Source organism: Prosthecobacter sp. (assembly GCF_044378005.1).
Lineage (GTDB): Bacteria > Verrucomicrobiota > Verrucomicrobiia > Verrucomicrobiales > Verrucomicrobiaceae > Prosthecobacter.
The window spans coordinates 1-57,671 of sequence record NZ_JBILYB010000010.1; the positions used below are offsets into that span (position 1 = coordinate 1).

The following is a 57,671-nucleotide window of genomic DNA, read 5'->3' on the forward strand; positions in this document are numbered from 1 at the left end:
GAATGGCCGCTTTTGGCGATTAACACGTCCAGCGCTTCATCGAGCGCTTTGTCTTCCTTCGTTTTGGGTCTTCTCATGTCTTCCTGTCCTCGGTTTTGACCCTCCACACAAACTTTCTGACAGGCTCAAGACCCGAAACACAAACTTTCGGACACGCCCGGCATTGTAAGTGGTGCGGAACTGGCGGATGTCCACGGACCAAACCGGGACGGTGGCAGTGCCGACATTAGAGACAGGCCTCATGCCATTCAGATCAGGCCGGAGTCCGTTCCCTACCAGTCTGCGCCCGACCATGTCTTCCAAGCTGAAGTATCGCCCGAGCACGATGTGTGGCTGTCCAGGCGTCATCGTGAGGCCGTAGCCAGAATACAGACCTGGATCAGCACCGGTGGCAAAGGCTCCTGCGTCTAGGTTTAAAATGAGCGAGCCGCCATGCACCGCGACAGGTGCGGCGACACAGGTCGAGGCGAGGCTAAAGAGAGCGAGAGCGGTGGCGAGCGAAGACAACTTCATGGGAGACCGCCACGGTGGGTCATGAACCCAAGTGCTGTCAGTCGTAAACCCGTGCCTGCGACATCATGCCGCACTTGATCAGCCGTTGGGTGGCAGCTTTCGCAGTTTTCGCTGGAGTGAGCGGCGGTGCATTCCTAGCACGACGGCGGTCTGGCTGACGTTGCCATCATTATCCGTGAGCACGCGCTGGATGTGCTCCCACTCCAGCCGATCCAAGGAGGGTGTGGCGATCTCGGTTTCCTCCTGCGGGGCAGATGGATCACGCTGCAAGGCGGCGAGGATCTGATCCGCATCGGCGGGCTTGGTGATGTAATCCCATGCGCCCTGCCGCACGGCCTCCATGGCGGTGGCGATGCTGGCATAGCCGGTCAGGATCAGCACGCGCAGTTCAGGCCATTCCGCACGCAGTTCACGCAGGCAGACGAGTCCGCTGGCGGCGGGTAGTTTTAAATCCAGCACTGCCGCGTCGGGCTTCAGCTCGGCAGCAGCAGCGGGGGCCTCTTCGGCGCTTTCGACGGCTGAGACGGTGTAGCCACGGTCTTTCAGAGCACGCGCGAGCCGGTGGAGATAGGTGCTGTCATCATCGACGAGCAGGATGCGCTGGATCAAGAGGCTCATGACTCGATGAGGGTGGCGGGAAACTCAAAGCTGGCGCTCGTGCCGCCGCCTTCACGCAGTTGATGCGAGATTTCTCCACCAAGCTGGAGAGCAAGAGTGCGCACGAGGAAAAGGCCGAGTCCCATGCCCTGGCGCGGCGGTTTGGTGGTGAAGAAAGGTTCGCCAGCGTGCCTCTGTGCTGCGGCGGACATGCCGGGACCGCGATCCAGAACGGTGAAGCGGAGCTGCCCGTGCTCATGAGAGATTTCCAGCTCTACAGGTTGGCCTTGGGTGTCAGCTTCGCAGGCATTGTGAATGAGGATGATGAGTGACTGCACCACGGGTTGTTTTGGCAGATGCAAAGTCACGCCCTGAGTGAGATCGCGGATGACGAGCCGCGCATTCAAGGCCGCAGGCATCGCGGCTCTCAAGTCGCTGATGAGCACCACCGCTGAGCAGGGCTCTGGCGCATCGCCTGTGCCGGAGGTGGAGCGCCGGTCCAGCCTGTCCAGGATGGTGCGGCAGCGCTCCACTTCCTGGCGGATGAGGGTGGCGTCTTCCAGCGGTCCCGGTGCGGGCAGCTTTGCCAGCGCCACTTCCAGCTCATGGCTAGCCACAGCGATGGTGCCCAGGGGTGAGCCCAGCTCATGAGCGACGCCCGCCGCGAGAGCTGCGAGCGCGCTGAACTGATCTGCCCGCGCCGCTCGTGTCTCGGCCTCCGCCAGTGCGGCATCACGCGAGCGCAGGCTGCGGTGCATCCGTTGCACAAAGTAGGCGATGCAAAGCGCGGTGAGGAAAAACGCGACCGCCATGCCTTGCAGATGCAGTCCATAACCGGGACAGCCGATCTCCCCGATGCCGCCAGGACCTTTTAAAGGCAGGCCATGATAAAAGATGTACATGTAAGCCCCAGCTGAGAGAGCGACGATGAGCGAAAGCCAGCGAACTCCTAGCGACATGGCTGCCAGCGCGATGAGCACAAGGTAAAAGCTGGAGAAGGGATTGGAGGCACCGCCGGTGAGATAGATCAGAACCGTCAGCAGCAGCACATCCGCCGCGATCACGGTAGCTACGGTCCATTCTCGGTGCGGAGCGTCATGCTTGGTAATGGCCAGCAGGATGATGTTTGAAACAGCGGTAAAGCCGATCACGGCCAGCAGTGGCAGCCAGGGCAGCTCCAGCTTCAGCACGCCACCGGCGATCGCCAGCGTCACCATCTGCCCGGCCATGCCCACCCAGCGCAGTCCCAGCAGCCAGCGCAGCGTGATGGTGGTGATGGAGGGAACGGTGTTGGCCATGGTTGTCATGAGGAGTCGAAACGAACTCGGCATCAAAAGGCCAAGACGCCTCACTTGTCCTGCTCAGCATTCATACTTTTGGCGCTTTCAGGCATGGTAAAGCGATGACGAATGTGTGGGTGCGACATTATGCCGCAGGGCATGAATCGAAGAGGCGTGTTAGGAGACGCGTTAGCCCGAACCAAGTAATCTCCCGCCATGAACTCCCGGCTCTTCCTCACACTTCTCCTTCCTTTTTCGGCCATGACTTCTCAGGTCAATGCCGCCTACACCCTCGTCAGCGGTGGTGCCACGATCGACTATGATGCAGCAGCCTGGGCCAGCCTAGCAGGCGGCGCAAACGTGCCCGGCTTTGAGGCCTTGGTCATGGATGAGTTCTTCAATCAAGCAGGAGTCACCTCACGCACAGGCACTCAGATCCTAAATGATGAAGTCGTGGCGAATCCAGCCACCACAGGTCTTTACCATGCCATGAATGGCTCCACCGTCACCAATCTGGCGGACCGGAACAATCAGGCCACGACCTTTGCCTATGAAGTCGGAAATCCAACGGGCCACACGGGAGTTATCGGCCTCGGTGGCATCACCCGCTGGGACGTGAATCCACTGCTCGGCGGCGGCCAACTCGGCTTTGGCGACTACACTCTTTTTTATGATCCGACTCGCCTGCTTGTCGGTGGCACGGGCTGGGCTTTGCGAGTAAACATGATCGGCGGAGGCGTGGCCTTTGACCTCAAGAATGTGGCGGTGAACGCCGCGGCCTCGGCCTTCGACATCTCGGGTGATCTGGCAGTCAGCTATGAGATGGCGAACTTCTATCTCGCTACTCCGGCCAATCAGGGGAACGACGTGGGCAACTTCAGCTTCAGTGCTATAGCAGTGCCCGAGCCCTCACGTATAATGTTCTCAATGCTGGGTATTGCCGTGCTCGTCATGCGCCGCCGCCGCTGCTGATCATCATTCTCGGCAACTGCCTCGCTGTGGAGGGCACTGCCATCATGCCGTATGCAAGGACGTCGCTCTCAGTCGCCAAGCCTGCTTCTGACGATGAGCTGGCTCGGTGTGGCTCTGCTGTCTCTGGCGGCTGAAGAGGGAGCGAAACCACCGCCCGCAGAAGCGACCGAGCTAGAGGCCATCGTGATCACGGCTGAACGCGAGACGGCCTGGAGCCCGCGCATCAGCACCGCGACTCGGACGAATGCACCGATGAATCGTGTGCCGCAGTCCATCATCGTCATCCCGAGACAGATGATGAAGGAGCAGGACGTGCAAAATCTGGCGGACACGCTCGTCAATGTCTCCGGCGTCGTGCCGGTGAAGACGTATCAAACGCTGATCCTAAGCCCACTGGTGCGTGGCTTTTCAGCCGATGTGTATGCAGATGGCATGCCCGCTTACAGCACTACGGCGACCACTGATCCAGCGACGGTCATCAACGTGGAGTCCGTGGAAGTGATCAAAGGCCCCACGGCAGCGCTCTTCGGCGGCGGTGTGGGTTCACCGCTCGGCGGCATCATCAATGTCGTCTCAGTCGATCCACAACCCATCCAGCAACACACGCTCGGCCTGCGAACCGGAAGCTGGGACACGATCAATCCCTTTGCTGATCTGAACCTGCCGCTGACGGATGATGGCTCTCTGTCTCTGCGCCTCACCGGCGACTATGAGTCCGCAGGCAGTCATATCGACGTCACAGGGCAAAAGCGCTGGTCGGTGAATCCCACACTGCGCTGGGAGATCACACCCGACACCGTCTTCACCCTGCGTGCCCAATTGAGCAATCTGAAGATGCTGGAATACTCCGGCCTGCCCGCCGCGCTGGTGCTGCCGCCAGCCACGAACAACAACGCACCCTACACGGGACCGTCCGTCGATCCTTACCGCTTCACAGGTGCCGAGGATGCTCCAGAAAGTGAGATCCGAAACACGCGCATCGTCGCTGCTTTGAAGCACTCGTTCTCAGAGAGTCTCGATGTGAATCTGACCGCGCAGTACTTCCACAGCAGCTTCGAGGAGTACTCCATCTACACCTTTGCCAGTGCCCAGTCGCCGCTGAATGCCACGCCGAGTGTGTATCCCGTGCTCAGCGGTTATCTGCCCTCCGAGGTCGAACAATGGACCATCAACGGCTGGCTCACGAAGCGTTTCGAACTCGGACCGACGAAGCATGAAGTCGTGCTCGGTGGTGACATCGACTTCACCACAAACTCCGCAGGACTCGGCTTCAGCCATCTGCGCATTCCCATCCCTGGACCAATCCCAGACACCGTGATCGCCGCCCGTTTTGGCTTCATCGACTTCGCCTCGCCAGGCAGCACGTTGCATTACGTGCAGCCGGACATCATCGACCAAACGAGCAACCGCTTCCGCACCATGGGCGGCTACATTCAAGATCACATGACGGCCTTTGATCGTGTCCATGTTTTGGCCGGGCTGCGTGTCATCAGCCTCGCCTTGGATCATCAATACACAACCGAGAACACGCTCGGCGCACCGACGGCCTACCAAAAAGACTATCTGGAGATCGCCCCTCGCATCGGTGCCGTGATCGACATTGCAGGCGGCGTCTCCATGTTCGGCGCGTATTCAGAAGGCTATCGCGGCGTGCTGAACTACACCGGCAAAGAACCGCCCGTGCCTGAGTCCTCCACCATGATGGAAGGCGGATTCAAGCTGGTGAATGACGACCTCGGCCTCTCCGGCACGCTCGCCGCCTACCAGCTCATCCGCGAAAACGTGCCCACGGCCAATCCCTTTATCCCCGGCTCCACCGTCCAGATTGGCCAGCAACGAGCCCAGGGTGTGGAACTCGATCTCGCGTGGGAGCCCACACCTTCTTTTTCGCTGCTCTTCGCCTATGCCTACACCGACGCCATTGTCACGGAAGATGTGGTCAACAAAGTCGCCACCGTCGGCCAAAACATCGACCGCATCGGCAAAAAACTGCCGCGTGTGCCCGAGCACAGCGGACGCCTCGCCGCACGCTACCGCTTCCGTGAAGGCGCACTCAAAGGCCTGGGTCTCGGCATCGGCGTCACCGCTGGATCGAAGCGGCCTGTCAGCTTCACCAACGACTACTTCACGGAGGCCTACTACGTCGCCGACGCCCAGATCTCGTATGAGCGGAAGGCCTTCAAAGCCGTGCTCTCCATCACCAATCTCACCAACCACTTCTACTACGAGCCCTACCCTTATCTCGGAGAAGACGTGGTGGCTCCAGCGCGACCGCTTTCCATCGGCCTCACGCTTTCCACGACCTTCTAAAACGCACCCGTCATGAACTCACGCCTCCGCCATCTGCTGCTGCCTCTGATGACACTCGGACTCGCTTCCACAGCACCAGCCGCCACGATCAACGTCCGTGAAGGTTCCGTCATTTTTGATTTCGATCCCGTAGCTCTCGCCGCTTTGAATGTCGGCTCCAATCCAGCCATCGGCGGCATGATTCTCGAAGAGTTCTTTCAGGGCAATGCGGACCGTAATCGCACGCGAACACAGATCTTGAGTGAGCACATCGTCCCGACTTTCAGCGCCATCCCCACGACTTATCTGAAGTATGAGATCAATGGCAGCAGCGTCACCAACCTCACTGGACGCACCCGGAAAGTGAGCACCTTCTCCTATGATCCCGCCAACGTCACCGGCACTGCCTCGGGCGAAATGGGTCTCACCGGCGTCCTGCGTTTTGTCGGTGATTTCACCGGCGCTTTCTTGCTCGGCGACTTCACCTTCCGCTACAACCTGCCAGCAGGAAACACGCTGCCGAATCGTGGCTGGGTCTTCGTTAACAACTTCGATTTTCCAGGCGTGCCCGCCTTTGAAACCAAGAACGTCGTCGTCACTGCCAGCGCCGGGAAACTCGTCATCGCGGGTGATCTCACCATTTCTTATGAGATGGATCAGTTCTTTCTGCCCGGAGATCGCGGCAAAGATGTCGGCGAATTTCGTGTCGAGACACCCATCGCCGCCGTCACACCGCCGCGCACACCAGCAGCGTCGAGCTTCACCGCAGGCAGTATGCGAATCGGAGTCATCGGCAAAGGCAACGCCTCCTACCAACTCCAGTATTCCACCGACCTGCTGAACTGGATCACCGTCGGTCCGAAAGTCACAGGCAAGGAGCAGCTCATCCAGTGGACCGATGCTGGCCCACCGCTCACGCCCACTGCCCCGTCGTCCACTGCGAAGCGCTTTTACCGACTGCTGGAAGAATAAGCAACGACTCACATCCGACCATGTCCCCACCTTTAGCTAACTTGGACCACCAAACCCGTCGCGATTTCCTCCGCGCCTTGACCGCCGCCAGCAGCCTCCTTGCCACTGCGAAAAGCACTGCCTCCGATGCCGACAAAGCTCATGCCGATGCCGTGGCGCTGCTCAAACCCGGCACGGAAAAGATCCTCATCCTGCTCTATCCAGGCTTCACCGCGCTGGATGCCATCGCACCGCATTACGTGCTCGCTGGCATGACCGGAGCCAGTGTGAAGTTCATCGCCGCCACGCTTGATCCCGTGCCGAGTGAGAGCGGCTTCACCGTCAGCCCGCAGCTCAGCTTTGATCAATGCCCTGACAAACCCGACCTCCTACTCATCCCCGGCGGCACCGCAGGCACCGTGCAGGCGATTGAAAACTCCGCGCTTCTCGACTTCGTTCGCCAGACAGGTGAAGCCTCTAAAATGGCCGGTGGCATCTGCACGGGCGGACTCATTCTTGGCGCTGCGGGTTTGCTCAAAGGCCGCCGCGCTACCAGCCACTGGCAGACGCTTGACCTGCTGCCCATCGTCGGGGCCGAGCCCGTGAAGCAACGCGTCGTCATCGACGGCAACCGCATCACCTGTGGCGGCGTCACAGCCGGGCTCGATCTCGGTTTCGAACTGCTACGTCAATACCGTGGCGACTTCTATGCGCAGGGCGTGCAACTCCTCGCCGAATACGATCCGCAGCCGCCCTTCCCCAAAGCCGGCAACCCCGCCACCGCTGCACCCGAAGTCGTGGCCCTGCTCAACCACATGCACAGCGACTACGTCGCCAGTTGGGGCAAAAAACTCAGCGCCGTGATGGAGCAACGGGCGAAGTAGCTGGGTGAGCTTGTCTTCGTGAAACAACATCAGAAATACGACGCCAGGGTGCAACTGCTTGACTGAAACCACCGCGAGAGATGGAACGCCGCAGAGATGATGGGCTGACTTTGAGGGGAAAGACTGGGAGTCCTTGAGACGGCTTCGCCGGAGACCGGGAAGAAAGACTTGGAGACGCGGAGACCTGAATGAAACACCGCGAGAGGTGTGAAAACCTCCAGTGCTGTCACCGCCAACCCGTAATGCTCCCCCAACGACAACGGGTAAGAAGCGCGACTTGAGTAGGCTATGTCTTGCTGACCTGCCATCAGGCTTCTGGGCTGGCAAATGAGGAACCACCGCTTCATGACTTTTGGCCTGAGCCCCATCGCTTGGTGGGGCAGTAGTTCACTGCCCATCCGCTTTCCCGGGCACACGCGGATCATGGGCGGGCACGAGGAGATTACGGTCGGCATCCCAGAGGATGGCTTGGCAGGCACCAAAGGCGGTCACGGGCTCTAGCTTGTGGCCCAGCTTCGCCAGTTCAGCCAGCGTTTCGTCACCGAAGGCTTTTTCGATCTTCAGTTCGTCGGGGGCCCACTGGTGGTGGAAGCGGGGTTGCTTCAGGGCGGCGTTGGGTTCCATGTCGCGGTCGAGTATGTTTGAGATCAGCAGCAGGGCCTGGGTGATGATGGTGGGGCCACCAGCGGCTCCGGTGCAGAGGATGGGCTTGCCGTCTTTGAAAACAATCGTGGGGCTCATGCTGGAGAGAGGGCGTTTGCCGGGAGCGACGGCGTTGGCTTCGGCACCGATGAGCTTGAAGGCATTCGGCACTCCGGGCTGCACGGCGAAGTCGTCCATCTCATCATTCAGCAGCACGCCGGTGCCTGGGACGATGACCTTGCTGCCGAAGGCAGTGTTGATCGTCTGATTCAGCGCCACCCAGTTGCCCTCGGCATCGGCGGTGCAGAGATGCGTGGTGTGCTTGCCGAAGATGTCACCTTCCCAGCGCGGCGGCATGTTGTGACTCGGCACGGGGGTCACTTTTTTCAGGTCGATCTTCGCGGCGAGATCCTTCGCATACGCGGGATCAACAAGCCCGCGCGGCACATTGGCGAAGTCGGGATCACCCAGCCAATGAGCGCGGTCGGCAAAGGCGAGCTTCATGGCCTCTGTCACCACATGCGCGCGCTGCGCGTCGCTGAGATCGCGGATGGGGAAGTGCTCCATGATCTGCAAAATCTGCGCCACATGCACGCCACCACTGCTCGGCGGCGGCATGGCCACGATGTCATAGCCGCGATACTTTGCCCGCACGGGCTCGCGCTCCACGGCCTTGTAGTTCGTGAAGTCATCCGCCGTCATGATACCGCCGTTTTCCTTCATCCATGACGCCACCTGCTGGGCATACTCGCCGCCGTAAAACCAGGCCGTCCCGTGCTCGGCGATGGCGCGATAAGTCTTAGCCAAGTCTTTCTGCACGAGCAGGTCGCCCTTCTTCAGCGGTGAGCCATCGGCTTTGAAAAAGATGGCTGCACTGGCAGGGAACTTCTTCAGCTTCTCCGCCGTCGCGGCGAGCTTCCGCGCATAGACCTCGTCGAGAACGAATCCTTTTTCCGCGATCTCCGCCGCTGGCAGCAGCAGGTCAGCGAGCGTCAGCTTCCCATGCTTTTTCAAAGCCAGTTCATAGGCCCGCAGCGCACCCGGCACGCCCGAGGCGAGTGCGCCGGTCTTGCTCGCTTCGTTGTCCAATTTACCGTCGATGAGATACATGTCGCGGCTCGCCTTCGCGGGAGCCATTTCACGGCCGTCAATGCAGGTCACGGAGCCATCTGCTGCTCGGATCACGAAGAAACACCCGCCGCCGATGCCTGAGTTATGCCCGTCCACCACGCCGAGCGTCAGCCCCGTGGCCACGGCGGCATCCACGGCGTTGCCGCCCTTTTTATAGGCCTGCACGGCGGCTTCCGTCGCCAGCGGATGCACGGACGCTGCGGCGAATTTTGGAAAGCCAGGCTCAGCAGCCTGAGAGAGAATTCCAACCAGCAGCAGGAGGAGGAAAGGGAAGCGTTTCATGGCGGAGTTCCAAACAAGCACGCGCTCATCCCTCTATCCACCAAGTTTCTCCCATCTCAGGATAGCGTGGATATCCGAGTCTTTTCTCTGGCCTCAAAGCTGCGTTGCCATGTAATGTCCGCGCCCATTTCCGTTACTTCTTTTTAAATGCCCGAAGACCCCGTCGATCCCGTCGCCCCGACACCGCCCCCTGAGGCGGAGGAGCCGACCTATCCATCGCTGGAGGAGTTGGCGCAGCTTTTGCCTCAATACGAGATCCACGAGATCATCGGCATCGGCGGCATGGGGGCGGTTTACAAAGGAAGGCAGATCGCGCTAGACCGTCTCGTCGCCATCAAGGTCATGCCCGCCGCCTCCGCGCAGAATCCGGAGGACGTGCAGCGTTTCATCAAAGAGGCGCGCTCCATGGCGAAGCTGGTGCATCCGCACATCGTCGCTGTCTTTGACTTCGGGCAGACCTACGCGCGGCATCTATTCCTTGTGATGGAATACGTCGAGGGCTGCGATCTGCACCGGCGGACACGACGAAAGGAGATCACCACGGAAAAGGCGCGTGAGGTCATCGCCCAGCTCTGTGATGCGCTCCAGTTCGCCCATGACCGAGGCGTGGCGCATCGCGACATCAAGCCGGCGAACATCCTCATCACGAATGATTGGAAGGTGAAGGTGGCCGACTTCGGCCTCGCGCGTGATCTCTCCGCTCTGCCAAATCCCGACGAAGTCGAATACGGCACGCCTGACTACACTGCGCCGGAGCGTCTGATCACGGGTGCCAACGTCGATCATCGTGCGGACATCTACGCACTCGGCGTGGTCATCCACGAGATGCTCACGGGCAAGACGCCCACCGCTGCGGGCAAAGATGCTGGCAAAGGCCTGCCGCATGGTTTTGCCAACGTCATCACCAAATGCCTGATGAGCGAGCCCGAAGCCCGCTATCAAAAGGCCAGCGAGGTGAAGGTGGCCCTGCTCACCGCCACCGCCGAAAAGCAGCGCACGGGCGACGCGGCTCCAGCACCCGCAGCCGAGGCAGCCGCCAAACCGCAGATCCCTTTTGAACCTCCCGAGCACTACACGAGCTACCGGCCTTCCTTGGCGGCCAAGCTCAGCAGGATGCTCGCACCTGCAGGCTGGGGCATCGCTTCGGTGCTTGTGCTGGCCGCCTTCGCCTGGCTCATCTTCAAAGACAGAGTCAGCATTGAGCCCGCCGAACCCAAGTCAGAACCGGCGAAGCCTGCCGAAGTTGCTGTCCAAAAGCCCGAGCCCGTCAAAGCACCTGAGCCGATGCCTGCGGTGATTCCGCCCACGGCTGCGCCAGCTCCACCCGCACCAGCGATGGCAGTGGCCAAACCAACGTTGCCTGCCCCAGACAAGCCAGTGGTGAAGCCCGCCATGCCAGAGCTAAAGCCGTACGCCGTGCCCGAAGGTGCTGCTGGCGAGGTGGCACGACTTGATGGCCACGCAGGTTCCGTCTTTGCCCTGCAACTGCTCGGCGATCAGAACCGCGTTCTCTCCGGTGGTGTGGATGGCACCCTGCGGCTCTGGGATCTCAGCACTCAAAAGCAGATCTACAGTGTGGAAGCGGGCCTCGATCAACTCTCCCGCCTGCAAATCAGCGCCGATGAAACGCAGGCCCTCGTCTTGAGTTACCGCAGCGACAAGCTGGCGCTCATCGAGCTCGCCACCGGCAAGACGCGCCACAGCGTCTCCTTTCCTGATGACAAGCTTCAGAACGCCGTGCTCCTCAAAGATTCGCAGACCATCCTCGCTTCGGGCTTTGGTGATGAAGGTTCCGCCAACCTGCTTCTCTGGAAGCCGGACTCCGGCAATGCGGATCTCATTCCCGTCTCTGGATACGCAGGCCGCAACTACAGCATGATGCTCACGCCAGAGGGTTCGGGAGTCATTCTGAGCGCCTCGAAAAAAGACGAAAGCACCACGGGCGTCTTCCGCCCGCAGCTCACCCATTTTGTGCCAGCCAGCAGCACCTTCACGAAACTCGATGCCGGCCCTCTGGGCTACATCACCCGTGTGCTTGGCCAGCCAGGCACTCCGGTGGTCTTGGTGACCGCATCCACTCCAAAGGTGATCAGCCTTCCTGACATGAAGGTCCTGCTTTCCCTGCCCGAGATCACCAAAGGCAGCTCGAATGTCATCAGCGCCGAGATCGTGGATGCCGGACGCCTCCTGCTGACTGGCTGGGATGACAGCACGCTGCGCGCCATCGACATCCCCAGCGGCGAGGAAGTCTGGCGGCAGACCACACCGGAGCCTGTGACGTCCATCGCTCTCAGCAAAGATCAGCGCTGGGCCGTGCTCAGCACTCGATACAAAGACGGCAGCAATCAGCAGCAGGGCGACTTCGACCTCCTCGTCTGGCGTTTGCCGAAATGGTCTGAACTTGAGAGCGAGAAAAGCATGCTCGCCAGCATCGCCAAGCAGATGGCGAACCTTGAGGAGCACGATGCCGAGCTCGCCACCCTCCGCGCCAGCCTGCGCGAACGCGCTGCATTGCCGACACAGGCGGATCTCGACACTCAGCGTCAGAAGCTCGACGAAATGTACGTCGTGGCCCTGCGTCGTGATTACCCGCGCAGCTCGCCCACCGATCAGCAGGCCATCAAGGCGGAGATCGAGCGCATCGCTTTGCAGGGAGAGCTGCCAGCTCCGGGGCTGGATGCATCACTTCCGCCCGTGCTGCAAAAGCTGCGCGGCATCTATCGCCAGCAGCTTGCCAGCTTTGAAAGTGTTCATCATGAGGCCACCAAGACCGCCCTCCAGTCCGTGGATGCCGTTCTGAAGCCGTTGATGCAGAAACGTGAAAGTGCGGGAGACAAACTCGGGGCGCTGCGTGTCAAAGCCGTGCTCAAAGAGTGGCAGCAAACGCCGAATGCGCCGGTCGGAGATGGCGCGCCATTGCCCATCAAATCAGGAACAGCGGTAGGCACGCCCACGAAGCGCCCGGACCGCCCCGGCAGCATCGTCGCCATCCAGCGGCTCGCCTTGAACACGAGCCCGATGATGCCCCCGATGGAGGTCAGCCGCATCCCGCGTGATCTCGGGCAGGCAGTCGCCATCGCTGGAGCCTCCGAGCATGTCTTCGCCCTCCTGCCAGATGGCAAAGTGCGCGGCTGGGGAAACTGGAATGGCAGCGCTGTTGTCGTCCCCTCCGCAGCCGCCGACGTCGTGCAGATCGACAGCACCAACACCTCCGCGCTTGCCCTGCTTGCCGACGGCCATGTCATCGCCTGGGGCCCGGACAATGCGGCCAGCGGCATCAGTTGGAAATCCACCGATGGCAGGGCACCAGTCCGTGTCTATGCCGGCGAGGATGGCACAGGCTACGTTCATCTTCAGGATGGCACCATCCAGCCCGTCGGCACCGTGACCCCCGCCGCGCCTGCGGAACTCAGCATCAGTCGTCAGCTCATTCGTCTCCCCATCCACGGCTGGATCGCCATCCTGCCCCGCGATGGATTGCCGCTTTTCTGGGGTAATGCCGCCCCGCCCGTGATCCCTCTGCCCGTTGATCTGAAGGACATCATCAGCCTCAGTATTTCCTCCAGTTTCGGCGTCGCCCTCCAGCGTGATGGCACCATGACAGGCTGGGGCCAGCTCGCCCAGGATCAGCGTTACCGCACCCGCAAGCTCACCTCCGCCACGAAGGTCTATCACGACTACGCCGAGCGAGTCTTCCCCGTGCATCGCAGTGACCACTCGTGGGAACTCGTACCAAATCCCAGCGTGCCCGAATACGTCGCCGAAGATCGCGGCAGTGTCACCGAAGGCCGGCTGCGTGGAGCCATCGACGCGGTCTTCACGCGTGAGTTTGTGATCGCACTGAAACCCTGAGGCTCACTCCGGCAGCACTGGTTTCAGTGCCTCCGCCCAGACCGCATAGCCTTTTTGGTTTGGGTGCAAAGTGTCAGGCATGAGGTCTTTCGGAATGATGCCCAGCGGCCCCAGCCACTTCTCTGTGATGTCGAGGAAGGTCACCCCTGGACGTTTCCCCAAGTCGGCAATTCGCGTGTTGATGTCGCGAATCAGGGCTCGTTTTGGCTCCACCGGCATCAGGCCTCGCGGGAAGATCGCCATCAGGATGATCTTTGCGTCAGGGCACTTCGCCTGGGCTTGATCCACGATGGCCGTGATGCCCGCCGCGATCTCCTCCGGCGAGTTCGAGCGTGCGTTCACCGTACCCGCCAGATTATTCGTGCCGATGTGGATGACGATGGCCTTCGGTTTCAAACCATCCAGCTCCCCGAGTTCGATTCGCTTCAGCACGTTCTGCGTGCGATCCCAGCCAAAGCCGAGGTTCAGTACACGCCTGCTGCCAAACAAAGTCTGCCAGCTTTCAGTGCCGCGATTGCCTGACTTCCCCGCCTCTGGCTGGCCACCCCAGAAATGCGTGATCGAGTCTCCGATGAGCACGATCTCGGGATTGATCTCCGCCTTGATCTTCATGATCGCATCGTGCCGCTCCTCCCAGCCGTAGCCGTCCTTTTCAAGCTTCCCCATCGGGATCACCGCCGTGTTCACCGTCGTCAGCAGCTGGATGTGTTTCCTAATGGATGCCGCCACCTGCTGGCCGAGGAATTGATACCCAGGCTCCTTGAAGTGGACATCGTTCGGCGGCTGAAACTCACTCAAGCGCGGCAGCATCGCTGCATACAGATCATCGATTTCCACGCCATGCTTTGCCATCACGCGTGCCGCCACTTCGTTGCGCGCCACGAGATCGGCAGGTGATGCATCCTTCATCCCGCCTTCTGCCACCGGCGTCGTGCTCGCCCAGATCACCTTGGCACCTGTCGCCTTCAGTTGAGCCGTGATGTCATCCAGCCTCTGCTCGTAATCCGCCAGTGGCGTCTTCCGGTCATGAATCCCAAAGTTGAAGTGAATGATGTCCCACTTCCCATCACCCAGCCACACCTTCAGCTTCTTCAGCCCATTCGCCGTCGGTCCGCAGTTCTCCGGCGCACGATGCACATTCGCCGCGCCTGCCAGTGCCTTCTGCGTCGCCAGCGTGTAGCCGCGTGAGACCGAATCGCCAATCAGCAGCACGCGCGGCAGATTCTGATCATCCTTCACATAATCCCAGGCCGTGACACGGCCCGCCAGCTTGTCCGCCTGATACAGCGGCAGATAAAAACCCATGCCGAGGTTCTCCTCCAGCACCGTTTCCCAGGCCTGCTGCTCCGGTGGCAGCGTCGCCTTCCACTTCGCAAACTTCTCCGCGATCACCTTATTTCCCGCTGCCTTTTTCTCCGCCGCCTCCTTGGCATTGGTCGGCTCGTTCGCGTGGAGAGTCAGAGCCAGCAGGGAAGTGAGAAGAAGCAGTCGGAGTTTCATAGAGGCGGGTAACGAGGGTAAAACGACTTTTCAAGTCGTACACTGGTGAAGCGAGATTTTATCTCGCTTTCATGTGTGAGCTTCAAACTTACCTCCCCCTGCTGACTTCAAGCCGGCATTGTTGAACAAGTCTTCCCACTCACTACTAAACGAACGCACAGAAGCCGTCACCCGCCGTTTCCGGGCGGACATCCATTGCTCGTGAAGCGTGTGTAGCCAGCGCATGAGGGAGAGTGGGAACGTAGAACGACTTTTCAAGTCGTACACTGGTGCGGTGAGATTCCATCTTGCCCAATGCAGGCGGGTTTCAAACCCGCCTCACCAGTTTACGAGTTGGAAACTCGTTCTACTCCATGAGCTCCGCGAGCCTGCTGCCTTCGACACGGACGACCCAGTTCTCGATGTTCTGCACCTGCTCGGTTTGTTCGTCGTAGGTGCGTTCGACGCGGCATTGCACGACGGTGTCGGCGTGCTGGAACATGGTGGGCAGGCGGTCTTCGGGGAAGGCCATGATGAGCTGGAGGCCGAAGTTGCGCGCGAGGGCGAGACAGTCGTCGATGCGGTCTCCACTGAGTTTGCTGAAGGCTTCGTCCATGACGACGAGGCCGAGGTTTTGCGGATCATCGCGACGACCGAGATCATACACTCGGCGGAAGGCAGCGAGCGTGGCGACAAAGAAGGGCGCTTGGTTCTCGCCACCGCTTTGTTTCTTCGCGCTTTTGTTTAGACTGATCGCGGCGGCATCGCCACGACCGGCGGGTTTAGCCTCGATGTCCCAGTGGTGGTAGTAGCGGTAGTCGAGAGCGCGTTGGTGGCGTTTGTCCTCGGGATTGTCGGCAGCGTCGATGGCGGACATGAGTTCGGCTTTGGCACGCTCGATGTCCTCACGCCCGGCGGCGTTGAAGAGTTCCATCTCGCTGCCGCTGGGCAGGCCTTTCTCCACGAGCGTCCAGATGGCGCTGTGGGCCTTGTCGGCACGGCTGGTGAGCTGGTAGCGCCAGCCGCCGATCTCGTGATCCATGGCGCGGTTGAGTTCGCGCTTGGTGCGGTCGGCTTCGCTGAGCTTCTCGCGCAGCACGTCGAGCACCTGATGCTGGAGCCGATCCTCCCACTCGCGTTTGGCTTCGAGTGCGGCGGTCTTGAAACGCTCCAGTTCATGCGATTCGAGGTCTTCACGGCGCTGATCGTAGGCGTCGTTGTCTTCTGATTCGGCATCGAGTGCATCGCTGAGATCTGCATGAGCGCCGGCGAGCTCGCGGCGTTGCTCATCACGCAGACGGCGGGCTTCCTGAGCGCGGGTTTCGAGCTGAACGGCCAGCGTCGCAGCCATCTCGATGGATCGGCGCCACGACGTGGACTTCTGCCGCTCGGCGGCGATTCGCTTGCTGATCTCATCATCGCTGATGCCACGCACAAGAACGCGTGAAGTCTGGCGGGCGATGCGGGTCTGCTCTTCGAGCGTGATGTCCTCACTCAGGGCGTCTTCGAGCTTTGTCTGCTCCACGGTGAAGGCGGTGATGGCCGTCTTCAGGCTGCCGATGCGCTCGTGGATGCCTTCCAGCGTGGCGTTTTGCACCCGCAGGTTTTCCATGGCCTGCACATGATCCGGCGTGGCCAGCAGTTCCCAAGTCGCACGCAGCTCGCCCAGCTCGGAGCGCAGACGTGGGAGCAAATGGAGTTCGTTGGCGGCATCGGGAGCGCTGAAGTGGTCGAGACGCGACTCGCGACCTCGATTGATGAAGGCGCGCAGGTCGTCGCAGTCCAGCCGCACCTCGGCGATCACGGCTTCCGTATCTCGCAGCTCACCTTCGCGCAGGTCACGCAGACGGCGCAGGCCTTCCTCGCCGAGGGTGAGTTCTTTTTCAGGCACCAGCTTCAGCCGACGTGGCGGATCTTTGAGCCAGCCATCGAGTGAAATGGCACGAGCATGCTTGTCGAGCTGGGAAGCTTTGTTCACGGCAATGATGTCGCCGAGCAGATGATCCAGCAGACGACCTGCGACTTCGTGTTTCGTCTCCAAAAACTCACGCAACGAGCCTTTCTCGATCTTGGCGGAGCTTTGCAGAACTTCTTCGGGATGAATCAGTGGCTCTGTCGGGCTCGGAGTCTGCTGGGCCTGATCCCAGGCGGCCTTGAAGTCTTCCGGGAGGATGGCCCGGCGGTGGATGCCGAGCATCGTTTCCAGCAGTGGCCACCATTTCTCGGCCGCAGGCTTCACCTCCACCACTCTGCCGAGCACTGCGGCACGCTGGCCGCGAGCCATAAGTGCGTTCAGAAGCGGTGATGGAGCCGACTGACCTTCCTGAAGATGGCCGAGGTCCTTTTGCAGCGCGGCTTTGCGGGATTCGTGTTCGGCAAGACGAGCCTCAATGGGCCGCAGCGCCTCCATGGCCTGATCACGGAGCAGGTGGTAAACCGGCGGCATGTCGCGTGCAGCGGCGAGGGCTCGGCTCTCATCGGCACTCTGCATGGAGGAAAGCAGGGTCGAGGCACTGTCGGGGATATCGAGGCCGAGACGTGAGGCATGAAGCGTCCAGTCCTGCCAGCGGCGGACACGATCACGCAGCAACTCGCGCACGCTGGTGGCGGTCTCTTCGAGGCGTGCGATGTCCTTTTCCAGCTCGCGACGACGGCGGTCGTTTTCCTCCAGCTTCACGGCTTTGTCACCTAGCGCAGCGCGTGCAGCATCCACGGCAGCGCGGAGCCTTTCGCGCTCCTGCATGGCCTGCTCGTGAGCTTCTTGATTGTCGGCATGTTCGGCACGTTTGGCTTCCAGCGTGGCACGGCGACGGGTCAGGTTTTCCAGCGCTTCTTCATGCTTCAAAGCCTCGCTCAAATGCGCGTAGAGGGCGGATTCACGCTTCGAGGTGCTCCAGTCCTGATGATGCGCGGAGATGCGCTTCAGGCGCTCAAGCTGGTCATACATTTTCTCCAGCCGTTCCTGCGCCCGGCGATGTGCATCCACACTGGCTTTCACGGCCTTCACATCCGGCATTCCAGGTTCGAGCAGGAACTCGCGGACGAATTTTTCGAAGTTGCTCTCTGGCTCGAAGGCCATGGCGCGAGGCAGCGTCTTGCCCATCTGCTCGGGATCGAAACCGAGATGCGAGCGCAGCGCCATTTCATCGAGATAAGCCTTCTGGCGATCCCAGACATCGCCGTCGAGTTCGCGCTTCACTCGCGTGCGGAATTCATCTTCAGGCAGGAACTGCATCGCCTGCGGTCCGGCTTCGTTGTTGAGGAAATCCTGCCAGGCAAGGCGACGTCCGGCGCGGAACCAGATCGTCGAAGGCTTCGCCGTGGGGCCTTCATACTCGATGCGTGCTCCCCAGGTCTCGCGGCGAGGTTCGGTCTCGCCAGATTCCAGCGGCCAGGTGAACTCCAGCGCGGCGAGCGTGACACTGCTTGGTCGCAGGTATCGCTCAGCACCGTCACGACCGGTGGTGTTCGTATCGCAGAGGCAGTAGCCGCGCAGTGAACGTCCGCTGCCAGCACCGGCGGCGGCTTTGTTAAAGCGGCTCTGCTGCTCCCCGAGCATGACGAACTGGATGAGGTCCAGCAAAGCGCTTTTGCCGCTGCCATTGGCTCCCGTGATGAGTGTGAGACCTGCGACGTCGATGAACTGCCGGTAGCCATACCAGTTCACCGCGAGGATGCGGCTGAGGGTGATGCGCGAGTTCATGTCGGCACCTCCTGTTCGGCATCGCGAGCGGGTTGATGGGCTTCGATCCGTGCCTGCCAGGCCGTGATGTCGTCAAAGGGAATGACACGGGCAAGGCTCGGCAAGATCTCGATCTGCATCTCGCCGGTCTGACTCATGCCTTCAGGCTTCAATGTGCGGATCAGGCGATGACGACGAAGCTTTGGCAGCGTGGACTCGATCTGCGCCGGGCTAGGTGGCTCGATGCGGTCAAAGAACACCTTCAATGCCGCCCAAAGCTGATCGACGGTCACGATCACGGCTTCCTGAGTGCCGGTGCTGATTTCATCATCATAAAGCCGCCACAGCGCGAGCAGCACCAGCGTCTCGTCTTTATCAAATCGACCGAGCAATAGGCAGGACTCCGTGCGTGGCCGCGCCTGGAGCAGCGAGTGCTCGTCATCAATGATCAGCTCTAGCGCCAGCGGCGCGAGGTAGTCCTCCACATGGGTGCGGTAGTGGTCACGGGCGAGCATGTAGAGCTCCCGCCCGCTGCCTTCATCTCCAAGCAAGACACCACGGCCGAGCAGCTCCGCCAGCACCTCGCGCAACGCGGCGCGGTCACTGTCGGGCACATCACTCCAAAAGGAGCGTGGCCAGAGAGGATCGGAGGAGGTGGCAGACATGGGGCGCGGATGATGGCGTGGCGTGGGGCTAGCTCAAGCCTCTCTTGTGATGGCAAAGCGCTCGATGCGATGCCCGGCGAGGTGGTCGTGTTCGATGATGTGAGGTTCCAGGCCGTTGCGGCGGCGGAGGCCATCGACACTCCAGCGGACGCGTTTGCCTGCGAGAGCCGGGGCGTGCTCGTAGGCGACGACGGCGAGCAGATCGAGGAGGTCGTCGGTGGTCTCCAAAGTGATGTCTTCGGTGCTCGTGCTGCCTTTTTTGGTCGGCAAAAGCTTGGCGACGAGGCGGGCGGCACGCTGCGGCGTGAGGGCGAGGCGCTGGCGTTCTTTCCACGCGGCGAGCACCTCGTCCTCGCTTTGCTTGGAGGCTCCGCTTTGACCAAAGGTGAGATCGACGGGCGACTTCGTGCGGCGTGGTTTGTAGAGAGATTCGGTGCCGTAGAAGAACTTCGTTTCGACACAGCGCGGGGTGAAGTCGGCTGCCTGTCCGGCAAACTCGGAGAAGCGGCTGCCAGCGTGCGTGGCATTGATGGCATCGCAGTAGGCTTTGATCAGCTCTGGGCGGCGGCCGCGAAGTTCGGTCTGGTAGCGATAGCGCTGCTGGCTGAGGCGATTGAAGGCAGCCATGCGCAGGTCAATGGCTTCCGCACGGCGTTTGAGGCCGCCGAGGTCGCGCTCGAGCTTCGTGAGCATCATCACGGCATGGTCATAGGCGTCACGGTCCTCGTAGCCATAGTGTTCGCGTAGTCCGGCGGCGAGCCGCTCACGCATGAGGGGATCGTCGTGACGCTCCGAGATGGTGCTGCGGGCATTTTCGATCCGCGTGAGCAGTCCACCACGGCGAAGTGCATCGTAGCAGACCATGTGCTGACCTTGGCCGAACTCTTCATAAAGCAGGCTGAGTGTGTCCGCGGCGGTGGCGGTCTGCCTTTGCCGCTGCTCGAAGCTGGTGACGATTTTCTCCACGGCGTGAAGCTGCTCGATGGCACGCTCGAGCCGCTGGGAGAGATCGGTGATGGTGGAGCGGAGCTGGTCGGGCTGTTTGATCTGCGGATCGAGCACGCCGCGCTCCTCCAGCGTCTGGCAAAGGCCGCGCAGGGTGTCGGCGAAGGTCTTCAGCTCGGCGACGCGATCCTCCGCGAGGTCACGCAGCATTCGTAGCAGAGGTCGGAGTCCCGGTGTGATGACGGCCCAGCGCTCATGCAGCCCGAGTGTCTGGTCTTCGAGCCATCCGGCGGCGATGAGGCGATTGAAGAACTGCCCAGCGCGTTGTCGGGCATCACGCAGAGCCGCGCCTTCATCCTCGGCGAGCAAAGACAGCGGATGTTTGGCGATGACTTCCTTGATGATCTCCGTCGTTTCCCGCTGGGAGAGTCTGCCTGCCTCGCCAGCCTCCTCGATCAGCCGATCCGCACAGTCCACATAGACCGGCGCAGAGGGCCGGGCCAGCGGGCGGAAGAAATCCGCCGAGACGCTGCGGCTGAGGCGGGTGCTGAGGGTTTCGGACATGGCGGGGTGAAGAGGTCAAGAGGAGGTCCAAGAGGTCAAGCGGGGAGCTGCCTGATGAATTCTTGATCTCTTGACCCTCACGCCAGCCGCAGGCACCTTGCCGAAGGTTGAAAAAATTCGTCGCCAAGCTCTTCAAGCTCGTGATCGGCAGCAGTTTGCTGGCGGGGGTGGTCTATTTGACCACAGATGCTTTTGGTCGGACGTGGCGTGAATTCGTAATCGGGGAGCTGGCGCATCGCGGCCTGCACGTGGATTTTAAGCGCCTGCTGGTGAACCCGATCGGTGGGATTGTGGCGCGGGATTTCCAGGTCTTCACGGATGCAGAGCGGAAGCAGGTGCTTATCGAAATGGATCACCTGAATCTCGATTTCAATCTGGGGAAGCTGCTGGAGAAGAAGTTTGTGCTGGAGGCGCTGGAACTAAGCCACACGAATGTCACGCTTCCGGTGGAGAGCGAAGATCCCGCCACCGGACGCGAAGCCGCCGTAATTCAGATCGAGGACCTTAGCGCGCGTGCTTTCATTCAGGATGGACGAATCGATCTTCAGGAGGCGGAGGGGAAGCTCTCAGGCATCGTGCTGCACGTTAGCGGCGAACTGCTGCTGCCAGACAAAACAGAAGCCGCAGCCACTCAACCCGCGAAGAGTGACCGGACCACAATGGAGCGAGTACAAAGTCTGAACGAACATCGGGTGATGATCCGCAAAGGGTTGGATTGGCTGAAGCGATTCCAGTACGTGGGGACCCCACAGTTGAATCTCGAAGTTCATGGCGAACTCACCAAGCCCACAGAGATGAGTGCCCGGCTCTTTTTTGAAGCCGAAAGCCTGAGCTATGGCAGCTACACCTGTGAGGCGCTGCGTGCCGAGGCGCAGTATGAGTCTGGCTTTGTGGACCTGACACGTTTTTATCTCAAAGACCGCCTGGGTGAGGTGAGCGCGAGCGCCACGTGGAATATGGGCGCCGAGGATGTGCGCTTTCATCTCACCTCAAGTGCAGATCTGCCTGGAGTCGCTCAGGCCTTTCTCGACAATGACAACCTGCGTGAGATCGTCTTTTACGAGTCGCCCCATCTGGCGCTGGAAGGCGTGTGGCATGTCAATGGACCGCTAGCGACGCATAAGCGTCCCGTCCATGTGACAGGCAGGCTGGACTGTGGCCGCTTCAGCACTCGTGGAGAGGTCTTTGATGGGCTGTCTGCAAACATCGGTGTGGCGCCTGAAGGTGTTTACATTCGTGATCTGCTCTTGCGTCACAAGACGGGAACGATGGCGGCTCAGTCACTCGTGCATGAGTCAATGGGTGCACGTTATGAAGTTCTACTTCGCATGGATCCAAATGCGTTCCTGCCATTCGCGAAGATGAAGCAGACTCGTGAAATCATTCAACGTTTCGAGTTCACACCGGAGTCCTCTATCCATTTGGAACTTACAGGCAAAGGGCCCGAGTTCGATCCTCAGAAATGTCTGAACCAGGGGAAAGGTGATCTGCGCCGCTTCAAATATCGCGGTCTATTTTTAGAGCAGTTGCAGGCAGATGTGGAGTTTCAGCATCCGATGCAGCACTACCGGAACGTTAAAGTGAGGCGCACTGAAGGTGTGGCCGAGGCAGTTCATGTGGAAGTGGATGATTTGGCAAAATCAGTGAAGCTCGAAGGCACGAAGTCGGGCATCGATCCTGTGGGCCTCGTCGGTGTCTTTGCCCCAAAGACGGCAGACGTCATCGCGAAGTATCGATTGCCGAACACAACCCAGGCAGAGGTTTCAGGGACGATCTTTTACAAGGATCCCACGAAGAGTGATTTCTTGGTTAAATTTAATCATCCGACCGGCACTGGTCGCTACTCACTGTTTAATGAGGATTACATCATCAGGTCTCCCACAGGTGAACTGAGCTTCAAAGGTATGGACTTGAATTTCGATGTGAGCGGTCAGCTCTTTGGTGGGCCTATGAGTGCCAGAGGGCGGGTCGATCTCAGGCCCGAGTCGGATGATTTTAATGTCGTGGTCACCGCCGCCAAGTTCCCCTATGAGGTCTTCAGTAAAGACATGAAGTTTGAGAAGGTGCGAGCGGATGTGTTCGAACGTGGAAAAGGGGTGAACTTTGATATTCAAGCCTCTGTGATGGGGGGTAACTTCACGCTCAATGGTTCCACGGCCGGGGCGCGTAATCCGCAGTCTTACTCAGGTGAGATGCAGATGAAAAACATCAGCCTGCCCAAATTTGCGGACATCTACTGGAAAGGGAATGACTCCCAGGGAGATGCCACAGGATACTTCAAATTCACTGGCGAATTGGATAACTGGAAGGCGCTCAAAGGAACGGGTGCATTGACGATCTTGAACGGCAATCTGTACTCCATTCCTATTGTCGGAATGCTGGCTCCCGTGCTCGGCACCATCTTGCCGAAACAAATCGCAGGTTATAACATAGCTAAGGAGGCGGACTGCACCTTCAGCGTCGCAAACGGATTCCTGATGACGAAAGATTTTGAGGCACTCACCAGCACCTTCAAAATCCTGCTTGATGGAAGCATCGACTTCATCAACGACCAGCTCGATATGAATGCCCAGGTGCGCGTGCGCGGACTGCCTGGCATTGTCTTCCTGCCGTTCAGTGAATTGCTGGAATACAAAGGCACGGGCGACACCGCGAATCCCAAGTGGGAGGCCAAGCTTTTGCGCGGTGTCTCGCAACCTGACCGAGCATCCCGTGCCGAAACCAACCCGGAGACGATGAAGGAAGCGGGGGACAAGGCAGCAGATTCAATCAAGCCACTGCTCCCGCAATTGAAGAAGGCGCTGACGCCTCTTTTCAAGAGTCCGGGAAGCCGCTGAGAAAGGCGTTCTGATTATTCTCGAATAAACTGACGGCTATTCCTGTCCATTGGACCGCACTCACCTGTGCTGCCATGAAAAAGACCTTCCCCTCCTCCTCGGTTCTCGAATCCTTGGAATCCCGCCTTGCCCCCGCAGGCATCGTCAGTCTCAGTCTCTCTACCAGCGGTGCTCTCACGATCACGGGCGATGCTCTGGCGAATGACCTGCAGATTACCGAATCCGGCAACGACTGGACCATCGCCTCCCAGGTCGGTGGAGACACGCTGTTCAAAATGAACGGTGGTCCTGCTCTCTCCAGCATCACCTTTGCGGCACCTCTTTCCATCAAAGCCAGCCTTGGAGCTGGGAATGATGACGTGCTCATCTCAGAGGCCATCATTCCAGGCACCGTCAGCATCGACGGCGGCGAGGGGGATGACGTCGTGGATCTCACCAGCACGAGCATCGGTGGTGCCACGGCGATTCGTCTCGGCAATGGGCATGATTACTTCACTGCCGGTGGCGATCTTTTCTTTGCCAAAGGCTTCTCGGTCGATCTTGGCAACGGGCAGAACACCTTCGACGTGAATGCGACGACGCTGCTTTCCAATGGCAGCATCAGCGCCGTTGCTGGTGGATCAGCCGTCGAGCAGCAGACCTTCATTTTAGCCGCTGAACTGGGGGATGTGAAAGGTTCTGTGACCTTGCGCACTAGCACAGCAAGCTTCACAGACTTTGAGATCGGTGCGCTGACAGATGACAGCCTACGAGTGACAGGAAACCTTACCCTCACCGCTGCCGCTGGAGATGACCTTGTCACGCTCGCGGGTAACATCGAAACACTGGGCACCTTCGCCATCGGACTCGGTCATGGTGCCAACAGCGTGCTCACGAACGATGCCGCTTTGATCAAAGCCAACACGCTGAATTATGCTGGCGGTAGCCATCAGGACAGCGTCACCTTTGCCAATGAAGTGCTGCAAGTGACAGGCAACATGAGCTTCAATGGCGGTGCGGGCACCAACCTGCTCGACCTGAATCCTGCCAGCTCGATGAGCATCGGCGGCAGATTGAGCTACAGCGGTGGCAACGGAAATGACACGCTTCTTATCGACGGACCAAGTGCGATCATTGGTGGCGTGGTGAGCATGGCGGCTTCTTCTGGGAACAATGCCTTTGGTCTTAATGCCATCAGCGGTTCTATCGGTGCCTTCTCTTACTCTGCTGCCGCTGGCAATGATGTGGTGGATGTCGGCGAAAGCACTGGCGTCTCCAGTCTCGTGACTGTGCGTGGCAATGTCAGCATCAACACAGGTGCCGGCAGTGCTGATGTGATGGTGCGTGATGCCGACATCTACGGTAATCTCACCGTGAATACCGCCGTCGCCTTTGGCGGCATCGACACAGTCCGCCTGATCGACAGCGACTTCCGAGGCAATGTCGGCATCAACCTTGCTGGTACTGCTGAAAGCGATGTCATCGTGCGTGATGGAATCTTTGATCGTGCAGTGACCATTAATACCGGTGGCGGCGATGACTATGTGGCCTTCGATACGGACACGGACGTCTCTTCCATCTACAGCATCTTTGACGGCTACGTGCGGATCAATCTTGGCGCAGGCAATGACATCTTCGCCGCTGGCTCAAACCCTGCCGTGGATACGGTGGGCAATGACTTCAACAGCTACGTCGATGTGAATGGCGGCACCGGTTATGACCGCGCTTACTTCATGCACTACGACTACAACAACGGGTTCAACGGGCCACTGCCTTGGACTTACAGTGTGGAAGAAGCTTACTGAGTAGCTGATTACTGGTGAGCCCGTCCGCGATGATGGGCTTACTTTTTGCCACCCTTGATGAACTCCTCGCGGCTCAGGCTGCCATTGCTGTCGCTATCGAATCTAGGAAAACGCTTCGGCGCTTCATCGGGGTCGGGCTGGTTGGCGAGGAACTCTTCTTTCGTGAGTTTGCCGTCTTTGTCCTTGTCGCGTGAGTCAAACATGGCTCCGCGATCTTTGCTCGGCTCGGATTTCTTGACGGCGGGCTTGTTTTGAATCTGTGGTTTGGCTTCGGGATGCTTCGCCAGCAGGGCGCGGAGTTCAGTGACGATGGCAGGCTGGTCGCTGGCGAGGTTCTTCGACTCCAGCGGGTCGGCTTGATAGTCGTAGAGCTCGAACACGGCCTTGTCCGTATTCGTGCCGATGGGTTTCCATTCGACGAGGCGATAACGATCCGTGCGGATGGCACGGCCCAGGCCTTCGCTGCGCGGATAGACGTGGATGGCATGGTCGCGAGTGCTGGCGGAGGCGTCTTTGAGTACGGCGGCGAAGCTGCGGCCATCGAGCGTCGCTGACGCGGGCAGACCGGCCAGCTCGGCGAGCGTGGGGTAGATGTCCACGGTCTCGATCAGTGACTTCGTGCGGGAGCCAGCCTTCGAGATGCCGGGCGCGCTGACGATCACGGGGATGCGTGCGGCCTGCTCGTAATTCGAGTGTTTGCACCACATGCCGTGGTCGCCGAGATGCCAGCCGTGATCTCCCCAGAAGGCGATAATCGTGTTTGAGGCGAGACCCGTGGCATCGAGTGCATCCAGCACCTTGCCGAGCTGCGCGTCCATGTAGCTCGTGGCTGCATAGTAGCCGTGGATAAGATGACGCTGCTGCTCGGGGGTGACGGGGCCTTTTTCGGGCATGTCTTTGTATTGGCGCAGCTCTCCCCAAGACGATGGCGCGAACTTTGGCGCTCCCTCGGGAGCTTTGTCCGAAGTCGGCTGCGGCAGCGTGGCGGGGTCGTGGAGGTCCCAATATTTCTTGGGTGCGACGAAGGGCAGATGTGGCTTCAAAAAGCCGACCGCGAGGAAGAAGGGTTCGTCAGGCTTTCCCTTCGCGGCTTCGAGACGCTTGATGGCCTCCTCCGCGATCAAGCCATCTCCATAACGGTTGTCGGGCACGTCGGCATTCTCTGTGGGGGCACCGCGTGGGAGCTTCCAGGCTTCCTTTTTGTTTTCAAACAAGGCTTGTTCACGAGTGGACTCGGGCGGGTTGTTCTCCTTCAGCGCATAGCTGATCGTCTTCGGCGAGTAATGCGGCACACTCCACGAGGCTTCGTCATTCACGTTGCCATGACCGACGTGGAAGATCTTGCCGAGGCCTTCCGCACGGTAGCCGTTGTTTTTAAAGAGCTGCGGCAGTGTCACGGCATCAGGCGCACCTTTGCGGAAGTTCGTGCTGAGCTCGTAGATGCCGAGGGTCTGTGGTCGCAGGCTGGTGAGCAGGGCGTTGCGTGAGGGCGAGCACACGGCCTGATTGCAGAAGGCCTTCTCAAAGATCATCCCACGCGCGGCGAGTCGGTCGATGTTCGGTGTCTTCGCGTGGCTGTCGCCAAAGCAGCCGATGGTGGGCTTGAGGTCGTCCACGCAGATGAGCAGGACGTTGGGCTTTGCCGCAGAGAGCAGAGGGCAGAGAGCGAAGAGAATGAAAAGGGCGCGCATGAGGCGGCTGGGAACGGTGCCGCATGGCCTATCTTGCAGCGCGCCAGAGGCCCTCTGTCATGAGCATCTTCGGATGCTCGGGGATGCCGCGTTCATTCTGCCGATGCTGCGCCACGAGCAGGTCCACGGCGGCAGCGCCGAGCACATTCGCCTGTTGATCGATGCCGGGCACGCCAGGGTGATCTGCCCGCCAAGCGAGAGTGACATGAGCGATCTTGCTGCCCGTGGGGAACCAGTCGTTCAGAAGATGTCCGGCTTCGATGACGACATCGGGTTTGGCGGACTTCAGCCAAGCCTGGAAATCCGCGCGACTGATCTCACGACGCAGGCAGATCAGTTCGGAAGCCTGCGCGAGCGGCAGCGGATGATGCGCGAGAAAGCTCGCCGACCAAGCGCGATACATGCGCTCGTTGATGGTGCTGCCGCTATAGAATCCGATGCGTCGATAGCCCTGCTTTTTCAGCATCCGCAGCGTGGTCATCATGCCGAGGAAGTGATGGTGATGCACCCGATGCAGCGCCGGGCGTGCATAACCAAGACCGACGACGACACTGCTGAACTTCTCCCACGCCATCGAGACATGCCCGCGACTGCGTGAGAGCAGCGGCGAGAGGATGAAGCCGGGAATGCCGCGCGCCTCCAGGATGCCCGAGAGTCTGCGCGCAGACATGCCGCGTGCCTTTAAATAAAACTCCTCCAAATGATAACCGAGCTGCTCAGCACGCTCATGAGCGCCACGCAGCAGTTCACGCGACCAAGATGAAGTCTTCAAGTCTTCCGCCTCTCTTTCCGCCCAGACAAACGCGAGCGTGGTGGGTGAGGCGACCTGCTTTGACCTCCGCATGTGCGTCATCAGCTTCGCGATCTCGGGGTCAGGTCGATAGCCCATCGACTCTGCCGCCTGAACCACCCGCTCACGAAGCTCTTCACTCACCTGCCGCTCGCCACGCAGCGCGCGTGACACTGACATCTTCGAGATGCCGAGTTGGGCAGCGATGTCGGCGAGCGTTGGGCGGGGCATGATCAGCGTGTGACTTCGAGCGTCAGCGCAGGCTGCTTTTCCGTGATTTCCAGCGTCCAGTCGCCAGCGCCGGGTTTCTGCTCCTTCGTTGTTGCGGTGCCATCGGACGTGTCGAGCCCGGGGACATCGGCGGCGCTGTAGCTGACCGTGATTTTGACTTTGCCGAGCACGGGGCCGCTCTTTTCGTCGAGTTTGAAGCCTCCACGCATGACCCGTGCTGAGGCCACAGGTGCACTGGGATCTTCAGGCGTGAAGACGACGCCACCCCAGCTCACAGGCGTGCCATTGATCGTGACTTTGCCGGAGATCGCCGTGCGCTTAGCGGGCTTCAGGAAGCCCTGATTGCGTAGCCAATCGCGCAAATGACCGCTCCAGGTGCCGAGCACGGGATCGCTGAGGAAGAGGCCGACGCCATGCGGACCGGGGCGATAGCTGTGCAGCTCGGCAGGCACTTTGTTTTTCCGGCAGGCGAGGTAAAAGGCCACCGCGTTTTCGGCAGGCACAGCGGTGTCTTCATCAGTCTGGAAAAGGAAGATCGGCGGTGTCTGCGCAGTCACGCGGCGCTCGGTGCTGACCTGAGCGGCAAGTTCGTCCGTGTTGTTCGGGCCGAGCAGATTTTTACGCGAGCCATCGTGACGATAGCTCTCGATCATCGAGATCACGGGATAAGTTGGCGCGGCAACATCGGGACGAGCACTGACCTGATCCACGGCGTCGTTCGTCATGCCAGCAGGCTTTTCATCGAACAGCGTCGCCGCCATGGAGGTGAGGTGCCCACCAGCCGAGAAGCCGACGATGCCGATGCGGTTCGGGTCGATGCCATACTCCTTCGCATTCGCCCGCACATGGCGGATCGCGCGCTGCACATCCATGAGCTGGATTGGGTAATGATAGCCGTTTGGCCCGAGGCGATAGTGCAGCACGAACGCCGAGACGCCGAGGCCATTGAACCACTTCGCCACCTGCGTGCCCTCGTGATCTGCCGCCAGACCACCGTAGCCGCCGCCGGGGCACACGACAAAGGCCGCGCCATTCGCCTTCTCCTTTGCCGCAGGCCACACATACACGAAGGGCTGATCTTTATCCTCCTGCCCCTTCGCCCCCGGAGCACCCTCCGGCCAGAGACGGACTTTAGCAGGCTCAGCATGGGCGATGCCGAGCAAGAAGGATGCGGCGAGGAGAAGAGAAATCTTGTTCATGGGTTGGGAAAGCTGTTAATCCTGTCCCACTCCACTCGTTCTTTCACCTCCCATGATCAGCCGCCGTCATTTTCTTTCCACCAGCCTCGGAGCGCTAAGCGTCTCCACACTGCCTGCCATCGAGCCCATCAGCCGTCCTGGCAAAAGCCGGATGCAGCTCGGCGTAGCGGCCTACAGCTTCCGCGAGTACTTCCAGTGGATGCGCGGCAAGGAGAACAAGCCGAAGGAAGGCCACAAACCTTGGAGCATTCTGGATTTCATCGACTGGTGTGCTGACAACAACGTGCCCGGAGCCGAGGTGACGAGCTACTTCTTCCCGCCGGATGTGGATGAGAAGTTCCTGCTCGAAGTGAAGCGCCGCGCCTACCTGCGTGGCGTGCAACTCGCTGGCACGGCGGTGGGCAATAACTTTGCTCTGCCGAAGGGCGAAAAGCTCAGCGCTGAGATCGCCGACGTGAAGCGCTGGATCGACTATTCCGCGATCATGAATGCGCCGCACATCCGCGTCTTTGCAGGCCCACAGCCGAAGGATCTTAGTGAGGAGCAAGCGGTCGCGAACTGCCAGGAAGCCTATCAGGAGTGCCTCGACTATGCCGCGAAGAAGGGCGTCTTCCTCGGTCTGGAAAATCACGGCGGCATCGTCGCTGAGCCCGACAACCTCATTAAGATGGTGAAAGCCGCAAATAGCCCATGGGCCGGCATCAACTGGGACAGCGGCAACTTCCACACCGAAGACCCGTATGGCGATCTCGCGAAGATCGCGCCGTATGCCATCAACGTGCAGCTCAAGATGGAGATGAGCCCCAAAGGCAGCAAGAAAGGCGAAGGCCAGCCAGCTGATGTGCCGCGTCTTTTGAAGATCCTCCGTGATGCCAACTACCAAGGATGGTTCACGCTCGAGTATGAGGTGGCTAAAGATCCATTCGCCGAAGTGCCGAAGATTTGCGACATGCTGCGCCCGTTGCTTGGCTAATCGTTTTCACTCACCCTTTTCTAGTTCCCCATGTCCACATCGTCCAAATTCACCACCACCACCTGGCTGATCATCGTCATCGCCAGTATCGGATTCCTCTTTGATACCTATGAGTTGCTGATGACGCCGCTGGTCGCGGCTCCGGCGATTGCGGAACTTTTGAAGGTACCGCTCAACAATCCGATGGTCACGGATTGGGTTGGCAAGCTGCTGTGGATCGCGGCGCTTTGTGGTGGTGTGTTTGGTTTGCTCGGCGGCTGGCTGGTGGATCGCTTCGGGCGGAAGAAGATCATGGCGGCGAGCATCTTCCTGTACTCGCTCTCTCCTTTCTGCGCGGCCTTCGCGACCACGCTGCCGATGTTTGTCTTCTTCCGCAGCACGACCTTCATCGGCGTGTGCGTGGAGTTCGTGGCGGCGATTACTTGGCTGGCGGAAGTGTTTCCCGACAAGAAGGACAAAGAGAAGTGGCTCGGCATCACGCAGGCCTTTGCTTCACTCGGCGGTCTCTTGGTCACGGGCGTGAGTGTGTGGATCAGCAAGCATGGGGCGGACCTGCCACATTGGGGTTTGCCACTTGGTCTCGGTGCCACAGATCCAGGTGCTTGGCGCTACACACTGATGACGGGCATTCTGCCTGCCATCCCGATTGCATTGCTGCTGCCGTTTGTGCCAGAGAGTCAGGTTTGGCTGGAACGCCGCGCGGCGGGATCACTGAAGCGCCCGAGCTTTGGCGCACTGTTTTCGCCAGAGCTTCGTCGGGTGACTTTGGTCACGGCTGCACTTTCAGCATGTGCTTATGGCATCGCTTTTGGAGCACTTCAGGTGACGGTGGCGCGTGTGGCACCGGGGCTGCCTGAACTCAAGGAAGAGTCGAAGGCACTGGCTCCACTGCGGAAAGAAGCGGAAGGACTCAATCTCGAACTCAACAAGCTCGCAGCCACCGATCCGGCTCGCAAAGAAATGATCGGTAAGATCAAGGCGAACTTCGGCCAGCAAAAGCCGCTGAACGACAAGGTGAAAGCCATGAGCGACAAGGTGCAGCTTCATCAAGAACTCGGTGGTCTTGTGGGCCGAATCATCCTCGCCGTGTTGCTCATTTGGGGCATCAGCCGTGTCGCTCTGCTGAAGATCTTCCAGATCCCAGCGCTGGTGCTGCTGCCGCTGACTTACTTCAAGCTTTTCGAGCAGGGCGGTCAGGCCTTCCTTTGGGCCTATGGCGTGTGCGGATTGCTCACGGTGGCGCAGTTCAGCTACTTCGGTGAATACCTGCCGAAGGTCTTCCCGATGCATCTGCGCGGCACAGGCGGCAGCTTCGCCACGAATGTCGGTGGTCGCATGATCGGCACCAGCATGGCTTTCCTGACGACGAGTTTTGTGGCGCCTATGATCGCTGGCAAAGGACCGATGCTGCCCATGCATGTCGCCATGGCGGCGGGTTATGTCGGCACCGGCATCGCGGTGATCAGCTTCATCGTGGGCTTCCTGCTTCCTGAGCCGAAGTCGGAAGATTGATCTCTGAAATGAAGATTCCAAACGCTGGCTGGATGCTTCCGGCCAGCGTTTTTTCATGCCCAGGTTAGCCGAGTTTTGACCCAACCTCCAACGCATGACCTCGCAAGAAGTCGGCGGCGGGAAGGCGTTTGCCTCCTTCGGCTTGGACTTCTTCGAGCTTCAGCAAACCGCGCCCGCAACTGACGATGAGGCTAACTTTGGGATCAGCGGAAATGATCGTGCCAGCGACGGGACAGGCATCGCCTTCGATGATGGTGGCGCGGTGGACTTTCAGTGGCTTGCCATCAGGCAGGAGGCAGCTCGTGCCGGGCCAGGGATTGTAGGCGCGGATGAGGCGTTCGAGTTCGGTGGCGCTGCGGGTCCAGTCGAGGCGACCATCTTCACGCTTCAATTTGCCGCAGTGAGTGGAGAGCGCGTTGTCCTGCGGCGTGCGCGGCGGGTTTCCTGCGGCGATGAGATCGAGTGCTTTTTCGAGGCTCGCGGGTGCGGCGAGGGCGAGCTTGTCATGCAGCACGCCGCCGGTGTCCGTGGGCAGGATGGGCATCCGATCCATGAGCAGGATATCACCGGTATCGAGGCCCTCATCCATGAACATGATGGTCACGCCAGTCTCGGAGTCGCCTTCGCGAATGGCCGCCTGGATGGGCGAGGCTCCGCGATGTTTCGGCAGGAGCGAGGCGTGGATGTTCAGGCAGGCCAGACGCGGCACCTCGAGCACGCTTTTTGGCAAAATCTGGCCGTAGGCCACGACGACGGCGACATCGGCCTCGAAGGCTTTCAGTTCATCGACGATGTGTCGAATCTTCGGCGGCTGCAAAACGGTGAGCCCTGCGGCAAGCGCACGTACTTTGACCTCGGGCGGTGTGAGAACGAGCTTCCGACCTGCGGGCTTGTCCGGCTGCGTGATGACGCCGACGACTTCATGTTTGGGTGTGGACAGCAGCCACTCCAGAGAGGGCAGGCCGATGTCTCCTGTGCCGATGAAAAGGATGCGCATGAATCAGATCTTCATCTTCTCGATCTCCCGCCACGCGTCCAGAGTCATCACGCCGGCTATGATGTCGTAGAGCACCTTGGCAGGAGGCTGGCTGGCATCAACGGGGCAGATGCGGTCGCCTGCGTAGTAGTCGAGGATCGGTTTCGTCTCGGCTTCATAGGTGGCGAAGCGCTGCTGAATCACGGTCTCGTTGGCGTCATCGAAGCGGTTGTCCTTCAGCGCACGTTTGCGCAGACGGCGGGTGAGTTCCGTTCGGTCGGGACAACTGAGGTGGAAGACTTTCAGCACTTCGATGTCCTTCTCCATGAGCTTCGCCTGCTCGACATTGCGTGGGATGCCATCGAGCACCAGGAAGTCGATTTCGGGTTTGAAGACATGGCCATCCACGCGCTGGTTGATGTTCGCGCGCCAGAGTTGGACGGTGAGATCATCGGGCACGAGTTCGCCACGGCTGGAGTATTCCACAAACTTTTGCCCGAGGGCGGTGCGGGTGTCGAGCGAGCGGAAGACATCGCCACAGGCCAGATGATGGAAGCGTGGAATGGAACCCAGGACCTTGCCCTGCGTGCCTTTGCCACTGCCTGGGGCGCCGAGGATGAGAAGAGTGCGGAAGCGAGGTGTGTCAGACATGATGTCTTGGTTTTAGCACGTCACAGAGTCGTCACAAGCCGCGCTTGGGGCCAGTTTCGGCCTTATTGTTACCCGAGCAGCACGAAGGCGGTGTCGCGCACGGCTTCAAAGGGGAGCTGATTTAAATCTCCGCCAGGAGCCCGAATGACGCGGACGGTGGACTGTGGTGGAGCCCAGGTGGCTGGATCGGTGGGGCCGAAAAGCAGCAGGCAGGGAACTCCGCAGGCCGAGGCCATATGCGAGATGCCGCTGTCGTGACCGAGGAAAAGATCGCAGGTGCTGAGGTGGTCGGCGAGTTGCGTGAGCGGCAGGCCATGCCAGCGGGTGAAGGGCAGATCCTGAGGCACCGTGCCGCGCTCGGCTTCCGCCTCGCCGGAGATGAAGACGATCTCCATCTCGGGATGTGTGGCGTGGATTTCCTCCGCCAGTTTTTGCCAGCCGATGGCGGGCCAGTTTTTGGTCAAAGAGCCGCTGCCGGGATGGATGGCGATGCGCTTCGTTGGGGTTTGCGACTTGGTTTGGCGGAGCAAAGGTTCCCGCCATGTTGGCTCTTCGAGAAACATGGCCAGCCGCTCCAGAGGTCGGGCGAGTTGCTGGGAAGCATGTCCCTGGCCGACGATGACTCGATGCGGGCATTCGATGAGTGTTTTCACGCCGAGCTTTTCCATGTTCTCCCGCAGGATGGCATCGGGATCGAAGAGGTAGCTGACGATGAGATTGAAGCTGCGCAGGTCATCGGCCAGCGCGGAGTCGATCTGGGCGTTCTTGGCGTAGAATTGAGCCATGCGCAGGTCGCCGAGGGGGCGTGTGGCATCGGCGATACCGGCTTTCACCGCGAGATCGGCGATGCCGGAGTAGCCCATGACTTCGAGATGGGCGTGCGGGATGTTTTGCCGCAGCAGACGGATCGCTGGCAGCGTGAGGATGAAGTCTCCGATGGCACCGCCACGGATCACGAGCACACGCGGTCGTGCGGAGTCCATGCTCAGTAGGTCGTCACGGCCAGCACGAGCAGCGCAGCGCCGTAGGCCACGCCGGACCAGATGGCGAGACTCCAGCGGCCTTCTTTGGCGAGCAGCCAGCCGATCCAGTCACGCATCAGGTAGGGCATGCCAATGAAGTACATGCCGACGATGATCCACACGTAAGCCAGCGTGGGCAGGAGAAGACGGGTGAGCTGAGGCTGGAGGAAGGCGGAGGCCAGCACAGGCCCGGCGACGAGCAGCATGAGGCAGCCGAGGGCACGCACGGCGAGGAATTCCTTCACATAGATGAGCACGGCGACGAAACCGATGGGCACCAGCGTGAGGAACCATTTCCGCAGGAAGAAGAACTCGCCCATATCCATGTTTGCCATCACGATCATTCCCCAGATGAAGTCGATGCTGAGCAGCAGCGCGCCCCAGCCGTAGTGGCGGGGAAAGGCGCGGAGGAAGGCCTTGGTTTTGTCCGCATTTTTCCAGGCCCAGAGATGGGAGGCGAGCAGCGCCAGACCGAGCACGATGCCCACGGGCTTCATCGGCAGGCCGCCGGTGGGGGCCAGATGGTAGAGGTAGTCGTGGAGTTCTTTAAACATGCGGGTTGAGGGGCGGGCGGCGAGCAGACTGGCGCAGGGGCGCGGGTTGCGCAAACGGGTTTGAGGTTGCCCCGCCACCCGCCCACGGCTATCTCGGGCCATGACGTTTTCTGACACGGCCGCTTGGTATGTCATCCACACGAAGCCGAAGTGCGAGCACCTCGCCGCTGCGCTCATGCTCGGCCTTCCGGGGGTGGAGACCTACTGCCCGCGCATCAAATTTCAGCGCAACACACGGCGTGGGAAGGTGTGGTTCATCGAGGCGCTGTTTCCGAGTTACTTTTTCGCCCGATTCGTGCCAGCCACTTCGATCCGGGCGGTGAAGCACTCGCAGAATGTGATCCGCATTGTCGATTTCGGCGGGCAAATGTCGCCCGTGCCGGATTCGGTGATCCAAATCATCCGCGAGGAGATGGACGGGCAGATCATCAAAGAGATCCACATCGGTGTGAAAGTGGGTGACACGGTGGAGCTGACCGAGGGGCCGATGCGCGGGCTGAAGGGCATCGTGAACAGCATCCGCAACGGCGATGACCGCGTGAAGATCCTCATGGAGTTCCTCGGGCGGGAGAGTCTCGTCGAGGTGAAGTCCTCCCACATTCTGACTGAGCAGACGCCGCGTGAAGCGATGGCGGGGCGCTGAGTCTCAGCCCTTCGGCGGCCCGGCATTGTCCCAGGCATCGTCATTGCCGAGATGCTGACGCTTCATGTCCTCACTCAGCAGAGCTTCGAAGTTTTTCAAATGCTGCCGGGCGATGGAGATGTAGGCGTCCTGGTCGCCCGTGTGGTGCTTCGCTAGTTCACGCACGCTTTCCTCTTCATAGCAGCGGAAGACCTGCGTGGCCCGCAATGCGCGATGTGCACGATAGCCGAGCGCGCGGAGTACGTCCGTGCCGAGGTCGAGCGCGCTGCCGAGTGTGTCGCGGCGGAAGTCATGCACGCCGCGCTTGATCAGCTCGTAGGCGTGGCTGCGGTTCACGGCACGCGCGAGGATGCGCAGGTGGGGGAACTCATGCTGCACGAGGTCGATGATCTCCAGGCTCTTCGCTTCGTCGTCGATGGCGCAGATGAAGATCCTGGCTTTTTCCGCGCCAGCGGCGGCGAGCAAGTCGGCGCGGGAGGCATCGCCATAAAAAGACTTCATGCCGAAGCGGGCGAGCAACTCGACCTGATCGGGGTCGCTGTCCAAAACGGTGACGCCAAAGCCATTCGCCTCCAGCAGACGACCGACGATGTGCCCGAAGCGTCCGAAGTCGGCGAGGATGACGGGATGATCATGGCTCTCCACGGCATCGGACTCACGCTCGGGTTTCAGTTTGGCAAAGCGCGGCTGGATGACGCGGTCATTCAGGATCAGCAGCAGCGGCGTCAAAGCCATGCTGAGGGCGATGGCGGCCCCGAGTGGCCCGGCGATGTCCGTTTTCAAAAGCTGCTGCTGACCCGCCATGCCGAGCAGCACGAAGCAAAACTCACCACCCTGAGCCAGGGCACAGGCGAACAAAAAGGACGAGCCTCCGCCGAGTCGAAACAACCCGCCGATACCCAGCAGTACGGCGAACTTCAGCGCGATCAATCCCAGCGTGAGTGCGGCGATGAGGCCGGGCTTTGCCGCCACGAGTCCGAGATCTAACCCGGCACCCACGGCGATGAAGAAGAGCCCGAGCAGCAGGCCTTTGAAGGGCTCCACATCCGCTTCGAGCTGATGGCGATACTCGCTCTCTGCCAGCACCACGCCGGCGATGAAGGTGCCCAGCGCTGCCGATAACCCGACGAGGTTCATGAGATAGGCCACGCCTGCTACGACGAGCAGCGCCACGGCGGTAAAGAGTTCGCGAAGCTTCGCTGCAGCGACGAAACGGAAGACATACTTCAACACATAATGTGCGACGAAGACGACCGCTACGACGGCGCCGAGAGTGACCAGCGTCTGCGCCCAGTGCGGCAGATGCGCGAGCGCTGACTCATGCCCATGAGCCTCGCCTTTGCCCACCGTTCCACCATTGGCCTGAGCCAGCCAGGGCAGCACTGCCAGGATGGGAATGACAGCGATGTCCTGAAACAGCAGCACCGAAAAGCAGGCCTGACCTCCGCGTGTGTTCAGCACGCCGCGCTCGGCCAGGGATTGGATAACGATGGCGGTCGATGACATCGCCAAGATGAGCCCGATGGTCAGCGCGACGGGCCAGGGTTGTCCAAAAAGCATCGCCACGCCCATGACTGCCGCCGTGGTGCCGATGACCTGCGCACTGCCTGTGCCGAGGATGGGCCCGCGCAGTCGCCAAAGCAGGCTTGGGCGCAGCTCCAATCCGACGACGAAGAGCATCATCACCACGCCAAACTCCGCGAAGTGCTGCACGTCCTCCACTTGACCGACGAGGTTCAGCAGCGACGGCCCGATGACGATGCCTGCGATCAGGTAACCAAGCACGGAGCCGAGCCCGAGCCGCTTCGCCACCGGCACGGCGATCACCGCAGCGAGGAGGTAGATGACGGCTTGGAAAAGGAAGTCAGAGGTCATGCCACGAGTTGTTGGATGCGTTCGCGATAGCTCGCCGCTGCGGTCTCGACTTCGGCGGGCTTCAGGAGATTGACGCCGTGCAGGATGAAGGGCTCCAGATACTCCATGCCGCAGAGGTGAGCGGTTTGCTCCATGGGGGCGAGTAGTTCGCGCATGGTGAAGCGGTTGTGGCCGTCTCGCTGATAGGCTTCCGCGGGACCGCCGGTGGTCAGTGCGCTCATGACTTTCTTGCCATGCAGAGCGCGACCTTCATCGCCATAGGCAAAGCCGTATTCGAGCACGACGTCCATCCATTCCTTCAGCAGCGCCGGAGCCGAATACCAGTAAAACGGATGCTGCCAGACGATGACATCGTGTTTCAAAAGCAGCTCCTGCTCTGAATCGACGTCGATATGTAGATCAGGATAGATCTCATAAAGGTCGTGGAAGGTCACGCCCTCGAGATCCCGCACGGCCTCCATCATCGCCAGATTCATCCGCGAGCGATGCAGCGCCGGATGGGCGAAGAGGATGAGGACGCGCGGCGCTGAATGACGAAGCTCGAATGACGAATGGCGAATCAATCCATCATTCTCGTGCCTGGGTTCATGTTCGTCATTCGTCATTCGGATTTCGTCATTCCTACTCGTGCCACGTCCGCGCGACACGCTCGATAGCCGTGGCCTTGCCGGTCGTGGGGTCGATGGTGACGAGCACGCCGTTGATGCGGACGGCCCCTTTGCCGACGCCGAATTTGGCGGGCAGTGCGGTGTGGAAGCGCTCCAGCACGGGCTCGATTTCACTACCGATGACGGATTCCATGGGGCCGCACATGCCGGCGTCGGACTGGAAGGCGGTGCCTTTCGGCAGCACGCGCTCATCCGCAGTGGGAACGTGGGTGTGAGTGCCGACGACGGCGGAAACGAGGCCGTCGAGGTGCCAGCCCATGGCGACTTTTTCACTCGTGGCCTCGGCGTGGAAATCGACAAAGATGATGGGCGTCTCCTGACGCATTTCTTCGACTGCTTTGGAGATGGCGGGGAAGGGGTTTTCCATGCCTTCCTTCATGAAAACACGGCCCTGAAGGTTGATGACGCCGACTTTGCCCTTCTTTGTTTCGAGCACGACGCTGCCCTGGCCGGGAGGGTTGCCAGGGTAATTGATCGGGCGTAGCAGGCGGGGTTCATCGATCATGAAGGGCACGATCTCGCGCTGATCCCAGATGTGGTCGCCCGTGGTCACGACGGCGGCTCCAGCACGCATGAGGCCGATGGCGATCTTCGGGGTGATGCCACGGCCACCGGCGGCGTTTTCCCCATTCACGATGGCAAAGTCCACCTTCAACTCATCCTTCAAAAACGGCAGCATCGTCGCCACCCCTTTTCGTCCGGGCTCGCCCACGACATCGCCCAAAAAGAGGATGCGGAGCATATCGGGGGCGGAATCAGCAGGGGCGTCGGCTTCGATGGACATGCGTCCATAGGAGCCGGGGCGGAGCCCGGTGGCAAGCGGGGAGAGCTATCGGGCCGATGATCAGCCTGCCTTGCCGGGCAGTTCGACGAGCATCTGAGCGTTGCTGGGGTAGCGCTCGCAGAGGGTGAGCACGCGCTGGATGGCATCCACGGGCTTGCCGCCAGCGAGGCCGCGGCGGAGCATGTTGATCTTTTCCATCTGGAAGGGCGGCAGGAGCAGCTCTTCACGGCGGGTGCCGGATTTGGCGATGTTCACGGCTGGGTAATAGTACTGCTCGGCGAGCTTGCGATCGAGCACGAGCTCCATGTTTCCGGTGCCTTTGAACTCGAGGAAGATGACGTCGTCCATGCGGCTGCCGGTCTCGATGAGCGCGGTGGCGAGGATGGTGAGGCTGCCTGCACCACGGGTGTTGCGCGCTGCGGCGAAGAGTCGGCGCGGGATCTCCATGGCACCGACGCCCATGCCACCGCTGCCGGTGGCGCCGCCGGATTTGGCGTTGTTAAAGGCGCGGGCGAGCCGGGTAATGCTGTCCAGAAGCATGAAGACGTGATCTCCGGCTTCGACGAGGCGCTTGGCGCGCTCGATGGCAAAGCTGGCGATGCGGGTGTGACTCTTGATGTCCTGGTCGTTCGAGCTGGCGTAGATCTCGGCGTTCGGGAAGACGCGCTTGAACTCGGTGACTTCTTCAGGCCGCTCATCGACGAGCAGGATCATGAGGTGCATGCCGGGATGGTTGTGCACGACGGCTTCGGCGATGTGCTGGAGCAGGGTGGTCTTGCCGGTGCGCGGCGGGGCGACGATGAGCCCACGCTGACCGCGACCGACGGGCGTGAACATGTCGATCACACGTGTGGTGGCACGCTCCTTGGTGGTTTCAAAGCTGAGGCGCTTGTTAGGATTGATGGCCTTGAGTTCCTCGAACAAGGGCAGGTCGCGGACGGATTCGGGGACGCGGCCATTGACCTCGCTGATGCTGGTGACTTGGAGGCCACGTGAGCCCTTCTGGGCGATGCCTTTGATGAGCATGCCTTCACGTAGCCCGATCTGGCGGATGGTGTCGGCGTGGACAAAGGCATCCAGCGGATGCTGAGCAAACATGCGCTCTCTCATGCGCAGGAATCCTTGTCCTTTGGGATTCAGTTCGAGCACGCCTTCGACCGGCTCAGGCGGGCCGAGAAGGGTCTCGGGTGCCATGGGCTGGTCGTCGTCATGCGACTGCTGCTGATACCTGCCGTTGCCATGCTGCTGGCTGCGGGATGGCTGGTTGTCACGTTGTTGATATTCTCGGGGCTGCTGCGGCTGGCGCTGTGGCTGTTGCTCACGAGCTTGATAGTTGCCGTTGTTTCCGCCTTCACTCTGGTGACCACCGCCGCCTTGCTGGGCGAGACGACGGGCGAGTTTCTCGGCCTTGAAGCGTTCGCGGCGTTCTTTCCAGCGTTCCCAGCGGGTCTTTTTGCGCTGACCTTCGCCAGTTGGCGCGCCTGGGGCAGAGGCTTCTTCGGGGCCTTCGGCATCGGGAGCGTCATCGGACTCGGAGTCTTCGGGTGATACTGGTGCGGGAAGGGGGGCTTCAGGGGTGGGGGCCGCAGCGATGGGTGTTGGCGCAGGTGCCGGAGATGGTTCCGGGGTTGGCGCGGGGACTTCTACCGGAGCAGCGGCTGCTGGCTCGACGGGAGTGTGGGCCGAAGCGACGGGTTCCTGCATTTTTGCCAGGATCTCGGCGGCCTTTTTTTGCAGGGCGGTTTTCCGCTCTTTTTTCACCGGCACTTTGATGGGAGCGACTTCCGGTGCGGCAGGGAGATCAAGCGGCAGTTCGACTTCGACGAGTTCGACTTTGGCGGCTTTTTTGGCCGTGGCTTTTTTCGCAGGTGCTTTTTTGGCGGCCACTTTTTTGGCGGCTGCTTTTTTGACCGGAGATTTCTTCGCGACTGGCTTTTTGGCAGCGGCTTTTTTCTTCGGTTTGTCCTCGGGCGGGAGTTCGTCGCTCATGGGAGTGGATGGGAAAAGGGGTTACTCGATCGAGTCGGCGATGCTGTCGTCGATCTCGAAGTTGGAGTGGACGTTCTGGGTGTCATCGTAGTCGTCGAGGAGGTCGTAGAGTTTGATGACGGTCTTCGCGGTTTCGATGTCGGTGAGGACGATGGGCGTGTTCGCCTTGTAGATGAGCTTGGGTGAGTTGGCGGTGATGCCTTTTTCACGGAGTGCGCTGACGACCTGGAAGAGCTGATCCGTGGCAGTGTAGATGGCCCATTCGTCGCCTTCGTCCTGCACGTCATCCGCACCTGTTTCGAGGGCGAGCTCCATGGCGGCATCTTCGCTGAGGTTGCCTTTGTCGAGTCGAAGTTCGCCCTTGCGGGTGAATTGGTAGGCCACGCTGCCAGCGTCGGCAAAGGTGCCGCCGTTTTTGGAAAGGAGGACGCGCAGGTCGTTGGCGACGCGGTTGCGGTTGTCTGTCACGACTTCGACCATGAAGGCGACTCCACTAGGACCATAGCTCTCGTAGGTGATTTCTTCGATGGTTGCGCCGCCGAGCTCTCCGGTGCCTTTCTTGATGGCACGCTCGATGTTGTCATTGGGGACATTGGCAGCTTTTGCGGCGATGACGGCACTGCGGAGGCGGGCATTGAGGTCGGTGCTTCCCCCGCCGTGCTTCGCGGCGATGGTGATTTCCTTGGACATCTTCGAGAAGACGCCGCCACGTTTGGCGTCGATCACAGCCTTGGTGCGCTTGATCTTGGACCACTTATTGTGACCTGCCATGATGCTTTGCTTGAGAGTTGGTGAGGGGGGTGAAACCGATCTAAGGTGATCCACACGGTAAAGCGGGAGTTCCCTGGTTTGGGGGATCGGGGGGTTGCGAATGAAAATGACGTAGCGGCCTTGCCGCGGTCTCCGCTCATTCCAAGCCGGGGGAGGCCTGACGCAGAATGAGGTTTCGTGAGGATTGCCACCTTTAGAAACCGCAGCTCCAATCAACGGAGCGGACACCAGAGGTTCACCTCGCTGAGGGAACCGTTAACAGCCGGAGTCTGCGGGATGGCAGGCAGGCTTGCAAGGTGTTTTTTAGGTGGAGCAAAGTGCGGGTAGTCCCGCACGCTTCAGCCTTTCACGGTATAACGCAGCACGCTGGCGAGCTTGGTGCGCATGTCTTTGCGATCGACGATCATGTCCACGAGGCCGTGCTGCATCATGAACTCGGCGGTCTGGAATCCAGGCGGCAGATCGGCATGGGTCGTCTCCTTCACCACGCGCGGACCGGCAAAACCGATCATGCATTTAGGCTCGGCGATGATGACGTCTCCGAGTGTGGCAAAGCTGGCGGTGACACCGCCCGTGGTCGGATGCGTGAGCACAGAGATGTAGGGCAGGCGAGCCTCGGCATGACGCGCAAGAGCACCACTCGTCTTTGCCATTTGCATGAGGCTGAGGATGCCTTCGTGCATGCGCGCCCCACCAGAGGCGGAGAAGACGATGACGGGCTTTCTTTCCGCTGTGGCAGCTTCGATGGCGCGGGTGATCTTTTCTCCGACCACGCTGCCCATGGAGGCGCCGAGGAAACGGAAGTCCATGACGGCGAGCAGCACAGGGATTGTCTCGATGTTTGCGCGACCGGTGACCACGGCCTCCTTCAGGCCGGTCTTGGTCTGGTAGGCTTTCACCTTGTCCACATAACCTTTGAAGCCGAGGGCATCCACCGAGTCGAGCTGGAGGTCCATCTCCTCGAAGGTTCCTTCATCCACGAGGCTGGTGATGCGTTCGCCGCTGCTGATGGTGAAATGATAGCTGCACTGGGTGCAGACGCGGAGATTCTTGGCCAGCGCCTGTTCGAAGAGGCTTTCATTGCAGGACGGACATTTGGTCCACAAGCCTTCCGGCATGTCCTTCTTCTTTTCACCGAGTTCGTTGACGGAGCGCTTTTTGAAAAATCCCATGGTTGTAATGTGTGTGGGTCCGATTCCATGGACCGCTGACCCCGAACTCCGCAGACTGGCAAACCGCCGGAGCGCCGGAGCACCCGCCCGGCAGAGGTAAACGGCCCGGTCAGAGCCGGACGCGAGGCAGAGACTAGCCACGCGCAGCGGTGATGACCACCACTTTTTCTGCCCCGGCTTCTCGTTTCAGCACCTTCGCGCACTCGTGGGCCGTGGCACCGGTGGTCAGCACGTCGTCCACGAGCAGCACTTTTTTCCCACGGATGTCTGGTCGCCGCCAGCCGGGCAGGGGAAAAGAGCGCTGCAGAGAGAAGACTCCGCGCAGGTTTTCCAAGCGCTCGATACGGTTCAATTTTGCCTGCGTGGAGGTGCGCCGCTTGCGGCGCATGACCTGCGCGGAAGGGATGCCAGTGCGGGCGGAGAGTTCCCGGCAGAGTTCCCAGCTTTGATTGAAACCCCGCCGCATCTCCCGCAGCCAGTGCAGTGGCACAGGCGCCAGCACCCAGGTCGAGAGATCTTCCGCCGCGAGGCGCGGTTCTTCCAGGGTATGGATCAGCGCATCCGCCAGGACACCGCGCAGCGTCAGATCACCGCTGTATTTAAAATGATGAATCAGCTCTCGCAGCGGCCCTGCGGCTTTGAAACCCGAGATGGCGAAGTCGAAGGCCATCCGGCGTCCGTCGCAGTTGGAGCATTTGAAGGCACGCTCCATCGCGCCTGCGAATGTCTCCCCACAGACTGAGCAGTATGGCGGCTCGATGGCGCTGAGTTCTTCGAGGCACGGCTTGCAGAGCCAGTCTGCCAGTCCCGAGTGTTGTGCGGAAGCCTCCAGCCCGATCTGGCAGGCTCGGCAGGTGCTCGGATAAACGAGGTCCAGCGCTCCATCGCGGAGATGCCCCCACATTTGATGGGCAGCGGATTTTGGAGGCAGTCCGGGGTATGACATGAAAGGCGGCATCAACCTATTCCCAGATTCATCCTGATGCCGAGATTTTTGATTGCCGGGCGCAGAGCGCTCGCAGGAAAGCACCCGCCCTCCCGAGATCTGCATCAATCGCTGTTTAACCGGCTCAACCTCTTCACCATCAAGCCAGGCATGTGAAAGGCGTGTCTGCGACTGCTCTTCAATACACTGGCGATGACACTGCGGAGGCAGGGTGGCAATCGAACCTTCCCTGAACTTTGCCGGCCAATCTCCGTCAGCATGTCTCAGGCTAAGGCCGCTCCGCCACCATGAGTCTCGTGAACTGGCCGTCGCTCGTGTTGTAGTAGATGCGTTTGCCGTCGGCGCTAAAGGCGGGGTGCGGGTCATTGCGCCGCCAGGAGCGGGCGCCGCGATTTTGCTCGAAGCTGTGCAGCAGCACCCACTTGCCGCCATTCATGTCGGCGACCAGGATGCCCCATTCGTTCGGCTTGCCGCCCACGGGCTCGGTCATGCCATCGGTGACCATCAGTTTGCCGTCGGGACTCACGGAGGGGTGCGACCCGCGGAGGTTCGGGATGTCCTTGAGCTTGGTGTATTTGAAGGTCGGGCTGGAGATGTCCATGGTGATGTTCCCGACTTCGAAGATGTGCTGCGAGTCCGGCGTCCAGCCCGGATGCCCCCACTGGCCGCGCTGCCAGATGCAGGCTGCTTTTTCGAAGTCGTAACACACGATGCCCTGCCGCTGGCTGGCGTTCTTGGCCATGTAATTGTCTCCACCATTGCCTGCGGCGATCTTGAAGAACACGCGCTTCAAATCAGGGCTGATCACGGGGAAGAAGATGGAGCAGTGTTTGCCGGTGAACTCCTTCGTCAACCACTCGCCATACTTCGACTCCACCTCGGCGATCTTTGCCCGCGTGGTCGTCTTGCCCGTCGCCGCGTCCCAGACTTCGAGGTCGCGGTGCGGTCCTGGATTCCAGTGGCAGCCATACAGGGGCAGCAGATCGCCCTCGGGTCTGCCGAAGCCGACCTGGTGATCTTCGGCGACGATGGTCTTTGCCAGGGTCTCGACATCGACCACGACGACGCGCCACTTCTTGTCGATCACTTCATGGTAGGCCACACGCTTTCCGCCGCTGAGCCACTGCTGGCAGGCCACCCGATGAGCGTCCTCCGTGGCCACGTTCTCGGCCAGCACGGTTTCTTTGCCCGTGGCCCGCTCCAGGATGCGCACCTCGCCGACGTAGCTGGCCGGATGGCTGGAGGTGAAAAACAGAACGTGCCTGCCATCCGGGCTTTCGGGATTCGCCACATAGTAGCTGTGGATCGAATGTCGCCCTTCGACCGCAGACACGGGCTTGATGACGACGTCCTTGGACCACGCGGCGACGGGATCATCTGCGAGACAGCGGACGGTGAGAAGGCCGAGGAAAACGAAGAGGCGTTTCATGGCGGCTTAGAACGCCGGCTCACTGCCCAATGATGCAAATCACTCCACGGCCACCTTCACGACGACCTTGAAGACCTGCTCCGGTTTGTCCCACTCAATGCACGGCGCATGGGCGTCCTGCGGATACAGGATGGCGAAATGTCCGGCGCTCATGTGCAGCGGAGTCACATCGGGCACGAGCTTCCACAGCGCGGCTTCTTTTTCCTCGGAGTAGGCCATGGTTTCCTCCGCCATCGCGGCGAGAGGTGCCCAGAGGATGGTCTCGCGTCCGCTGTAGATGAACTGCACGTCGATGTACTTCCGGTGTGCCTCGAACAGCGCCTTTTCGACGGGCTTTGTCTCATAGGTCTGCACGAGCGCGAAGCAGTGGTCGCCGTCCAGATCCTGCCGCCCCAGAGGCTGCGTGCCATCGACGGTGCGGAGGTAGGCGAAGGCTTTCGCGAAACGGGAGTTCAGGGTTTCGTACTGGGCGGCGTGGTCGAGGGTGTCGAGGATCATGTCCCTGGGAATACGCGCTCAGATCACGATTTCAACGGCATCCTTGCCGCAGAGAGTGCGCATTTCCGCTCTTGCCTCGCGCTGCTGCCTCCGCTGTATAAGCGCAGTCACGCCATGCCCGCTTCATCGCACGCCCCCACCGTCGTCATCGAGAATTTCTACCCCTGTCTTGAAGGCGGGCGGCATCCCATCAAGCGCATCACGGGCGAGCCGCTCGATGTCTGGTGCGACATCTTTATGGATGGCCACGTCGTCATGTCCGCCGTGCTCAAATGGAAGCTCACCGGCACGAAGCGCTGGTTTGAAGCCCCCATGTCCGCCACAGACAATGACCGCTGGCACGGCCAGTGCAGCTTTGAATCCATCGGCCGCTGGGAGTATGCCGTCGAAGCCTGGTCAGACACTTACAAGGGCTGGAAAAAGACCTTCGCTGTGCGTGTGCAGGCCGCAGATCCTGATGTGCCCGTAGAAGCACTGGAAGGAGCGAAGCTCCTCCGCGATGCCGCCCAACGTGCCCGTGCCGCCGGTGCGCCGGACTGCGCCACGCAGATCGAGGATGTGGCGGATCTGCTCAGCTCCCTGCCTGCGCAGGAGGTGTTGGAAGTGCTGCTCTCCGCCGAGCTTCAGGGGCTCATGGACACCTACGCCGACCGCAGCCTCTCCACGACGAGCGAGCCGCTGAAGGTCATCGTCGAGCGCGAGCGCGCCCGCTTCTCCTCGTGGTATGAATTTTTCCCCCGCAACGCCGAAGGCCGCGCCGACAAGCACAGCACCTTCCGCGACTGCCTGGCTCGCCTCGATGACGCGCAGGCGATGGGCTTCGACACCATCTACTTCCCGCCCATCCACCCCATCGGCGTCACTGCTCGCAAAGGAAAGAACAACACTCTCACCGCCTACGAAGGCGATGTCGGCAGTCCCTGGGCAATTGGCGGACCTGCAGGCGGGCATCGCGATGTGGAACCCGCGCTCGGCACGGTGGAGGACTTCGTCTGGCTCGTGGGTGAAGCGCAGAAGCGCGGCCTCGAGATCGCGCTCGACTACGCTTTGAACTGCTCGCCCGATCATCCCTATGTCAAAGCGCATCCCGATTGGTTCTACCAGCGTCCGGATGGCAGCATTCGTTACGCCGAAAATCCGCCGAAGAAGTATCAGGACATCTACCCGCTGAACTTCCACTGCGCCGACTGGAAGAACCTCTGGCGCGAGCTGATCGACGTCGTGCTCTTCTGGGCAGGCAACGGCGTGAAGATCTTCCGTGTCGATAACCCGCACACCAAGCCCGTCTCCTTCTGGGAGGAGCTCATCAGCACCGTGCAGCGCAAGCATCCCGAGGTCATTTTCCTGGCTGAAGCCTTCACGAAACCCCGGATGATGCAGGTGCTCGGCAAGGTCGGCTTCACCCAGAGCTACACCTACTTCACCTGGCGCGAGGACAAGGCCGGCCTCACCGAGTATGCCAAAGAACTCACCCAGGGCGAGATGCGCTGGTATTACCGTGGCAACTTCTGGCCAAACACGCCGGACATCCTGCCCTTCTACCTGCAAAACGCCGCGAGCAGCATCTTCCGTCTGCGCGCTGCTCTGGCCGCCACGCTCACACCGAGCTGGGGCATGTATTCGGGCTACGAACTGTGTGAAAACCAGCCGCTGCCCGGCAAAGAGGAGTACCTCGACTCCGAGAAGTTCCAGCTCCGCGACCGCGATCACAACGCGCCGGGGAACATCAAGGGCTTCATTGCACGCCTGAATCACATCCGCCGGGACAACCCCGCGCTGCACCTTTACGACAACCTCGTCTTCCACGGCTCGTCGCATGAGGAAGTCATCTGCTACAGCAAGGCCACGCCGGACAAGAGCAACCGCCTTCTCTGCGTGATCAGCCTCAACGGTCTCACCAACGTCGCCTCCACCGTGAATCTCGATCTCGCCGCGCTCGGGATTGATGTCAGCCGCCCCTATCGTGTCCACGATCTCATGCACGGCCACAGCTACGAGTGGACTGGGGCTGACAACTACGTCGAGCTGAACCCCGCCGGGACTTCGATGCATCTTTTCAAGGTGGAGCAGTGAGACACTGAGCAAGAAACCCAACGCAGTGGGCGACTCCTCGCCCATGAAACTGCTGCTGCCCTTTTGTCTCGTTCTCGCTGCACTCGCCTGTGCTGCTGACAAGCCTGCGCCTCTTTGGAAAGCCGGTGCAGCAAGCGCGAAGATCACGCCGGAGGGTTCCATGTGGATGGCGGGATATGCGGGACGCACGAAGCCTTCCGAGGGCGTGGAGTTGGATCTGTTTGCGAAGGCGCTGGTGATCGAAGACACGGCGGGTGGGAAGTTTGCCCTGATCACGATGGATCTCATCGGTGTACCGAGAAACGTGCGGCTGCATGTGGCCGAGCAGGTGCAGAAGCAGTTCGGTATCGCCCCCGAGCGACTGGCGATCAATGCGAGCCATACGCACAGCGGGCCGGAACTGAGGACGACGCGGGTTCATGGCACGGATGATCCCGCACAGCGCGAGGCTGAGGCCGGAGCTTACACGGAAAAGCTCCAGCAAACGCTCGTCGGGCTCGTGGGTGAAGCTTTGAAAAAAGCCGCGCCCGCCACGATTCACTACAGCAAGGCGCGCAGCGGCTTCGCCATGAATCGCCGGACGCCGAATGGCAGCGGCGGGTGGAATAACTTTCCCAATCCTGATGGTCCGGTGGATCACGCCGTGCCGGTGCTGAAGGTTGCCGATGCGGCGGGGAAGGAGATCGCCTTCGTCTTTGGCTATGCCTGCCACTGCACCACGCTCGGCCACCAGAAATTCAGCGGCGACTACGCAGGCTACGCGCAGCAGGCGCTGGAGTCCGCCCATCCTGGCGTCACTGCCATGTTCATGAACGGCTGCAGCGGCGACCAGAACTCGTATCCACGCCGCACGATGGAGCTGGCGCAGACGCATGGGAAAAGCCTCGCCACCTCCGTAGATGCGGCTTTGACCACCAACATGATCCCGCTCAGCGGTGGCATCCGCGCCGCCTTCCGCGAGATCCCTCTGGCCTACGACACCCTGCCCACGCGCGAGCAGCTCCTCGAAAAGCAGAAGTCCACGAATAGCCTCGATAAAGCCCATGCGGGCCGCGTTTTAGCCCGACTGAAAAGTGAGGGCAAGCTACCGCAGGACTACCCCTATCCTGTGCAGGTGCTGCGGCTCGGCGATCAGCTCACCTGGGTCACCCTCGGCGGTGAGGTTGTGGTGGATTACTCCCTGCGACTGAAGTCCGAGATCAAAGACCCGCTCGTGTGGGTCAGCGCCTACACCAATGACGTGCCCAGCTACATCCCCAGCCACCGCGTCTGGAAAGAAGGCGGCTACGAAGGCGGCGATGCGATGAAGTGGGGCACCCACCCGACACGCTGGAGCGAGAAGGTCGAGGATCACATCATCAGCACCGTTCATGAGCTGCGGAAAGGGTTGGAGTGAGGCGTGCGTTCCGGCTGTAGATGTTATCGCTGCGCGATCCCCCTCAGTTGAGGGCGAATCTGTAGTTTGCCAACCTCCACCACCCCGCGCTATCGGTACGACCACATGGCAAACACAGGCACACTTCTCGTCACAGGCGGCGCAGGTTACATCGGCTCACACACCGTCCGGCATCTGCTGGAGCTGGGAGAAAAGATAGTCGTGCTCGACAGTCTGGTCTTTGGCCATCGCGAGGCGCTGCCGCTGGATCGCGTGACCTTCGTCGAGGGCGACATGGCCGATGCCGCCCTGCTGGACCGCCTCTTCGCCGAGCACAAACCCGAGGCCGTGCTGCACTTCGCCGCCTTTGCCTATGTCGGTGAATCCGTCACCGATCCGCTGAAGTACTACCGCAACAATCTCGCAGCCCCGCTCATCCTGCTGGAGGCCATGCAGCGCCATGGCTGCAAACGGTTCATCTTTTCCTCCACCTGCGCCACGTATGGAAATCCCGTCTTCGTACCGATGAACGAAGATCATCCGCAGTCGCCCGTGAACCCTTACGGAGCCTCTAAATGGATGCTGGAGCGCGTGCTGCGCGACTGTGATCATGCCTGGGGCCTGAAGTGCGTCTTCCTCCGCTACTTCAACGCCAGCGGCTGTGACCCGAGCGGTGAGATCGGCGAAGATCACGATCCCGAGACCCATCTCATCCCGCGCATCCTCATGGCCGCCACGGGTGAGATCCCCGAGATCAGCGTCTTTGGCACCGACTACCCGACGCCCGATGGCACCTGCATCCGCGACTACATCCACGTCTGCGATCTCGCCAGTGCTCATGCCAAAGCTCTCGGCTACCTGCGTGATGGCGGCGAAACAACTCCCGTCAATCTCGGCACCGGCCGTGGTTTCAGCGTGAAGGAAATCCTGCAAACCGCCGAAGCCGTGACCGGAAAAACCATCCCCGTCACCTATGGCCCGCGTCGTGCGGGTGATCCGCCGGAACTCATCTGCGATCCTGCCAAAGCCAAAGCCGTGCTCGGCTGGGAAGCCGAATATAAGGACCCGCGCAGCCATCTGCAACATGCGTGGCAGTGGATGACCGGACCAAGGCAGGGTAGATACCCGCGCTGAGATCCACCAGAGTGCCGATGACCGGACTCGAACCGGTAAGGGATGTTATCCCAGCAGATTTTAAGTCTGCTGTGTTTACCATTTCACCACATCGGCGGTGGGTGGCTGCTGCGTTCTGCTTTTAAGACGGGCTGTGCCGGATCGCAAGCTTGGAGAAAGGATGTTCTTGGCCGAATGCGGCCGCTTTTATTCATTCATCTAGGCGACGTCAAGCATCGGGCTGGCATCCTCTGCACCCCGCCCAAACCTTGGGGTGGCTGATTCGGCTCTTGCTTCAAAGTTAGACAGTCTTCAGTCTTCTCACAAAAAATCACCAACCATGTCCCCTAGCCTATGGCTTTCAGATCGCCTGGGAGGCCGCCTCCCCTCTAGGCATGTTATTTTCAGGTTCATTCTGAAATGCCTGTCTGCCAGCCTTGTGCTCGTTGCGCTGTTCGCCAGCACCGCCCTCGCAGGCCTGCTGCCACCGACCTCACCCTACGTGGTCACCAACGGCGTCGTCACGGGCGAGGCGGAGAATTACCACGCGAAAGCGGCGGGAAACGGCGATGAATGGCTCGAAGCGCCGACGAATGCGGTCGTGCCGGGTGGCGTGACGTTTGAAAATGCCAGCGGTGGGCTCTTCATGCAGGCGCAGCCGGACAACGGGCCGGGTTCGGTGCCTTTCAGCGGCGCGGGCAGCGGGCCGAGCATCGACTACTACGTGCAGTTCACCGTGCCGGGCACTTACCGCATTTATTTGCGCTGGGACGGCCACGACGTTTCGTCGGACTCGATCTATGCGGGCATCGCCACGGACGCAGCGTTCACCAGCATTTTGGACTGGTTTGAGGACTACAATCACACCACCTCCGACTTCGGCCAGCAGGGCTGGGATGGCAGTGGTCAGTCGCAGGTGAATGTGGCCGCTCCGGCACAGAATGCGATGACCGTCACGATCCCCGCCAGCGGCACCTACACTCTGCGGGTCGTGGCTCGCGAAGACGGTGTGGCGTTGGACCGCTTCCGCATTCAGCTCGATTCGATGCCTGATCCGAACCCCGTGGCCGCTCTCGGACAAAACATCCTCATCGGCAGCGACACCTTCACTTACGCGAATGGCAGCATCGCAGGTCGGAACGGCGGCACGAACTGGGATTTCGACAATCAGGACGGCGACGGCTTCGTCGGCCTGCGTCGCGAAGGCAGCTCGACCTGGGACAATGTGTTTGGCACCGCCAGCATCGCTACGAACAAACTCACCACGATGGATTCCGCCGCAAAACGCGAGTTTGGCTTCCCAAATGAAGGCGATGGCGCGGTGAGTGAGACGGGCGGCATCCGCTACAAGCAGGTTTATTACCGGGTGAAGATGACGCGGGCCGCCGGGGCCACTTGGGGAGGCGTGAGCATGTATGACTTCGCCAACGAGCGCATTTTCTTCGGCGTGGATTTCAATCCGCCTGTCGTCGGCGGTCAGCGGCACTTTGCCATCGGCCAAGGCGGTGTGACTTACACCAGCGTACCCGCCTTGGATGCCACGGAGTACACGATCGTCACCAAAATCGACTACGCGAACGACAAGCTCAGCCTCTGGGTAAATCCTGACCTCACGCAGCCTGAGGGCGCACCGGACGCCACGCGTCCTTGGCAGAGTGACAACTGGAACACCGCCATCCGCCTCGGCAGCGGCGGCACCAGTGCCACGACCTGGGATGATGTGGCCGTCGGCACCGGCTGGGAGGCCATCCAGCGTGCCTATCCGCAAAGCACCGCCGTGAGCGGCGCGGATGTCATCATCGCCCGCGAGGACTTCGATTACGCCAACGGCAACATCCTCGGTAGCGACAGCGGCTTCGGCTGGGATTTCGACAACAGCACCACGAACGACGCCTTCATCGGTCGCACGCAGCTCGCCAGCAACTGGGACAACGTCGAAGGCTGGCCCTACATCTTTTCGAAGCGACTCACGACCTGGAACAGCAGCGCGAAACGCGAATACGAGACGCCAGAGGCCGATGGCACCTTCAGCGCCACCTCCAACTACAAGGTCGTCTATTACCGCTTCGAAATGCAGCGCAGCGCCGACAACGTCTCGTGGAGCGGCTTGAGCCTCTACGACGGCAACAACGAGCGGCTGATGTTCGGCGTGCCCTTCGCCCTAAATCCCGCCAGCAGCCGTCGCGAGCTTGGCATTCACAACCTCGGTGCCAATCAGTGGAACTACACCGGCCTGGAGCCTGTGGCCGGTTTGAAATACCAAATCATCGCCAAAGTCGATTACACGACCGGTTTTGCTTCGCTGTATGTGAATCCGAGCCTCACGGGCGGCGAACCCGGCTCGCCGAATGCCACCATCGCCTTCACCAACGCACACTCGGCACTCCGCTTCGGCTCCGGTGGCGATTCGCCGACGTATTGGGACAAGCTCACCGTCGCCACGAGCTGGAGCGCAGTCACGAGTGTGTCCTATCCAGCCACCACGCCAGCTAGCGGCAACGATCTCGTCATCGGCACCGATACGTTCACGTATGCTGACGGCCCGGTGGCGCTGCGCCAAGGCGGCGAGCACTGGGATTTCCAAAACACCTTTGGCCCGCTCTACACGAATGATCTATCGGCTTGGAGCCATGAGTTCAATTCGCCCTACATCGCCACTGGCAAACTACGCACCTGGAATGCGGGCGCGATGCGTACCTTCAACGGCATAGAGGCCGATGGTGCGATCAATGACGCCGACACCTCCGCCGCGAAGGCCGTCTATGTGCGCTACGAGATGCAGCGTGACGCGGGCGTGAGCTGGGGCGGCATGAGCCTCTATGATTTTGGCACGGAGCGCTTCCTCTTTGGCGTGCCCTTTGCCACGAATCCGACCAGCGGCGTACGGGAGTTCGCGATTCATGATCTCGCCAGTGGCCACACCTACTCCGGCATCGTGCCCGTCGCGGGCACGAACTACACCATCGTCGCCAAGCTCGACTTCGTGGCGAACAAACTCGTGCTTTGGGTGAACCCCGACCTCACGCAGCCGGAAAGCGCTAACACCATCGCCGCTGAGCGTGCCTACACCGGCAACAACTGGATCACCGCCGTGCGTCTCGCCTCCAGCGCTGATGGCGACACGCAGTGGGACAACCTCGCCGCCACCACGAGCTGGCGTGCGCTTCAAAGCGCTCTCGGCGCTCCCACCGCTTTCCCAGATGCCATCACCATGCGCCACACGAAAAAAGCGCTGCTCGATGTGCGCAAAAACGACGCCGGTGTCGGCAGCGTGGTCATCGTGACGCCGCCGAGCAGTGGCACAGCTAGCGTGGACAGCAGCGGTCGTATTCTTTACACGCACACCACAGGCACACCGGCGAGCGATTCGCTCACTTACAAACTCGTCGGAACGAATGGCGAGTCAGCGCCGGTCACGGTGACTTACACCTTCACTTCCGCCCTTCGCATCGCGAATGAAACGAGCACCGTGCCGCTGCTGCCGCCCACGACTGGCCTTGCGGTGGTCGATTCGACACCGGGGCTGAATTTCACCGCGCCGAGCTGCATGACGCATGTGCCCGGCAATCCGAACAAGGTGCTCGTCGGCGAGCGCAACGGCAAAATCTGGCTCATCAACGACATCCACAGCGCCACGCCAGTGAAGACGCTCTTCCTTGATGTGGCCGTCGTGGTGAATCCGCGACCCACCGAGGACTTCGAGGACGATGGCAATGAACTCGGCCTGAAAGGCTTGGCTCTTCATCCGCAGTTCTCCTCCAACCGACAGATCTTCGTCACTTACAACTTCCTCATCAGCGGCGCGAAATATGCCCGCGTGAGCCGTTTCCTCGCTGTGAATGGCAATCTCGATCTCGGCGATACCGCCAGCGAGCAGCCCTTCATCACGCAGGCGAATCCGTCGAGCATTCACAACATCGACAGCATTCGTTTTGGTCCCGAGGGCTATCTCTACTGGTCCGCGGGCGATGCCGGCGGCCTCAATGACGGCAACAACAATGCCCAGCGCATCGACAAGGACTTCTGGGGCGGCATCTTCCGCATCGACGTGGATCGCCTGCCCGCGAACCTGGAGCCGAATACGCACGCGAGCATCGTTCCGAACCCGGCGGACTCGAACAAGGCCTTCTACAAAGTGCCTGCGAATAATCCCTTCGTCGGCGCGACGACCTTCAACGGCCTCGCTTTGACCGGCACGCTACGCACCGAGATCTATGCCATCGGCATGCGCAACACCTGGCAGTTCAACTGGGACTCGCAAACCGGTGAGATGTGGGCTGGCGAGGTCGGCCTCGATTCTTGGGAAGAGGTGAATGTCATCGTTCCCGGTGGCAACTACGGCTGGAGCTATCTCGAGGCCGCCGCTGCAGGCCCCAAAACGAGCCCGCCGCCTGGCTTCACCCCGATCGCACCGTTGTGGAGCTACTTCCACGGCGGCGGTGCTCTCGAAGGCCGAAGTGTCACCGGCGGCTTCGTGTATCGCGGCTCCAAATATCCGGCGCTGGCCGGGAAGTACATCTTTGGCGACTTCGTCAGCGGTCACATCTGGTCCTTGCAGCGCAATGGCGCGAATCCGCCCACCGTCGAGCGCATCACGGGCGAAGCGGGCGTCGTGGCTTTCATGCTCGATCCCGATCCGGCGAATGGCGATATTTTGATGCTCGACTACGGCGACGGCAAAGTGCGTCGTCTCGTGTCGCAGACCGTCGATACGACTTTCCCGGCCAAACTGAGCGAAACCGGCCTTTTTGCCGATTTGAGCGATTTGAGCTTCAATCCCGGCATCGAGCGCTACGACATCAATCTGCCGTTTTGGAGCGATTACGCGATCAAGAGCCGCTGGTTCATGCTGCCGAACGGTTCCGACACCTTTGGCTTTGTGCAGGATGGCAACTGGAGCCTGCCGAGCGGTGCGTTGTTCATCAAACACTTCGACTACGAGATGACGCGTGGCAATCCGGCGACGAAAAAGCGCCTGGAGACACGTCTGCTCATGATCAACGCTACTGGAAGCTATGGCGTCAGCTATCGCTGGAATGAAACCGGCACGGAAGCCTTCCTCGTGGCCGATGGTGGCGAGGACTTCGACATGAACGTCGTCATCAGCGGCACCCCGACGAACGTGCATTGGCGCATCCCCAGCCGCAGCGAGTGCCTCGCCTGCCACACCCCGCAGGGTGGTCACGGTTTGAGCTTTGAAACGCGACAGCTCAACCGCACCGGCACGCTCGGCGGTCAAAGCGGCAACTTCCTCGAACTCCTCGCCAACGCCGGTTACTTCAGCAATGCGCCCACGCAGTTCAACACCCTGCCGAAATTCCACACACCCACCGACACCAGCGCCACGCTCGAAACACGCGCACGGAGCTGGCTCGCCGTGAACTGCTCGTATTGCCATCAAGCCGGTGGCACAGGCATCGGAGCCTTCGACATGCGCCCCGAGCTGTCTTTGACGCAGAGCACCATGATCGACGCCCACGTCGGCAATGTGCAGGCCGGGGATCACAAAGCCCTTGTGCGCGGCTTCAACGACAAATCCGTCATCTGGAATCGTCTCAGCGCCAGTGGCGGCTACACCCGCATGCCCCCGCTCGCCACCGCCGTCATCGACCCCGAAGGCACGCAAGTCGTGCTCGACTGGATCAACAGCATGGCCAGCCGTCAGACCTACGCTGAATGGCGGCTCACCCAGTTCGGCAGTTCCACCAGCCCCGCGGGTGATCCGAACAACGACGCCGATGGCGATGGCGTGAGCAACGAAGACGAGTTCATGGCCCTTACCGATCCTGATGATGCCGCCTCCATTCTTCGCCCAGGCATCTCCGTCTCCTCCGGCAATGTCGCCGTCCAGTTCCCGAATCTGCAAGGTCGTCGCGTCCAGGTGCAAACGACCACCGACTTCACGAGTTGGTCCCTCTGGAACGTCCCTGGCAACGATGGCAGCCCCGCCGCTCCCGTGAACCCGACTCGTCAATTCGTTGTCCCGCTCGACGGCCAGCGCCGCTTCTTCCGCCTCTCGGTCGAGGAGCAGTGACGTAGAACGACTTTCCAAGTCGTAAGCTGGTGCCCCGAGTTTCCAACTCGAGTATCAATGGCATCTCAAGCTGCGCCCGTCCTTGCGCCCCCTCACGTCCGATGGAAAGCAGAAGTCGCATGGGTTCCCGCCAACGAAAAACCAACTCTAGCCGCCCAGATGAACGGGAGGAGATCCGCAGCATCTATGCAGATCTGGCTTCGCGTGCTCTGCCGAGAGACTGCGAAGTGCGCAAGCACTGCTGCCATTTCCGCCTCAGTGGTCACACACCGATGCTCACCCTGGGCGAGGCGCTCTTTGCCGCCCGTGGCGTGCGCGCCAGTGGCCGCACCAAACTGAAACCACATCCCGATGGAGCCTGCCCCCTGCTTGGCTCCGATGGGCGCTGCACGATTTATGAGCATCGTCCCTTCGGCTGCCGCACTCACTTTTGCCAGGCCGCAGGCGGCATGTATCCCCGCAAGCACGTGGCCGACCTCATCCAACGGCTGGAGGCCCTCGACGAAAAGCTCGGCGGCGAAGGTGGTCGTCCGCTGGTGAGCATCCTGCCTGAGGTTCTCTGAGCAGCAGGACTTGGCCCATGAGTCCAACCACAGAGAACACGGTGCTTTTCCCGTCAGGTTGACGACCTTTCACTCGCTCCGTAGATGGCGAGTGAACTACACCTCACCGCTGTGTCAGGCGTCCACTACTCCCGTGAATCCTCCGCCAAAGCGATGACCAGATCGCCTGTGAAAATGAGGTCTTCTGCGAGGAAGTCGGGCGTCCTGCTTTCTGCCGACATCATTCCCCGCAGATCATCGCCGTGCGGGTTGACTGTCCGGGGGGAGGGCGCATTCTAGGCCGCTCCCGAATCTCCCTCTCCCGCATGATCTCTCCCCGTTCCGCGTCCCTCGTTTTGTGTCTGTCTGCCTTCTGGCAGATCAACTCCATCGCCCAGGAGATCACACCGGAACAGGTCACGGACTTCGCCTCGCTGGAAAAGCTGGCCGCACAGCTCGCGCTCAAGCCGTATGTGGCCCCCAGCCAGAAGCTCGATCCCTTCTTCGAGGGCCTGAAATACGATGGTCACCGCAAGATCCGCTTCTTGCGAGACAAGGCGCTCTTTGCCGACGCGGGTGATGTCTATCGCGTCGAGTTCTTCCACCCAGGCTGGATGTTTAAGAAGCCGGTTCATTTCTTCGCCACAGGTGCAGACAAAGCCAAGGGGGTGCCTTTCGATCAAAAATTCTTCGACTACGACGACCTCAAGCTGCCGGAGAAATTCACGCCGCCCGCCGGTTACGCCGGCTTCCGAGTGCTCGCTCCCGACTCGATGATGAAGAAGCCCTTCGAGTTCATGGTCTTCATGGG

40 protein-coding genes and 1 tRNA gene (1 of these 41 running past the window's edge) are annotated in these 57,671 nt (G+C 60.6%); 16 read left to right on the forward strand and 25 right to left on the reverse strand.

All coding sequences use genetic code 11. The features are described from left to right. Positions 1-36 precede the first annotated feature (36 nt). The 3 genes from AC6FTP_RS03730 to AC6FTP_RS03740 form a co-directional block, all read right to left on the reverse strand. Positions 37-513, reverse strand: a complete 477-nt coding sequence (locus AC6FTP_RS03730; protein WP_497205559.1) for a hypothetical protein — start codon at positions 511-513, stop codon at positions 37-39. 78 nt (positions 514-591) lie between these two features. Next, a complete protein-coding gene (locus tag AC6FTP_RS03735; RefSeq protein ID WP_497205560.1) occupies positions 592-1,131 on the reverse strand; it encodes a response regulator transcription factor in 540 nt (179 codons plus the stop codon). Next, positions 1,128-2,408 (reverse strand): ATP-binding protein, encoded by a 1,281-nt coding sequence (locus AC6FTP_RS03740; protein ID WP_497205561.1) that lies wholly within the window; start codon positions 2,406-2,408, stop codon positions 1,128-1,130. Before AC6FTP_RS03740 ends, AC6FTP_RS03735 begins: the two co-directional genes overlap by 4 nt. Before the next feature lie 198 nt (positions 2,409-2,606). On the opposite strand from AC6FTP_RS03740, the gene AC6FTP_RS03745 reads away from it, so the two are divergent. The 4 genes from AC6FTP_RS03745 (at position 2,607) to AC6FTP_RS03760 (ending at position 7,486) form a co-directional block, all read left to right on the forward strand. Further along, positions 2,607-3,362, forward strand: a complete 756-nt coding sequence (locus tag AC6FTP_RS03745) for a PEP-CTERM sorting domain-containing protein (RefSeq protein WP_497205562.1) — start codon at positions 2,607-2,609, stop codon at positions 3,360-3,362. A gap of 93 nt (positions 3,363-3,455) precedes the next feature. After that, the gene (locus tag AC6FTP_RS03750) at positions 3,456-5,672 is read left to right on the forward strand and encodes a TonB-dependent siderophore receptor (RefSeq protein WP_497205563.1); all 2,217 of its coding nucleotides are present in this window, start codon (positions 3,456-3,458) and stop codon (positions 5,670-5,672) included. A gap of 12 nt (positions 5,673-5,684) precedes the next feature. Then, positions 5,685-6,623 carry a hypothetical protein gene (locus AC6FTP_RS03755; RefSeq protein ID WP_497205564.1) on the forward strand — a complete coding sequence of 313 codons (939 nt, stop codon included), beginning with the start codon at positions 5,685-5,687 and terminating at the stop codon, positions 6,621-6,623. Between the two features lie 20 nt (positions 6,624-6,643). Next, entirely contained in the window at positions 6,644-7,486 is an 843-nt protein-coding gene (locus AC6FTP_RS03760; RefSeq protein ID WP_497205565.1) for a DJ-1/PfpI family protein, read from the forward strand. Between the two features lie 387 nt (positions 7,487-7,873). On the opposite strand, the gene ggt is transcribed toward AC6FTP_RS03760, so the two are convergent. Further along, the gene (ggt, locus tag AC6FTP_RS03765; protein ID WP_497205566.1) at positions 7,874-9,541 is read right to left on the reverse strand and encodes a gamma-glutamyltransferase; all 1,668 of its coding nucleotides are present in this window, start codon (positions 9,539-9,541) and stop codon (positions 7,874-7,876) included. Between the two features lie 147 nt (positions 9,542-9,688). Between ggt and AC6FTP_RS03770 the strand changes: the two genes are divergently transcribed. Then, positions 9,689-13,393 (forward strand): WD40 repeat domain-containing serine/threonine protein kinase, encoded by a 3,705-nt coding sequence (locus AC6FTP_RS03770; RefSeq protein ID WP_497205567.1) that lies wholly within the window; start codon positions 9,689-9,691, stop codon positions 13,391-13,393. 3 nt (positions 13,394-13,396) lie between these two features. Here the strand turns inward: AC6FTP_RS03770 and AC6FTP_RS03775 are convergent, their stop codons facing one another. The 4 genes from AC6FTP_RS03775 to AC6FTP_RS03790 form a co-directional block, all read right to left on the reverse strand. Further along, complete coding sequence (locus AC6FTP_RS03775) at positions 13,397-14,893, reverse strand: SGNH/GDSL hydrolase family protein (RefSeq protein WP_497205568.1); 1,497 nt, start codon at positions 14,891-14,893, stop codon at positions 13,397-13,399. Positions 14,894-15,239: 346 nt separating this feature from the next. Further along, positions 15,240-18,575, reverse strand: coding sequence for an SbcC/MukB-like Walker B domain-containing protein (locus tag AC6FTP_RS03780; protein ID WP_497205569.1), 3,336 nt, complete (start codon positions 18,573-18,575; stop codon positions 15,240-15,242). After that, on the reverse strand, positions 18,572-19,219 hold the full coding sequence (locus AC6FTP_RS03785) for a DUF4194 domain-containing protein (protein WP_497205570.1): 648 nt from the start codon (positions 19,217-19,219) through the stop codon (positions 18,572-18,574). Before AC6FTP_RS03785 ends, AC6FTP_RS03780 begins: the two co-directional genes overlap by 4 nt. Before the next feature lie 33 nt (positions 19,220-19,252). Further along, the gene (locus AC6FTP_RS03790; protein WP_497205571.1) at positions 19,253-20,728 is read right to left on the reverse strand and encodes a Wadjet anti-phage system protein JetA family protein; all 1,476 of its coding nucleotides are present in this window, start codon (positions 20,726-20,728) and stop codon (positions 19,253-19,255) included. Between the two features lie 107 nt (positions 20,729-20,835). On the opposite strand from AC6FTP_RS03790, the gene AC6FTP_RS03795 reads away from it, so the two are divergent. Both AC6FTP_RS03795 and AC6FTP_RS03800 read left to right on the forward strand, forming a co-directional pair. Next, positions 20,836-23,565 (forward strand): hypothetical protein, encoded by a 2,730-nt coding sequence (locus AC6FTP_RS03795; RefSeq protein ID WP_497205572.1) that lies wholly within the window; start codon positions 20,836-20,838, stop codon positions 23,563-23,565. A 74-nt stretch (positions 23,566-23,639) separates the two neighbouring features. Next, positions 23,640-25,349 carry a beta strand repeat-containing protein gene (locus AC6FTP_RS03800; RefSeq protein ID WP_497205573.1) on the forward strand — a complete coding sequence of 570 codons (1,710 nt, stop codon included), beginning with the start codon at positions 23,640-23,642 and terminating at the stop codon, positions 25,347-25,349. 38 nt (positions 25,350-25,387) lie between these two features. Here AC6FTP_RS03800 and AC6FTP_RS03805 read toward each other — a convergent pair whose 3' ends face one another. Genes AC6FTP_RS03805 through AC6FTP_RS03815 form a run of 3 tightly spaced genes read right to left on the reverse strand, consistent with a single transcriptional unit; the run spans position 25,388 to position 29,260 of the window. Further along, the gene (locus AC6FTP_RS03805; RefSeq protein WP_497205574.1) at positions 25,388-27,040 is read right to left on the reverse strand and encodes a sulfatase-like hydrolase/transferase; all 1,653 of its coding nucleotides are present in this window, start codon (positions 27,038-27,040) and stop codon (positions 25,388-25,390) included. 28 nt (positions 27,041-27,068) lie between these two features. Continuing rightward, positions 27,069-28,061, reverse strand: a complete 993-nt coding sequence (locus AC6FTP_RS03810; protein ID WP_497205575.1) for a LacI family DNA-binding transcriptional regulator — start codon at positions 28,059-28,061, stop codon at positions 27,069-27,071. 2 nt (positions 28,062-28,063) lie between these two features. Next, entirely contained in the window at positions 28,064-29,260 is a 1,197-nt protein-coding gene (locus AC6FTP_RS03815; protein ID WP_497205576.1) for an alpha/beta hydrolase, read from the reverse strand. A gap of 52 nt (positions 29,261-29,312) precedes the next feature. On the opposite strand from AC6FTP_RS03815, the gene AC6FTP_RS03820 reads away from it, so the two are divergent. Further along, positions 29,313-30,233 (forward strand): sugar phosphate isomerase/epimerase family protein, encoded by a 921-nt coding sequence (locus AC6FTP_RS03820; protein WP_497205577.1) that lies wholly within the window; start codon positions 29,313-29,315, stop codon positions 30,231-30,233. 30 nt (positions 30,234-30,263) lie between these two features. Continuing rightward, complete coding sequence (locus AC6FTP_RS03825) at positions 30,264-31,745, forward strand: MFS transporter (RefSeq protein WP_497205578.1); 1,482 nt, start codon at positions 30,264-30,266, stop codon at positions 31,743-31,745. 64 nt (positions 31,746-31,809) lie between these two features. On the opposite strand, the gene fmt is transcribed toward AC6FTP_RS03825, so the two are convergent. The 4 genes from fmt to AC6FTP_RS03845 all read right to left on the reverse strand — a co-directional run bounded on the left by fmt (position 31,810) and on the right by AC6FTP_RS03845 (position 34,948). Beyond that, a complete protein-coding gene (gene fmt / locus AC6FTP_RS03830; protein ID WP_497205579.1) occupies positions 31,810-32,742 on the reverse strand; it encodes a methionyl-tRNA formyltransferase in 933 nt (310 codons plus the stop codon). 3 nt (positions 32,743-32,745) lie between these two features. After that, on the reverse strand, positions 32,746-33,372 hold the full coding sequence (locus tag AC6FTP_RS03835) for an adenylate kinase family protein (protein ID WP_497205580.1): 627 nt from the start codon (positions 33,370-33,372) through the stop codon (positions 32,746-32,748). A 68-nt stretch (positions 33,373-33,440) separates the two neighbouring features. Then, positions 33,441-34,355 carry a glycosyltransferase family 9 protein gene (locus AC6FTP_RS03840; RefSeq protein WP_497205581.1) on the reverse strand — a complete coding sequence of 305 codons (915 nt, stop codon included), beginning with the start codon at positions 34,353-34,355 and terminating at the stop codon, positions 33,441-33,443. A 2-nt stretch (positions 34,356-34,357) separates the two neighbouring features. After that, on the reverse strand, positions 34,358-34,948 hold the full coding sequence (locus tag AC6FTP_RS03845; protein WP_497205582.1) for a hypothetical protein: 591 nt from the start codon (positions 34,946-34,948) through the stop codon (positions 34,358-34,360). Between the two features lie 100 nt (positions 34,949-35,048). Here AC6FTP_RS03845 and nusG point away from each other — a divergent pair, with 100 nt between their 5' ends. After that, complete coding sequence (gene nusG / locus AC6FTP_RS03850; RefSeq protein WP_497205583.1) at positions 35,049-35,591, forward strand: transcription termination/antitermination protein NusG; 543 nt, start codon at positions 35,049-35,051, stop codon at positions 35,589-35,591. Positions 35,592-35,594: 3 nt separating this feature from the next. Here the strand turns inward: nusG and AC6FTP_RS03855 are convergent, their stop codons facing one another. The 9 genes from AC6FTP_RS03855 to AC6FTP_RS03895 form a co-directional block, all read right to left on the reverse strand. Next, positions 35,595-37,466, reverse strand: coding sequence for a monovalent cation:proton antiporter-2 (CPA2) family protein (locus tag AC6FTP_RS03855; RefSeq protein ID WP_497205584.1), 1,872 nt, complete (start codon positions 37,464-37,466; stop codon positions 35,595-35,597). Beyond that, the gene (gene kefF / locus AC6FTP_RS03860) at positions 37,463-38,071 is read right to left on the reverse strand and encodes a glutathione-regulated potassium-efflux system oxidoreductase KefF (protein ID WP_497205585.1); all 609 of its coding nucleotides are present in this window, start codon (positions 38,069-38,071) and stop codon (positions 37,463-37,465) included. The genes AC6FTP_RS03855 and kefF overlap by 4 nt, the downstream gene beginning before the upstream one ends. Positions 38,072-38,087: 16 nt before the next feature. Then, positions 38,088-38,918, reverse strand: a complete 831-nt coding sequence (locus AC6FTP_RS03865; RefSeq protein WP_497205586.1) for a TIGR00282 family metallophosphoesterase — start codon at positions 38,916-38,918, stop codon at positions 38,088-38,090. Between the two features lie 60 nt (positions 38,919-38,978). Further along, the gene (gene rho, locus AC6FTP_RS03870) at positions 38,979-40,907 is read right to left on the reverse strand and encodes a transcription termination factor Rho (protein WP_497205587.1); all 1,929 of its coding nucleotides are present in this window, start codon (positions 40,905-40,907) and stop codon (positions 38,979-38,981) included. 21 nt (positions 40,908-40,928) lie between these two features. Next, entirely contained in the window at positions 40,929-41,678 is a 750-nt protein-coding gene (locus AC6FTP_RS03875) for a YebC/PmpR family DNA-binding transcriptional regulator (protein WP_497205588.1), read from the reverse strand. 338 nt (positions 41,679-42,016) lie between these two features. Next, entirely contained in the window at positions 42,017-42,850 is an 834-nt protein-coding gene (gene accD, locus AC6FTP_RS03880; protein ID WP_497205589.1) for an acetyl-CoA carboxylase, carboxyltransferase subunit beta, read from the reverse strand. Positions 42,851-42,983: 133 nt separating this feature from the next. Beyond that, positions 42,984-43,796, reverse strand: a complete 813-nt coding sequence (locus AC6FTP_RS03885) for a ComFC family protein (protein WP_497205590.1) — start codon at positions 43,794-43,796, stop codon at positions 42,984-42,986. A 268-nt stretch (positions 43,797-44,064) separates the two neighbouring features. After that, positions 44,065-45,225: a hypothetical protein gene (locus AC6FTP_RS03890; RefSeq protein WP_497205591.1), complete on the reverse strand. Its 1,161-nt coding sequence runs from the start codon at positions 45,223-45,225 to the stop codon at positions 44,065-44,067. Between the two features lie 39 nt (positions 45,226-45,264). After that, positions 45,265-45,723: a NanQ anomerase/TabA/YiaL family protein gene (locus AC6FTP_RS03895; protein WP_497205592.1), complete on the reverse strand. Its 459-nt coding sequence runs from the start codon at positions 45,721-45,723 to the stop codon at positions 45,265-45,267. A 114-nt stretch (positions 45,724-45,837) separates the two neighbouring features. On the opposite strand from AC6FTP_RS03895, the gene AC6FTP_RS03900 reads away from it, so the two are divergent. The 3 genes from AC6FTP_RS03900 to galE all read left to right on the forward strand — a co-directional run bounded on the left by AC6FTP_RS03900 (position 45,838) and on the right by galE (position 50,305). Further along, a complete protein-coding gene (locus AC6FTP_RS03900) occupies positions 45,838-47,796 on the forward strand; it encodes a maltotransferase domain-containing protein (protein WP_497205593.1) in 1,959 nt (652 codons plus the stop codon). Positions 47,797-47,839: 43 nt separating this feature from the next. Continuing rightward, complete coding sequence (locus AC6FTP_RS03905; RefSeq protein ID WP_497205594.1) at positions 47,840-49,192, forward strand: neutral/alkaline non-lysosomal ceramidase N-terminal domain-containing protein; 1,353 nt, start codon at positions 47,840-47,842, stop codon at positions 49,190-49,192. A gap of 105 nt (positions 49,193-49,297) precedes the next feature. After that, positions 49,298-50,305 (forward strand): UDP-glucose 4-epimerase GalE, encoded by a 1,008-nt coding sequence (galE, locus tag AC6FTP_RS03910; RefSeq protein WP_497205612.1) that lies wholly within the window; start codon positions 49,298-49,300, stop codon positions 50,303-50,305. Positions 50,306-50,317: 12 nt separating this feature from the next. Here the strand turns inward: galE and AC6FTP_RS03915 are convergent. Continuing rightward, positions 50,318-50,401 (reverse strand) — tRNA-Leu (locus AC6FTP_RS03915). 322 nt (positions 50,402-50,723) lie between these two features. On the opposite strand from AC6FTP_RS03915, the gene AC6FTP_RS03920 reads away from it, so the two are divergent. The 3 genes from AC6FTP_RS03920 to AC6FTP_RS03930 all read left to right on the forward strand — a co-directional run. Beyond that, the gene (locus AC6FTP_RS03920) at positions 50,724-56,318 is read left to right on the forward strand and encodes a PQQ-dependent sugar dehydrogenase (protein ID WP_497205595.1); all 5,595 of its coding nucleotides are present in this window, start codon (positions 50,724-50,726) and stop codon (positions 56,316-56,318) included. 119 nt (positions 56,319-56,437) lie between these two features. After that, entirely contained in the window at positions 56,438-56,881 is a 444-nt protein-coding gene (locus AC6FTP_RS03925; RefSeq protein ID WP_497205596.1) for a YkgJ family cysteine cluster protein, read from the forward strand. Positions 56,882-57,186: 305 nt separating this feature from the next. Beyond that, positions 57,187-57,671: the start of an OpgD/OpgG family glucan biosynthesis protein gene (locus AC6FTP_RS03930; RefSeq protein ID WP_497205597.1), read on the forward strand. 1,045 nt of this gene lie beyond the right edge of the window; only the first 485 of its 1,530 coding nucleotides appear in the window; the start codon lies at positions 57,187-57,189; its stop codon lies off the right edge, out of view.

What these genes read in the sequence shown, in the direction of transcription:
- rho (WP_497205587.1), bottom strand. Translation starts at nt 40,907, where the DNA reads ATGAGCGACGAACTCCCGCCCGAGGACAAACCGAAGAAAAAAGCCGCT.
- fmt (WP_497205579.1), bottom strand. Translation starts at nt 32,742, where the DNA reads ATGCGCATCCTTTTCATCGGCACAGGAGACATCGGCCTGCCCTCTCTG.
- AC6FTP_RS03845 (WP_497205582.1), bottom strand. Translation starts at nt 34,948, where the DNA reads ATGTTTAAAGAACTCCACGACTACCTCTACCATCTGGCCCCCACCGGC.
- AC6FTP_RS03825 (WP_497205578.1), top strand. Translation starts at nt 30,264, where the DNA reads ATGTCCACATCGTCCAAATTCACCACCACCACCTGGCTGATCATCGTC.
- AC6FTP_RS03905 (WP_497205594.1), top strand. Translation starts at nt 47,840, where the DNA reads ATGAAACTGCTGCTGCCCTTTTGTCTCGTTCTCGCTGCACTCGCCTGT.
- AC6FTP_RS03735 (WP_497205560.1), bottom strand. Translation starts at nt 1,131, where the DNA reads ATGAGCCTCTTGATCCAGCGCATCCTGCTCGTCGATGATGACAGCACC.
- AC6FTP_RS03925 (WP_497205596.1), top strand. Translation starts at nt 56,438, where the DNA reads ATGGGTTCCCGCCAACGAAAAACCAACTCTAGCCGCCCAGATGAACGG.
- AC6FTP_RS03895 (WP_497205592.1), bottom strand. Translation starts at nt 45,723, where the DNA reads ATGATCCTCGACACCCTCGACCACGCCGCCCAGTACGAAACCCTGAAC.
- AC6FTP_RS03855 (WP_497205584.1), bottom strand. Translation starts at nt 37,466, where the DNA reads ATGACCTCTGACTTCCTTTTCCAAGCCGTCATCTACCTCCTCGCTGCG.
- AC6FTP_RS03800 (WP_497205573.1), top strand. Translation starts at nt 23,640, where the DNA reads ATGAAAAAGACCTTCCCCTCCTCCTCGGTTCTCGAATCCTTGGAATCC.
- ggt (WP_497205566.1), bottom strand. Translation starts at nt 9,541, where the DNA reads ATGAAACGCTTCCCTTTCCTCCTCCTGCTGCTGGTTGGAATTCTCTCT.
- accD (WP_497205589.1), bottom strand. Translation starts at nt 42,850, where the DNA reads ATGGGATTTTTCAAAAAGCGCTCCGTCAACGAACTCGGTGAAAAGAAG.
- AC6FTP_RS03790 (WP_497205571.1), bottom strand. Translation starts at nt 20,728, where the DNA reads ATGTCCGAAACCCTCAGCACCCGCCTCAGCCGCAGCGTCTCGGCGGAT.
- AC6FTP_RS03780 (WP_497205569.1), bottom strand. Translation starts at nt 18,575, where the DNA reads ATGAACTCGCGCATCACCCTCAGCCGCATCCTCGCGGTGAACTGGTAT.
- AC6FTP_RS03835 (WP_497205580.1), bottom strand. Translation starts at nt 33,372, where the DNA reads ATGTCTGACACACCTCGCTTCCGCACTCTTCTCATCCTCGGCGCCCCA.
- AC6FTP_RS03750 (WP_497205563.1), top strand. Translation starts at nt 3,456, where the DNA reads ATGAGCTGGCTCGGTGTGGCTCTGCTGTCTCTGGCGGCTGAAGAGGGA.
- AC6FTP_RS03740 (WP_497205561.1), bottom strand. Translation starts at nt 2,408, where the DNA reads ATGGCCAACACCGTTCCCTCCATCACCACCATCACGCTGCGCTGGCTG.
- AC6FTP_RS03840 (WP_497205581.1), bottom strand. Translation starts at nt 34,355, where the DNA reads ATGGACTCCGCACGACCGCGTGTGCTCGTGATCCGTGGCGGTGCCATC.
- kefF (WP_497205585.1), bottom strand. Translation starts at nt 38,071, where the DNA reads ATGACGAATGACGAACATGAACCCAGGCACGAGAATGATGGATTGATT.
- AC6FTP_RS03875 (WP_497205588.1), bottom strand. Translation starts at nt 41,678, where the DNA reads ATGGCAGGTCACAATAAGTGGTCCAAGATCAAGCGCACCAAGGCTGTG.
- AC6FTP_RS03770 (WP_497205567.1), top strand. Translation starts at nt 9,689, where the DNA reads ATGCCCGAAGACCCCGTCGATCCCGTCGCCCCGACACCGCCCCCTGAG.
- AC6FTP_RS03900 (WP_497205593.1), top strand. Translation starts at nt 45,838, where the DNA reads ATGCCCGCTTCATCGCACGCCCCCACCGTCGTCATCGAGAATTTCTAC.
- AC6FTP_RS03805 (WP_497205574.1), bottom strand. Translation starts at nt 27,040, where the DNA reads ATGCGCGCCCTTTTCATTCTCTTCGCTCTCTGCCCTCTGCTCTCTGCG.
- AC6FTP_RS03785 (WP_497205570.1), bottom strand. Translation starts at nt 19,219, where the DNA reads ATGTCTGCCACCTCCTCCGATCCTCTCTGGCCACGCTCCTTTTGGAGT.
- nusG (WP_497205583.1), top strand. Translation starts at nt 35,049, where the DNA reads ATGACGTTTTCTGACACGGCCGCTTGGTATGTCATCCACACGAAGCCG.
- AC6FTP_RS03885 (WP_497205590.1), bottom strand. Translation starts at nt 43,796, where the DNA reads ATGTCATACCCCGGACTGCCTCCAAAATCCGCTGCCCATCAAATGTGG.
- AC6FTP_RS03745 (WP_497205562.1), top strand. Translation starts at nt 2,607, where the DNA reads ATGAACTCCCGGCTCTTCCTCACACTTCTCCTTCCTTTTTCGGCCATG.
- AC6FTP_RS03820 (WP_497205577.1), top strand. Translation starts at nt 29,313, where the DNA reads ATGATCAGCCGCCGTCATTTTCTTTCCACCAGCCTCGGAGCGCTAAGC.
- AC6FTP_RS03730 (WP_497205559.1), bottom strand. Translation starts at nt 513, where the DNA reads ATGAAGTTGTCTTCGCTCGCCACCGCTCTCGCTCTCTTTAGCCTCGCC.
- AC6FTP_RS03810 (WP_497205575.1), bottom strand. Translation starts at nt 28,061, where the DNA reads ATGCCCCGCCCAACGCTCGCCGACATCGCTGCCCAACTCGGCATCTCG.
- AC6FTP_RS03815 (WP_497205576.1), bottom strand. Translation starts at nt 29,260, where the DNA reads ATGAACAAGATTTCTCTTCTCCTCGCCGCATCCTTCTTGCTCGGCATC.
- AC6FTP_RS03890 (WP_497205591.1), bottom strand. Translation starts at nt 45,225, where the DNA reads ATGAAACGCCTCTTCGTTTTCCTCGGCCTTCTCACCGTCCGCTGTCTC.
- AC6FTP_RS03865 (WP_497205586.1), bottom strand. Translation starts at nt 38,918, where the DNA reads ATGTCCATCGAAGCCGACGCCCCTGCTGATTCCGCCCCCGATATGCTC.
- galE (WP_497205612.1), top strand. Translation starts at nt 49,298, where the DNA reads ATGGCAAACACAGGCACACTTCTCGTCACAGGCGGCGCAGGTTACATC.
- AC6FTP_RS03760 (WP_497205565.1), top strand. Translation starts at nt 6,644, where the DNA reads ATGTCCCCACCTTTAGCTAACTTGGACCACCAAACCCGTCGCGATTTC.
- AC6FTP_RS03775 (WP_497205568.1), bottom strand. Translation starts at nt 14,893, where the DNA reads ATGAAACTCCGACTGCTTCTTCTCACTTCCCTGCTGGCTCTGACTCTC.
- AC6FTP_RS03755 (WP_497205564.1), top strand. Translation starts at nt 5,685, where the DNA reads ATGAACTCACGCCTCCGCCATCTGCTGCTGCCTCTGATGACACTCGGA.